This window comes from Porphyromonas sp. C0026D3 (assembly GCF_056590775.1).
The window spans coordinates 229002-281755 of record NZ_JBWPWU010000003.1; the positions used below are offsets into that span (position 1 = coordinate 229002).

The 52754-nt window shown below is 52.2% G+C and carries 36 protein-coding genes (1 of these 36 only partly in view); 13 read left to right on the top strand and 23 right to left on the bottom strand.

Annotation, left to right across the window (positions count from 1 at the left end; genetic code table 11):
• From AC1EK1_RS03880 to AC1EK1_RS03955, 16 genes are all read right to left on the bottom strand, one after another.
• On the bottom strand, window positions 1-248 hold the 5' end (the start) of the coding sequence (locus AC1EK1_RS03880) for an oligosaccharide repeat unit polymerase (RefSeq protein WP_480305840.1). The gene continues 1084 nt to the left of window position 1, outside the view; 248 of the gene's 1332 nt are visible here — the first part of the coding sequence; it begins with the start codon at window positions 246-248; the stop codon falls past the left edge of the window.
• A gap of 409 nt (window positions 249-657) precedes the next feature.
• The gene (locus tag AC1EK1_RS03885; RefSeq protein WP_480305842.1) at window positions 658-1431 is read right to left on the bottom strand and encodes a DUF2334 domain-containing protein; all 774 of its coding nucleotides are present in this window, start codon (window positions 1429-1431) and stop codon (window positions 658-660) included.
• Window positions 1421-2704 (bottom strand): oligosaccharide flippase family protein, encoded by a 1284-nt coding sequence (locus AC1EK1_RS03890; RefSeq protein WP_480305843.1) that lies wholly within the window; start codon window positions 2702-2704, stop codon window positions 1421-1423. Before AC1EK1_RS03890 ends, AC1EK1_RS03885 begins: the two co-directional genes overlap by 11 nt.
• A 19-nt stretch (window positions 2705-2723) precedes the next feature.
• Window positions 2724-3755: an ATP-grasp domain-containing protein gene (locus AC1EK1_RS03895; protein ID WP_480305845.1), complete on the bottom strand. Its 1032-nt coding sequence runs from the start codon at window positions 3753-3755 to the stop codon at window positions 2724-2726.
• Window positions 3756-3802: 47 nt separating this feature from the next.
• On the bottom strand, window positions 3803-4969 hold the full coding sequence (locus AC1EK1_RS03900; RefSeq protein ID WP_480305846.1) for a hypothetical protein: 1167 nt from the start codon (window positions 4967-4969) through the stop codon (window positions 3803-3805).
• A gap of 101 nt (window positions 4970-5070) precedes the next feature.
• A complete protein-coding gene (locus tag AC1EK1_RS03905) occupies window positions 5071-6354 on the bottom strand; it encodes a nucleotide sugar dehydrogenase (RefSeq protein ID WP_480305848.1) in 1284 nt (427 codons plus the stop codon).
• 22 nt (window positions 6355-6376) lie between these two features.
• Complete coding sequence (locus AC1EK1_RS03910) at window positions 6377-7354, bottom strand: SDR family oxidoreductase (RefSeq protein WP_480305850.1); 978 nt, start codon at window positions 7352-7354, stop codon at window positions 6377-6379.
• Window positions 7347-9338: a polysaccharide biosynthesis protein gene (locus tag AC1EK1_RS03915; protein WP_480305852.1), complete on the bottom strand. Its 1992-nt coding sequence runs from the start codon at window positions 9336-9338 to the stop codon at window positions 7347-7349. Before AC1EK1_RS03915 ends, AC1EK1_RS03910 begins: the two co-directional genes overlap by 8 nt.
• Before the next feature lie 85 nt (window positions 9339-9423).
• A complete protein-coding gene (locus AC1EK1_RS03920) occupies window positions 9424-10092 on the bottom strand; it encodes a tyrosine-protein phosphatase (RefSeq protein ID WP_480305854.1) in 669 nt (222 codons plus the stop codon).
• Window positions 10093-10141: 49 nt separating this feature from the next.
• The gene (locus tag AC1EK1_RS03925) at window positions 10142-12559 is read right to left on the bottom strand and encodes a polysaccharide biosynthesis tyrosine autokinase (RefSeq protein WP_480305855.1); all 2418 of its coding nucleotides are present in this window, start codon (window positions 12557-12559) and stop codon (window positions 10142-10144) included.
• A gap of 3 nt (window positions 12560-12562) precedes the next feature.
• The gene (locus AC1EK1_RS03930) at window positions 12563-13378 is read right to left on the bottom strand and encodes a polysaccharide biosynthesis/export family protein (protein WP_480305857.1); all 816 of its coding nucleotides are present in this window, start codon (window positions 13376-13378) and stop codon (window positions 12563-12565) included.
• 516 nt (window positions 13379-13894) lie between these two features.
• On the bottom strand, window positions 13895-15940 hold the full coding sequence (locus tag AC1EK1_RS03935) for a hypothetical protein (RefSeq protein WP_480305858.1): 2046 nt from the start codon (window positions 15938-15940) through the stop codon (window positions 13895-13897).
• 9 nt (window positions 15941-15949) lie between these two features.
• Entirely contained in the window at window positions 15950-17962 is a 2013-nt protein-coding gene (locus AC1EK1_RS03940; RefSeq protein WP_480305860.1) for a hypothetical protein, read from the bottom strand.
• Between the two features lie 12 nt (window positions 17963-17974).
• Complete coding sequence (locus tag AC1EK1_RS03945; RefSeq protein WP_480305862.1) at window positions 17975-19717, bottom strand: PKD-like domain-containing protein; 1743 nt, start codon at window positions 19715-19717, stop codon at window positions 17975-17977.
• Window positions 19718-19732: 15 nt separating this feature from the next.
• Window positions 19733-20914 (bottom strand): YncE family protein, encoded by a 1182-nt coding sequence (locus AC1EK1_RS03950; RefSeq protein ID WP_480305864.1) that lies wholly within the window; start codon window positions 20912-20914, stop codon window positions 19733-19735.
• Between the two features lie 33 nt (window positions 20915-20947).
• Window positions 20948-23050 (bottom strand): TonB-dependent receptor, encoded by a 2103-nt coding sequence (locus tag AC1EK1_RS03955; protein WP_480305866.1) that lies wholly within the window; start codon window positions 23048-23050, stop codon window positions 20948-20950.
• 591 nt (window positions 23051-23641) lie between these two features.
• Between AC1EK1_RS03955 and metG the strand changes: the two genes are divergently transcribed.
• The 6 genes from metG to gcvT all read left to right on the top strand — a co-directional run bounded on the left by metG (window position 23642) and on the right by gcvT (window position 31349).
• Window positions 23642-25684: a methionine--tRNA ligase gene (gene metG, locus AC1EK1_RS03960; RefSeq protein ID WP_480305868.1), complete on the top strand. Its 2043-nt coding sequence runs from the start codon at window positions 23642-23644 to the stop codon at window positions 25682-25684.
• Complete coding sequence (mnmA, locus tag AC1EK1_RS03965) at window positions 25684-26763, top strand: tRNA 2-thiouridine(34) synthase MnmA (RefSeq protein ID WP_480305870.1); 1080 nt, start codon at window positions 25684-25686, stop codon at window positions 26761-26763. Before metG ends, mnmA begins: the two co-directional genes overlap by 1 nt.
• A 173-nt stretch (window positions 26764-26936) precedes the next feature.
• Window positions 26937-27533 (top strand): DUF4827 family protein, encoded by a 597-nt coding sequence (locus tag AC1EK1_RS03970; protein ID WP_480305872.1) that lies wholly within the window; start codon window positions 26937-26939, stop codon window positions 27531-27533.
• A 21-nt stretch (window positions 27534-27554) separates the two neighbouring features.
• Window positions 27555-28931: a phosphoglucosamine mutase gene (glmM, locus tag AC1EK1_RS03975; protein WP_480305874.1), complete on the top strand. Its 1377-nt coding sequence runs from the start codon at window positions 27555-27557 to the stop codon at window positions 28929-28931.
• A gap of 14 nt (window positions 28932-28945) precedes the next feature.
• Window positions 28946-30184, top strand: a complete 1239-nt coding sequence (gene pepT / locus AC1EK1_RS03980; protein ID WP_480305876.1) for a peptidase T — start codon at window positions 28946-28948, stop codon at window positions 30182-30184.
• Between the two features lie 73 nt (window positions 30185-30257).
• Complete coding sequence (gene gcvT, locus AC1EK1_RS03985) at window positions 30258-31349, top strand: glycine cleavage system aminomethyltransferase GcvT (protein ID WP_480305878.1); 1092 nt, start codon at window positions 30258-30260, stop codon at window positions 31347-31349.
• A gap of 400 nt (window positions 31350-31749) precedes the next feature.
• On the opposite strand, the gene AC1EK1_RS03990 is transcribed toward gcvT, so the two are convergent.
• Window positions 31750-31998 (bottom strand): hypothetical protein, encoded by a 249-nt coding sequence (locus AC1EK1_RS03990; protein WP_480305880.1) that lies wholly within the window; start codon window positions 31996-31998, stop codon window positions 31750-31752.
• Between the two features lie 758 nt (window positions 31999-32756).
• Here AC1EK1_RS03990 and AC1EK1_RS03995 point away from each other — a divergent pair.
• From AC1EK1_RS03995 to AC1EK1_RS04025, 7 genes are all read left to right on the top strand, one after another.
• Window positions 32757-35105: a family 20 glycosylhydrolase gene (locus tag AC1EK1_RS03995; protein WP_480305881.1), complete on the top strand. Its 2349-nt coding sequence runs from the start codon at window positions 32757-32759 to the stop codon at window positions 35103-35105.
• Between the two features lie 27 nt (window positions 35106-35132).
• Window positions 35133-38312, top strand: coding sequence for a SusC/RagA family TonB-linked outer membrane protein (locus AC1EK1_RS04000; RefSeq protein ID WP_480307247.1), 3180 nt, complete (start codon window positions 35133-35135; stop codon window positions 38310-38312).
• Between the two features lie 25 nt (window positions 38313-38337).
• Window positions 38338-40044: a RagB/SusD family nutrient uptake outer membrane protein gene (locus AC1EK1_RS04005; protein WP_480305883.1), complete on the top strand. Its 1707-nt coding sequence runs from the start codon at window positions 38338-38340 to the stop codon at window positions 40042-40044.
• A gap of 24 nt (window positions 40045-40068) precedes the next feature.
• Window positions 40069-41928, top strand: coding sequence for a DUF5018 domain-containing protein (locus tag AC1EK1_RS04010; protein WP_480305884.1), 1860 nt, complete (start codon window positions 40069-40071; stop codon window positions 41926-41928).
• A 454-nt stretch (window positions 41929-42382) separates the two neighbouring features.
• On the top strand, window positions 42383-42979 hold the full coding sequence (locus tag AC1EK1_RS04015; RefSeq protein WP_480305886.1) for a dimerization/docking domain-containing protein: 597 nt from the start codon (window positions 42383-42385) through the stop codon (window positions 42977-42979).
• Between the two features lie 63 nt (window positions 42980-43042).
• Window positions 43043-44026: an ROK family protein gene (locus tag AC1EK1_RS04020; protein WP_480305910.1), complete on the top strand. Its 984-nt coding sequence runs from the start codon at window positions 43043-43045 to the stop codon at window positions 44024-44026.
• 177 nt (window positions 44027-44203) lie between these two features.
• Window positions 44204-44884 carry a tetratricopeptide repeat protein gene (locus AC1EK1_RS04025; RefSeq protein ID WP_480305887.1) on the top strand — a complete coding sequence of 227 codons (681 nt, stop codon included), beginning with the start codon at window positions 44204-44206 and terminating at the stop codon, window positions 44882-44884.
• A 118-nt stretch (window positions 44885-45002) separates the two neighbouring features.
• On the opposite strand, the gene rprY is transcribed toward AC1EK1_RS04025, so the two are convergent.
• The 6 genes from rprY to AC1EK1_RS04055 form a co-directional block, all read right to left on the bottom strand.
• Window positions 45003-45743: a response regulator transcription factor RprY gene (rprY, locus tag AC1EK1_RS04030; protein WP_480305889.1), complete on the bottom strand. Its 741-nt coding sequence runs from the start codon at window positions 45741-45743 to the stop codon at window positions 45003-45005.
• The gene (locus tag AC1EK1_RS04035; RefSeq protein WP_480305890.1) at window positions 45733-47253 is read right to left on the bottom strand and encodes a sensor histidine kinase; all 1521 of its coding nucleotides are present in this window, start codon (window positions 47251-47253) and stop codon (window positions 45733-45735) included. Before AC1EK1_RS04035 ends, rprY begins: the two co-directional genes overlap by 11 nt.
• 261 nt (window positions 47254-47514) lie before the next feature.
• Window positions 47515-49155, bottom strand: coding sequence for a chaperonin GroEL (groL, locus tag AC1EK1_RS04040; protein WP_480305891.1), 1641 nt, complete (start codon window positions 49153-49155; stop codon window positions 47515-47517).
• A gap of 44 nt (window positions 49156-49199) precedes the next feature.
• Window positions 49200-49472, bottom strand: coding sequence for a co-chaperone GroES (locus AC1EK1_RS04045; protein WP_480305892.1), 273 nt, complete (start codon window positions 49470-49472; stop codon window positions 49200-49202).
• Between the two features lie 193 nt (window positions 49473-49665).
• The gene (locus tag AC1EK1_RS04050; RefSeq protein WP_480305893.1) at window positions 49666-50556 is read right to left on the bottom strand and encodes an NAD(+)/NADH kinase; all 891 of its coding nucleotides are present in this window, start codon (window positions 50554-50556) and stop codon (window positions 49666-49668) included.
• Between the two features lie 7 nt (window positions 50557-50563).
• On the bottom strand, window positions 50564-51481 hold the full coding sequence (locus AC1EK1_RS04055) for a M48 family metallopeptidase (protein WP_480305895.1): 918 nt from the start codon (window positions 51479-51481) through the stop codon (window positions 50564-50566).
• Window positions 51482-52754 lie beyond the last annotated feature (1273 nt).

The following is a 52754-nucleotide window of genomic DNA, read 5'->3' on the forward strand; positions in this document are numbered from 1 at the left end:
CCAATAAAAATTGAAAGTAGACATTCCAAGGACGAGGTGCGGCTTTGTTGTGAAAGAGTATACACGGCCACGCTCTCAGTTAATTGGGTTGACAATGTATACAATAATGGTATAAAACAATAAAAACCCAGAATTAGCAAACTAGCATATAAGTTTATACTCCAGGTTTTTACATTGTTCTTGACTGTAAAAAGAATAAGGAGTAATGCAATACCAAGGTATCCAAAGGATATAAAAATGCTTGCCATTAGACTTAATTGTGTATAAATGCTTTTTTACTAGTCGTATAAACAAGTGGATATGTCTCCTATAAAGCCAGTTTCCCGAGTGTGAAAAAGTTTCCTACTGGAAACCGTTCGTTTCTATCCGTGAAATATTTCTCTTCCCTACTGGAAACATTTCGCTACTATCCGTCAAATTTTTCCGGCTGTCGGTCCCTGAAAATGGTTGACGTGATTTTTGATCCTAATTAAACCGGGTTCTGCTTCAAAAATGTCAAGTTTATATGCTGTGCTGTCATTCTCAACTCTTCCCCTGCATGGTCCACGGTAGAAGACTGCACGAGAGAAGAGTACTTTGGACCAAAGTGATTTTGGTTTCTTTAAAATCTCGGATGTGTATTCTGTTGTTGCATCTTACATTAATAATACAAATGTTCTAACTCCTATTTGCTCTTTGGAAAAGGACCTTCAGTCCCTTGAGATGCGTCAGTGTACGCCTTAACATTATATATACGAATGAGAAAACTCGATCTTTAAATCCATATTCACAACAAGGGAGTTTTATAGCATCATCAATGGAAATTATATTATTCTGTATCAAACGAAGTTTCTCTCTTTCTTTTCTAATAGATGTAAAGTCAGTTGCAGAAGGATGATAGCATATAGTATATAGCCCCATATGCATACGTCTTACTCTCCATAATTGAGAGGGCAGCCATGTGAAGCCAAAACGTTCAAAAGGTCGATATGAAATTCCATCACTAATAATGGTGATGGATGAATACCTTTTTAATGCGAGTAACGTATTCATATCAAACGTATGAGATGGGGCAACCCAAACACGAGGGGAAATTCCATGTTTTTGAAATATCCCAATGCCCTGTTTAATCTTGTCCTTTTGTGCTTCTAAAGGAAGTCCCGCAAATTCGGACTTTTGATTAAAGGGAATAAATCCACTCTTATTGGTGATGTAGACATGATCATATCCATGAAGAGCGATCTCCCAACCTTTATCTGCCCATCGATGTACAGTCTTCCAAAAGAATTCATCGCTTTCTGAGATCATCTGCTTCGTGTCTTTGTTGTCCGGTATTACTGCAACAATCGGCTTGATCCCTAACTCGTCAAATATCTGTTCAAACATAAGCCACTTTTCGTGATCCATTGTAGGACAGGCATCGTCTATGCGGATGATATATTTACTTTTCATTGTCAGTTTGAGATTTCGCTACTTGTCTATAGTATTTGAAGCATATAGCCCCCCCTAATCCATTACTAAGTGTCAGCGTTAGCGCTGCTCCAATGGCAGAGAGTGGGTATATGAGTATCAAAGCTAATCCGCCTCCTATGAGAGAAGATATAAGAGTCGCTCTTACATACTTAATGTCGTATCCATGCGTGATGAGGAAGTTCTGACCGTAAGTCTTGATAACCGTAAGACAGACTATGTTGACACACAGGATAGCATATACAATAAAGGGAGTGATAGACCACTCTATGGCGAGGTACCAAAATACGACTGGAGTGCCAATGAGTGCTAATATCGCAGAGCATACACCAACGACAATTGAGATTCTTGCACTTCTCTGAAAAGCCTCTTTACGACGGCTCAAGAATGGGAAAAACACTTGAGACAGGATAGTCACTAACGTAAGACCTATCATGGCAATCTTATGAAGAGTCTCATACGTTCCTACGGTATTATGATCATGAAAAAGCCCCAACAGTAATATTCCGCCAGCATTGTAGAGATTGGGTAAGAAGATATTGATGAATATAGGGAGGTTTTCCTGTACCGTCTCTTTGAATTCAATCATAGATACCCGCACAAATCTCACATGATGCTTCCTTCGGACGATAAACTGAGAGATTGTGGCTGATAGCACGTAGGTCATTGACTGCAAGAGGATGTATTTATTGAAGTCTCCAGACTCTCTAATAACAACAAAAACCAGGCAGGTAAATAGCACTCGTGTGGTTACCTGTATGATCGTGATGAACTTCATCTGCTCTATCCCTTGGAAGAACCAGTCTGTAATAAAGACAGAGGCGATCAATATAGGTAAAGCACATAGATACGAGACCCAATCTTGCCTGAAAGAGGGTACAGCTATAATCAGTATCGAAAATAACAATATAGCTAGCACCGCCAAAGCAATCTTTGTAAAGATAACTTGAGAGTAAACCTTATTGAGAGTGCTCTTATCATCTCTAGTGAGTGCGACATCTCTCGGAGCTAATACTGCAAACCCAAAGTCTGTAATAGTGACAAAGTAGTCCATCAGAGTTATGGCCATTACATAAACACCATACCCAGACTTTCCCATAACTCTTAGTACATAGGGCAGAGTTATAAGAGGAAGTATTAAGGTAACCAAACGTAGTACAGAGAGTGATGCAAAGTTCTCAATAAGAGTTTTTGCATCTTTATTGCTTCGCGCTCTATCTATTAGAGGCTTAAACTTATTGCTTCGCACTACCACCCTAGTATTGCTATTTGGATTACCTTGTTGTACTAAACTCCGCAACTACTTCCTCTAAGATCCAGCTTAAACTATCTACAGATCCTTCATGCCACTCAAGATCTTTTGTCCAATAGCCTGAGCAAGGAGCATATCCTGTGGCAGAGTAGCCATAAGAGACCTCTACGACATAAAGTTGTCCTGTTTGTTTGTGTTGGACAAAGTCAAGCACTAAACTTTGAGACCTAACTTGTTCGTTTATAGAGAAAGCGGTTTTAATAAGTTCCCTACTAAACAACTCCTTATTGTAAGAAATCAATCCACTTCCAGAGGCTCTAAAGTCTCCTTTTCTTATTTTCCTTTGTATGGCAAAGGCTTTATTTCCTATTACAATCACTCTTAGATCAAACCCGTCATTGGGGATGAACTCTTGAAAGTAGGCATAGCCTTTTTCAGGGGCATGCATCCTTGCATACTCGGTCGGAATAATCAGTCTTCCGCAGGATCGAATTAAAGCCTTGAGTGTTATCTTCTTTGCTTTATAAGCCTTATATCGATCTCGTACATAGTCACGACCTCTAAACTGAGCAAAACCTCTACCGAAAGCTCTCTTGACAAAGCTCTTTGCCTCTCTAGCATTATGAGCCAGCATCACATTAGCTGACCCAGCTCCTCCTCTTAACTTAAACACCTTGGGGAAGTCTGTCGTCTCAATCCACTCATAGGCACTCTTCTTATCATAGAATGCCCAAGACTTAGCCGCTTGAACTCCCAAAGCCTCAAAGAGGTACTTCTGTCCTAGCTTATCATCAAAATGCCAGCCTGTTCTAAAGTTTGGGAAAACGATCTTTCCAGCCTGTTCAAGTGAGAATAGTAGTTGCTTGGCAAAGAGAACATCTCTATAATCTGCTTGATGATGATCAAAGAGTATTATGTCGTAATCTAGAATTTTAGCAATAATGTCGGAGTCATATGGGGTGAATGTATCGTATTTATATCCGTGTTCATCGCAGTACTTCATCCAATATGGAGAGAAGGTGGTGTATCGAGGTTGTAAGATTGCTATTTTCATATTGTCGCTTGTTTGGCTTCTGTGTATGTGAGTGCTAGACGAAACGATTATTTTCTGCTATGAATAAAAAGTCGCTTTGCGATGATATCCCACATATAGCGAAATGCAGGATAGGGGTCTTTACGGTTCATTAAAAGGCAAGTGTCATACTTTTGAACTTCTTTAATCCACTCATACAATGATATTTCTCCCTTCCACACGTTGTCAAAAAAATCAAGTTGATCAGCTATCATTGTCTTGGGTTTCTTGTTATACAAGTGGTTGTCATAGCTAATCTTGAAAATGTTTGCATAGAGCCCGTAGTGAATGTTTGCACCATACTTAGTCGCCCCATAGGTATGTGCATCGTTTCTTAGATTAATCTCGGTAAAAAAAGGTCTATGGTTTCGATCAATTAAAAACTCAATGCTAAAGAATCCACACCTATACCCTGTGGCCTGAATAAAATTCAAGATAGTGTTATGGGTTAGTCCAAAACTTTGTTCAATGTTTGTAGCACAGTCGTGCATCGCTTTATTTCCATATGCATTCTCCTTGAGGCTGAGGTAGTAATACCCTGTGGGCATGCATATGTTCCCCTCGTTATCTACAAAGCCCAATAGATCAACCTCAGTTGACCGACTGATCTGCTCTTGTATGACGATCTTGTCAGAAACTTTGGAGATAGCTTGTTCTAGGTCTGCCTTATTGTGACAAATATGGGTGTTTGATTTTCCACCTTCTATAGAGTTTCTGGACTTGATGAAGCATGGAAAGGTGATCTGGTCAATGGCGCAGTCGTTGATGTCGTCCACAACCCAAGTTTGAGGCGTGTGAAGTCCGCACTTGTTTGCAAGGTTCTGTTGCCAAATCTTGTCCATCTTAAGTCCCAGCCTTTCGCCGTCAGCGGAGTGTGGAAGATAAAAATAATGAGAGAGTTCCTCAAATGCTTGGCTTACAATATCTGTTACAATATCGGATGTCGTGATGAGAAGAGTTTTGCAGCATATTTGTTTTCCCAAGCTAGTGAGGTAGGGTATTATAGACTCCACCGTTGGGATGGTATCCGATCCACTCAGATACTTGCTACACCGCACAAAGTTTGTTAGCCGGCCTAATTGTAGAAAGAATGGTTTTACTCCCAGCTCTCCCAGACTTCTAACCACACCTAAGGCGTTCACGTGGCTGGGGCCTACGATAACAACTGGAGGAAATGTCTTTGTTTGTGGAGACATGTTATAAGATCTTGAGTCTAGGTAGCTGGTTATAGTATTTTTTTGAAGGCATATACGAGAATCATAGAACCAAAAGTGCCTGACAGCTCTTTGGATGACTCTTACAGTCTGGCATCGCTTATGTTTGCTTCCAAGGCTCCCTTTACATCATAGATCACCCCATTGTAGGTGGTAAGATTGCGAACTGAAAGCTCAGCGAAGTCTCGGTGTGCAACAGCAAGAATCACAGCATCGTATTTTTCAGAGGGGGGCTGGTTGCGCACTTCTACCCCATACTCACGCTGTGCGATGGCTGGGTTTGCCCATGGGTCATGGATGGTTACATTTACGTTGTAATCCTGGAGAGTCTTCACTATATCAATTACCTTGGTGTTGCGGACGTCGGGGCAGTTCTCTTTGAAAGTGAAACCGAGAATGAGTACTTTGGAGTTGAGTACTTGAATACCTTTCTTAAGCATCAGCTTGACTACTTGATCGGCCACATACTCTCCCATTCCGTCATTCATGCGCCTACCGGCTAGGATGATCTCAGGATTGTACCCGTACCTCATGGCACATTGAGCAAGATAATAAGGGTCTACTCCGATACAGTGCCCCCCTACTAGTCCGGGACGAAATGGGAGGAAATTCCACTTTGTACCTGCAGCTTCAAGTACATCTTGGGTATCTATCCCCATGCGGTTGAAAATTTTTGCCAGTTCATTTACAAAGGCAATATTGATGTCGCGCTGTGAGTTTTCAATCACTTTGGCAGCTTCTGCCACCTTGATGGAGGGGGCCAAATGAGTTCCAGCGGTGATGACTGAGCTGTAAACGGCATTGATATACTCGCCTATCTCAGGGGTGGAGCCAGAGGTGACTTTTTTGATGTGCTCTACGGTATGCTGTTTGTCACCGGGGTTGATCCGCTCAGGGCTATAGCCAGCGAAGAAGTCTTTGTTGAATTTTAGCCCAGAGGTTTTTTCAACAATCGGAAGGCACTCATCTTCTGTGACACCTGGATAGACGGTGCTCTCATAGACCACTAGGTCGCCGACGGAAATTACTTTCCCGACAGTGGTACTGGCACTGACCAAAGGCGTAAGGTCAGGATTGTGATTTTCATCAACCGGGGTAGGTACTGCCACAATGTAAAAATTGCAGTCTCGGATTTCGTTTAGGTTGGTCGTACATTTCAGCCCATACTTGGTGATGGCTTCTTGTAGGAGAGCGTCTTCAACTTCAAGTGTAGAGTCGTGTCCGGACATTAGCTCATTTACTCTAGCTGCATTGAGATCAAAACCAATTGTCGGGAATTTAGTTGAAAACAATCGGGCCAGGGGAAGTCCTACATAGCCTAGGCCAATCACGCATATTTTTGTTTCTTTTAGAGTCTTCGTGTCCATGATTTATCCAGAGCGTAATATATTATCGCAAATTATTCCAGTACCATTCACAAGCTTCCGCAAGTCCTCGTTCCATAGAGTATTTTGGAGCGTATCCTAGGAGATTCTTAGCCTTGTCAATACATGCCAAGGAGTGGGGTATATCACCTACTCTATTGGGGCCATGTGTAGGTTGTATTTTCGCTATTTGTGGGTCAAAATTTGAGAGGTTGACCCGCAAAGCATCTACCAGCTGGTTGAGTGTTGTGCGTTCTCCGTATGCGGTGTTGTATACCTGATTCACCGCTTCTGGATTGGTGCTGAGCATTGCACGTTCGTTCATCTGTATCACGTTGTCGATGTAGGTAAAGTCTCTACTATACTCTCCATCTCCATTGATATTAGGTGCTTCGTGAGCTATAAGTTTTTTTACGAAAAGGGGGATGACAGCAGCGTATGCTCCATTTGGATCTTGTCTGCGTCCAAAGACATTGAAGTACCTTAGCCCGATACACTCCATGCCATAGGTGCGTGCAAAAACATCTGCGTAGAGCTCGTTGACATATTTTGTGACAGCGTAAGGACTTAGTGGACGGCCGATTTTTTCTTCTACTTTAGGCAACGTTGTAGAATCGCCATATGTAGAAGAGCTAGCGGCATACACAAATCGCTTCACCCCAGTGTCACGAGCCGATACCAGCATGTTGAGGAATCCTCCTATGTTTACGGCATTGGTCGTAATGGGATCCTTGATAGATCGAGGTACCGACCCTAGTGCAGCCTCATGCAGTACATAATCTACTCCTTCACACGCTGCTAGGCAGGTTGCTAAATCTCTGATGTCGCCCACTCTTAGCTCAAAGTGGTCTGGGTATTTCTCAAAGAATGGAAGGAGGTTGTGCATGTGGCCTGTCGCAAAGTTGTCAAGTACACGCACGTGGTACCCTTGTTCAAGGAAGTGCTCGGTAAGATTTGAGCCAATAAAGCCGGCTCCACCGGTGATTAGGATCTTGCTATTCATGTTTTGGGGTGGTTGTTTTTGTTGGGTTGGGGGTTTGATCGTGGTCGAGGGCTTCGAAGCGGCTGTTGGCGCTTTTGTACTCCGGGACCAGTGTCTTGAGGGTGCGTACGGCCTCATCGGGTTGGTTGGCGAGGGCTTGGCTCTCAATCTTGCCGTAGAGTGGCAGGATCCGGTCGTGGTCGATGGGGCGTATGCGGGCGATCATTACTTTGTCGATCGAGGTGGGGAGAGTGTTTTCTTTGGTTGAGAGGACCTCCTCGTAGAGTTTTTCGCCTGGGCGCAGTCCGGTGAACTTGATCTTGATGTCCTTGCCCGGTACGAGTCCGGCGAGTCGGATCATGTCGTTTGCCAGGTCCACTATTTTGTGCTCTGTGCCCATGTCGAAGACATAGATCTGTGCTTCGGTGGCGATTGCTCCGGCCTCGAGTATGAGGCTACAGGCCTCGGGTATGCTCATGAAGTATCGGACGATGTCCGGGTGGGTGACGGTGATGGGGCCACCTTCGGCGATCTGCTCCCTAAATAGGTGGATGACGCTGCCTTGGCTACCAAGGACGTTGCCAAATCGTGTGGTGACAAAGATGGTCTTGCCGTGTCGTGTGCCCTCCTTGAGTTCTTTGCCGAGGCTTTGTACGTACATCTCGGCGGCGCGTTTGCAAGCACCCATGACGTTGGTGGGGTTGACCGCTTTGTCGGTGGAGACCATGACCATCTTTTCCACACCAAACTCCAGGCAGAGGTCTGCCAGGTGTTGGGTGCCTATGATATTGACGAGAATGCTCTCACACGGGTTTTCCTCCATGAGTGGCACATGCTTGTATGCGGCGGCGTGGAGGACGATGTCGGGGTGAAATTTCTCAAAAGCATAGCGCAGTCGCTCCTTGGATCGTACGTCGCCGATAAAGGGTACGAATGATAGCTCCGGGTGGTTTTTCTCCAAGTGTAGTCGGATGTTGTGTAGTGGAGTCTCGGCGTTGTCGAGGAGGATGAGTCGCCGGATCGGGAGTGTGGCGATCTGCTTGACCAGCTCGGAGCCAATACTGCCGGCGGCTCCGGTGACCAGTACGACCTTGTCGTCGTACATGCGTGCTATTTCGCTGCTGTCGTGGTGGATCTCGTTGCGCATCAGGAGGTCTTCGATCTTGATGCGCTGGACGCTTTCAGCGGCTATGGTGCCGGCATCGCTCTCTCGTACTCCGGGCATGAGGTAGGTGTGTAGCCCAAGTGATTCACAGGAGTAGATGAAGTCTTCACGCTCTCGGAGAAAGTCTTGCTTGGTCGGGAATATGATCCCCTGTATCCCCTTTTCCTGGGTGAGTTTTGCGAGGTCTTCGGTGTCTGAGATGTGGTAGATTCGGCGACCGTCGATGCGGTACTCTCCCTGACCCTCGGAGCGGGTACAAAATCCCACTACGTGAAAGTAGGGGCTGTCCTCGAGCTGTTTGGCAGCTGAGACGCTGATGTCTCGGACGTTGAAGATGAGGATGCGTGTCTTTTGGCGGACCGCCTTGGGGCTAAAGCTCTTGATCCACCTGGTGGTCATGATCATGAACAACCGCGCAAGGACATAGGCGGTGAAGAATAGTGCCGTAAAGAGGATCAGGAAGAGGAGTGTTGGCTTGGCTGTCAGAGGTTGCCTGAGTAGATGGAGTATCAGGCAGGTGACCAAGGTGATGATCAGTGGGTTGATCAGTGTCACGCACCCGATTCCGCGGGTAATGCGGAGGGATGAGAAGCGAAATAGCTGGCGGTGGGTGTGGCAGGCTAGGCTGAATATCAGCGTGCTGATGAGTGTGACCACCGATAGTGTGATGGCGGTGGTAAGGCTGGCGGTCTCAAATGGCCCAGCCGAAAGAAAGTAGCCACTGAGGAGCATGGAGCATAGTCCGGTAAGCACTGCCAGTGCGAGGTCTGCGATGAGTACCAGGCGACTGTTGAGGTAGCCTTTTTTGTAGATGTTGTATAGCCTTTCTTTCGTTTTCATGGTTTGGGCTTTATCGCTTTTTCATCATCCGTTTGTACCCTTTGTGGTCTCTCCCCTCTGAAAAAAGGGCTGTGGTACTTTTGGCCTAGATACGTTTTTCGAGGACGTACTGTAGCGTGCGGTAGTTGTGCAGGTCGGTGCCCGACAAGTCGTAGAGGTTGGCTTTGGCGATCTGTTTGCTTTTCTTTCTTGCCAAAGATCCATAGATTCCCAGTTCGGAAAAGAGGTTTCTCTGTAGCTTGATCCCCATCTCCTTGAGCTCTCGGTAGTCGTTCATGTCCATGTAGACATACCGCTCGGGATGTGCGAGTATGGGGAAGTATCCGGCCGACATGATGCGGTGCAAGAGTCGGTGTAGCTCCATTGGTGGGCGTACATAGGAGGTCTCCACGAGCAGATGGTTGCCGTCCGGTCCTATGGGTAGGAGGTCGTCCTTTTGTAGTCGTTCCTCAAAGAGGGAGTCTAGCATGTTCTCTGCCGCCAAGTGGAGCTCGATGGGCCCGGTGTAGGCGGTTTGGAGTAGCTCAAATCGCTCACGCAGGTGGTAGGTGGTGTTGGGGATGTCCTCCATGATGTGCGGAGTGAGCCATACGCACCGTATCCCCAGTCTCTCGTATTCGGCCAGTATCTTTAGGCTCTCGGAGAGGGTGCGCACACCATCGTCCACGCCCGGCAATAAGTGGCAGTGCCAGTCGGTGTAGTCACGGAAGGTCCCCCTTTCCTCCAGGGTTTGTCGCTTACGAAAAGGCCACATATTGTCGTGCTATCTTTTTGCTTGCCTTGTATTGGTGCACAGGCTGTCTTTAGTCATTACCATAGCCATATCCATAGCCATATCCGTAGCGTTTGCCATAGGATCCGGTTGCATACTCGGTGTCGTTGAGCAGGACGGCGAGGTTTTTGAGGGCTTTGCGGTCGTAGAGCTTTTGGAGCTCGCCCAGCATACTTCTCTCCAGTAGTCCGGCGCGTACGACGAAGATGGTGCGGTCCACATGGCGTGCGATGATCTGTGTGTCTGCGATCATCTCGACGGGCGGGCAGTCGACAAAGATGTAGTCGTACTTGCCCCTCAAGCTGTCGATGGTCTGTGGCAGACGGTCACCCGTGAGGAGCTCTGCGGGGTTTGGGGGTGGTGTCCCGGCGGGGATCATATCCAGCCCCTCGTAGATCCCGGTGGGGTAGATGATTGACTCTAGGTCGTCTACCTTGCCCCCCAGGTAGTCACTCCAGCCAGGGCGAGGAGCCGATATGTACTCGGAGAGGCTCCCCTTGCGGAGGTCTCCGTCGATTAGGAGGACGCGCTCGCCCTTGAGGGCAAAGCTGGTCGCAAGGTTCATGGCGATGAAGGTCTTGCCACTGTTGACGTTGTAGGAGGTGAATAGGATCACGTTGGTATCCTGGCCGGTATTGGAGACAAACTGGAGGTTGGTGCGTACCACTCTGAATGCTTCGTTGACGGCGTCTCGCTTGCCGGCTTGTACGATGAGTACTTTGTCGTTTCGCTCCGGCTTTTTCTTCCAAAAGAAGCCTCTTTTCTTTTTCTTCTCCAGACTGGGAATCTCGCCGAGGAAGGGCAGAGTGAACCCTTCCAGGTCTTTTCGGCCTCGTACCGTGTTATTGGCCATCTCCTTGAGTATGAGTAACGACATGGGTAGTATGAGGCCCAGTAGGAGTGCAGCGAGCAGTGTCACTGCGTTTTTGGGTGCCACCGGTTTTAGTCCACCTGCGGGGGGGGATATTATGCGGATGTTGTAGGCGGTGAAGGCTCTGGAGAGCTCGTTTTCCTCGCGTTTTTGGAGGAGGTAGATGTAGAGAGCCTCCTTGACAGCCTGCTCGCGGCCAATGGCCTGGAGGTGCATGGCTTGGTCCGGGCTGGAGGCTAGGCGGCTGTTGGTCTGTTGTCGCTCGTTTTGCAGGCTACTGATCTCGGTCGACAGGTTGACCAGCAGGTTGTCCACGGAGGTGAGGATGGCTTTGCGGAGCTGGGCCAGAGTCTTGTCGCAGTCTTCGACGAGTGGATTTTGCTCACCGGAGTTGGCTACGAGAGAGTTGCGCTGGAGCTGTATCTTGTTGTACTCTTCTATCTGTGACTCGATCCCCTTGCTTTCGATGCCGGTATTGGCCGGTATGAGTCGGTTGTCTCCGACTGCCTCCGTGAGGTGGGCGCGTATGTACTCCGCCATGCTCTTTTGGGTACTGAGCATGAGTAGTCGGTTGTCGGTCTCTTTGGCCTGCTGGAGGTAGAGTGTGGAGGCCTGCTCTATATTGGGCATGCGGTGCTTGCTCTTGAAGCCGGATATTCTTTCGTCCACCCCGCCCAGCTCTTTCTCCAGCGTGGCCAGTCGTGCGGTGATGAAGTCGGAGGTGGCTATGATGGCCTCATTTTTGTCTTTGAGCCAGGCTTCCTTGTAGACCTCTATGAGGGTGTTGATCACGTCGACGGCTCTCTCGGTGCACTCGTCTTGGTACCTGATGTCGATGAGTGTTGCCTTTTGGTCACTGAGTGCGGTGGTGAGGTTTTGGAGGACGTGGTCTGCCGTGGAGTAGAGGTTGGTGCGGGTGATGTAGATGGTCCGATCTCCGTGCTTGAGAAAGTCCGGTAGAGTGTTGGTGCCACTGATGGTGATTCTTCCCAGTGGGGTCCGGATGGTGTCGTTGAGGTTGGCGACCAGCTCCTCCTTGGGGAGGCGGCCGCGCAGGCTACTCTCAAAGCGTGATAGGACGACCGTGTGGTCATCTCGTATGTTCAGCGTGAGCTTGGCATTCTCCTCCGGCTGTAGGTCGTGAAAGAGGAGGTGTACCGGTAGCTCGTTGCCATAGATGATGGGGTCATAAAAGGTGCTCGGCACTCGGTAGTCGACATCCAGGCGGAGTCGCTTGACGACCTCATATATATGTGATGGCGTGCAGAGGGTCTTGACTTCGTTGTGGACATTGGATTGTCCGAGGCTCATCCCCATGCCGGAAAAGAGGTTGGAGACATCTCCGCTGATGGTCTGGGACTTGGAGTCCTCCTTGATCAGCAGCGTCGCTGTGCGGACATACTCCTTGGGGGTGCAGAGGAGGTAGAGCTGTGCCACGGCGAGTGCCACGACCACGGAGGCCAAAAGGAGGGGCCACCGACTGATGAATAGCTCTAGGTAGGACCTTAGGTCGATCGACTCGTCGTCTGGAGTCTCAGCGGGTATGGCAGGGCCTGTGTAGTGTCTGTTTTCTTCCATTGTTTACTTCCTGATTAGGACCACGATCGTGGTGAGAAGTGAGGCGACGGACATCCAGAAGGATCCGGTGAGAAAGGTGTTGCCGTTGACTGTGGACTGTCGAGCTCGGTTGTCGTTGGGGAGTATGTAGACGATGTCGTTTTGTCGGAGGAAAAAGACCGGAGAGGCATAGAGGTCCTCTGCTGAGGTCAGATCCACCCTGTGGGAGGTCATCCGGTCGCCCTCTTGGCGCAAAACGAGTACCCCCTTGCGTTGTCCGTAGATGGTCAGGTCGCCGGCTCTGCTGAGTGCGTCCAAGATACTGATCCGATCACGGTCGATGTAGTACTGCCCGGGCTTGTTGACCTCTCCGAGGACGGAAAAGCTGAGGTTGTGAAACTCCACTGTCACCACCGGGTCGTTGACCAGGTTGGCCGAGGTCAGTCTGGTCTTGATCAGCGTGGCGATCTCCTCACGACTCTTGCCGGCCACACTGATGCTGCCGAGTACCGGGAAGTCGATGGTCCCCTCGTCTGTGATCGAGTAGACCGAAACACCCTGTGCTCCGGACGAATACCCCTCTCCGTAGCCCACTCGGTAGTTGGTGGCAGAGAGGTTGAAGAGCTCGGAGAGCTTGGCATCTTTGCTCTTGACGATGATGGAGATTTTGTCTCCCGGCTTGACCTTGATGGTGTGTGGGAGCTTGGCCACCAGGTCGGTGCCGTCTTTCAGATCTTGTACATAAACAATACGCCGAGAGGTGTTGCAGGAGGTGCTAATGACCATGGCCAACACCATTGTCACCACTGTCAGTACTCGATGTTTTAGTCCTAGGCTCATTGGGAGTGTTTTGTATTTGTGGAGGATGTATCGGATCTTCAATTCATTGATCGCACAAAGGTAGCATTTTTTCTTCCCCTCCTCAAAAACTCCACCTCTCCCCGGTCTTTTTTGAGGTTTTCGGGAGGTTGTCCGAAAAAGGCGGAAGGTTTTTTGGGTGCGAATAGTGTCTTTTGCTTTGTCGGGCGGAGGGAAAGTCTTTTTTCTGGGAGAAAAACTCGGCAGGGTCGGAGAAAAAGATACGCTTGTCCTATGAAAAAGATAAAATCACTGTGTGATTTCTAGAAATCACTTAGTGATTTGAATAAACCACACAGTGATTTGAATAAATCACATAGTGATTTTGAGTTTTCCGGCCTGTGGGTTGACTTTTTGGTGGCTTTGCTTTTCTTTCTCTTGGGGGAGATGAAGAATCAATGTGGTGACGGACCTCGGATAAAGGGAGAGGGGAAAGAGGCGATGGATTCGTCTCTTTCCCCTCTCTCGCTTTGGGGTGTGGCTTGGTGAGCCGTGGTACTACCGTGTGGCGAGTGTGTATCGACCTGCCTTGAGGTCATCGAGTGTGGGGTTGTAGCTGTTGCCGGAGACGGTTCGGGAGGTCCAGGCTTTTTTCGGAATGCCTCCTTGCTCTACGGCTCGCTTTAGTCCGGAGTAGTCGGTCAGCTTTTTGAAGTCGCGGATCTGTATGGTTCGGAGTGAGCTGAGGTTCCGGAATCCGTTGAGGTTGGTCAGTACGTTGTTGCTTCTCCAGCTCCCGTAGAGACTGAGTTGGCCGACTGTCTCCAGTGCCGGAAAGTCGGTGGCGGAGAGGGCGAGGGCCTCGATGTTGATTGTTTCTGCCTTTTTTAGCTTGGGCATCGTGATCGTCTGTAGGGCATCGACGTTGTTGGTGATGGAGAGTTCTCCGATTGTCTCTAGGTTGTCGGCTACAATGGTGCGGATGTTGTCGCCCCCGAGGGTGAGTTTTTTGGTGACGGCTTTGAAGGTGCCGGGGACGGCCAGCCGTTCGGTCTGGATGCGCTCGAGTATGAGGGTCTCGATCTCAGCCGGTCCGCTGATCTCCGGGATGTCACCTTGTTGGCCGTTGGAGTAGTTTTCGGAGAAGATGAGTTGCTTGACGGTCGTGGGTAGGATGAGCTTGTCGAGGTTTTTCCAGGATTTTTCCAGGGTGATGCTGGGGCAGTCCAGAGCTGAGAGGTCTTGTGTGCCGCTGAGGCTGACTTCGTCAAATGTGAGCTTGCTCAGTGTGGCGTGGTCGGACCATGCGATCTCGGCGAGTCGGGGTAGCCCCTCGAGGCTTACATCTCCTGCTGTGGTGAGGGAGGAGAGGATGATGTGTGTGAGGTTGTCTCCTCCTTTGATTTTGAGGCCTTTGCCGATGCTCTTGAGTGCGGGGAGCTCCAGTCGGGTGAGCTGTTGGTTGGTGTCCTGGTAGCGAGAGAAGCTGAGGTTGACATTTCCTTTGGTACTTGCCAGGCTTTTTAGGTCTATATCCTTGAGGAGTTGTGTGCTGTTTAGCTCAATCTCTCCTGCAGTGGTGAGCTTGGAGAGGGCTAGCGTGCCGAGCTTGGGCAGGTCGATGATCTTTAGGCTGCCCTCGCAGGCCTGCAGTTGGTTGATCGTGAGGGAGGTCAGTGGTGACCGGCTGCGACCTCGGACGGCAAAGTCGCCTCTGATGACCGTGAGGTCGTCGAGGGAGATGGTCTCGAGTGCATCGCTCTCGAGGTCGGCACTCCCGATGGTTTTCACCTTGGGGGCTGAGAGGGTGCGGAGTGTGCGGCTTTTGCTGTACAGCTTTCCGATCTCGGTGACCTGAGGTAGGTCGATGGACTCGAGGCTTTTGTTTTTTTCGCTGACACTCAGTCCGATCGTCAGGGCTTGTAGCTTGGGGAGTGTGAGGGCCTTGATGTTGGGCGGGGTGCCGTTGATGACCAGCTCTCCAATCCTCTCCAGGTTCTTTAGCTCGCTGAGGTCTCCGGTGTAGGTGGGGTTGATGACGAGGCGAAAGCGGACCTCCTTGAGCTCCTGTAGCGGTGTGAGGTCGGTGACTGTCGTCTCTCCACTCTCGGCTCCAATGACGAGGTCTCCGATCAGTCGGTTGATCCCGGTCTGTCCCAGCCGAGCGACATCTTGGTCGGTGAGGAGCTGTGCGGTGTAGGCCGCCTCGTCGGGTGAGGTGCTGTGCTGTGAGGCTGTCACGTCGATGGGGCGTAGGGTGATGTGGTACTTGCGGGGCTCTTGGCCACAGGTGCGGACGGCAAATACGTACTCCGTCTCTTTGCTCCAGTCGGTGATTGATTTGGGGTCGGGGGTGATGGTGGCGTAGGGGCTGAGTGTGTAGTCGGCTGTGGCACTCTGGTGGATGAGGTTGCGTGGCATAGGTACGACGACTCGGTCGCCTGTAATCTCGGCCGGGAATGCTCGTCCATCGTCTAGGGTGAGTGCAAAGTCAACAATGTAGTTGTCTCCACTCTGAGGTGTCTCGCTTGGTGTGCAGGCGACAAGAAGTGCCTGGAGTGCGAGGAGCAGGGTGGTGTAGGTGTATAGTTTTTTTGTAATCATGGTTTTGGCTTAGTTGTTGGGGCTAAAGTGACCGGCTTTCAGGTCCGATAGAGTGGGGTTGTAGAGGTTGTTGTCGGTGTCGAATGAGGTGAGCGAACCGTTTTGGACTGCTCTTTTGAGGAAAGAGTAGTCGGCCAGGGCGGTGAGGTTGGTGATAGAGACACTGTTGACCTCCTCGAGTGCTGAGAGGCTTGATAGGTCCTTGAGCTGGCTGTTTTTATTGACGGGGTAATAGCAGGCAAATTTTATCTCCCCTACCTTTTTGAGCTTGGGCATGCGAAGTGTCTCGATGATGTGGGAGTTGAACCCCAGGGATGTGGTCTCGACAAGCTCCGGGAAGTCCAGCGTGGCCGGTGGTAGGAGGTCGGCTCTTTTGCTGCCGTTGGCGTAGAGGGAGTTGATGTAGTTGAAGTCCAGCCCCTCGTCGGTGATGCGTCGGAGGTGCGGGAAGGAGAGGCAGGTGATGTTGGCGGTCTCAAGTCTCAGAAAACCCACCTCCTCGAGGGATTCGATACCGTAGGTGGGTGTCTTGTCTTTGGGGCAGAGTCCAGTGAGCTCGAGGGTGCCCTTTACTTTTTTGAGCCCTAGGATCTTGGGCAGTGTCGGCTGATCTAGGTTGACATCGGATGAAATCTTTACCTCTTGCAGCTCGGCCGGGAAGGTCAGTGAAGTGATCTTGGGGCAGGTGGAGAATACGAACTTCTCGAGAGACTGTGCGCGACTAAAGTCGAGTGCCTCTTGGCCTTGAAACTGGTTGAGCTCTATTGTCTTGACACCCTCCAGCTGAGCCAGGAATGCTTTGATACTCTCGAGCGAGGTGAGTTTTGCGAGTGTGAGCTTGCCTCCTAGCTTTTTCGTGGCGACTTGCTCTAGGGAGCGCACTCCGAGTGACGTGAGCTCTAGGTCTTTTTGCACCTCAGTCAGTTGGCTGAGGTTGAGGTGTGCCAGCTCTGGGCCGTTGATGATGTTGAGTGTCTCCATGGTCCGGACTTGTGGCAGTGCCAGGTCTTTCAGCGAGACATTCTTCACCTCAAGTGCTCTGAGTCGCTCGAGGTGAGGCAGGCTGAGGGAGGTGAGGCTGGCGGTGGAGTTGACGGTTAGCTTGCCGGAGATTTCGCGGAGCTTGGGGAGATCCACTCGGTGTAGGTTTTTGAGGTTGGACAGACTGAGGTCGCCGGTGATGAGGCCCAGGTTTGCCATACTGATGACTCCGAGGTTTTCACTGCCTGTGTGGGTCAGTCCGCCGAGACACTCTAGCTTGGGAAAGGCCAGCGAGCTGACGGCGGTTTTTGAGAGGTCGAGCTTGCCGGACAGGCAGACCAGCCCGGGGATGCTGACTAGGTTGACCTTGGGCGCCTCGATGACTAGGTCCCGGTAGACCGTCTTGAGCGAATTGAGCCTGACTTTCTCCAAGTGGGGGCATGCCTTGATGTGTATGGCTCCGGCACTCTCGATATTGCGTAGGCCCTGTAGGTCTTTGCCCTTGTAGGTGGGGTTGACGATGATGTCGTAGGCCACATGCTGTAGTCGAGTGAGTGCGGAGAGGTCGCCTATGGAGTCTGTCCCTGTTGGCGCACCGATGACTAGGTTGCCGGCAATATCGGTGGCTCCACTCTTGATGAATTGGGCTAGATCCTCGTCCGTGTATAGGTAGATCGAGCCTTGTGGCACCGATTCTGCTGAGGTCCTTTCGACATGCACGATGTAGGAGCGTTTGGCCGTACCGCTGCTCTTGACGGCAAAGACTTGGTCTACTGTCCAGTCTTTGGTCTGCTCCGGCAGGGGTATGATCTTGGCATTTTGGCTGAGGCGATAGCTTGGGGTGGCGTCGGTGAGATCAACGGATAGGGGGATCTGCAGTCGGACTACCTCACCGTGTGTGATGGTGCCTACGTAGGTCGCCCCGTCTTTCGTCTTGAGCGAAAAGTCCAAGAGACGACTGTCTCCGCTTGGCGTGGGTCCGTCGCAGGAGACGAGGATGAGTGAAAAGAGTAGGAGTATATTTAGAGCTAGTTTGTTCATGGCGGTCGGTGATCAGTTTTTGGGGATCTGTATGTCTATTACTCGGAGTACCTCGGTGGAGTTTTCGCCCAGCCATCCGGCTTTGGCGTTGGCACCGGTTTGTATTTTCACGAAGTCGATGTAGTCGAGCTGTACCGGCTTGCCTGTGTAGTCGATGGCATCCTCGAGCCTAAAGTGGTTGACCCCTCTGTCGGCATAAGGGCTGTCGGCCTCGGTTAGCATATCGATCGGACTAAAGTTGTCGGCATATCCCCACTCAAATTCCGGGTTTTTCCACATGCCTCCGTTGTTGATTGGGACAAAGTTCAGCCGTGTTCCGCGTAGTGTGTAGCTGTCGGGCCTTACCCACAGAGGGTAGTACTCTTGGGTGTGAAAGCTGTTCCAGTCGACCGTTCCTTGGTTGCCTCTGTTGTCGGTCCACTTGACGTCAGATTGCTTTGTGCTTGGGCGGTAGTAGGTCACCTCATAGTCTTGGATGGTGCCGGGTTTGCCATACTCGCTGCCCTTGAGCTCGTACCAGTTGTCGTCGGGGATGCCGTTACCGTTTTCGTCCTGCATGACCCATACGATACCGGGCTCAGAGCTACCGGCAAAGGCGTTGCCCTCGACGGCAAAGTCGTATCCCTTGCCTCTCGTGTTGTTTTTGATACTGTGGTCGAATCCCACTACGAGGTAGCCGCCAAATCCACCTAGTGATACGTAGTCTCCTCTGTCGAGTCTTGACTTGGCATAGTTGCAGGCATCCGCCATGGTGTTGGCGGTGTATCCGGCGTTGGTGAATTGTCCGGGTGCGGCCAAAAACTCAAAGACTTGGCTGGCATAAGCACTGCTTGTCGCAGTCGTTGGGCGTAGGTACTTGTTTGCCTCGACCCCTTGGATGATGATCGTTGCTTCTGCTACGTGCTCACCTTCTGTCGCAGCTCGTGTGCCGTCGTTGTCTTCTGTGGAGCTGTTTGTTGACTTGGTGGCGATTACTTTCAACTCGGTTTGCCCGGTTGATGTGGCGGTCATCGGGTAGTAGTCTTTGGTCTGTGTCTTGTCCTCTACACCGTTCACAAACCACTTGAATGTCACGTTGCGCTTTGAGGGCAGGTAGGGGATGACTCTCATCGGCCGCCCCACTGTTGCCGGCTGAGTTTGGTAGGAAAAGGAGAGGTCGAGTGGTATGGACTTGACGACTGTGATTCGGAGGTCGTATCGGTCCACCCCGTCAGCATTTGTTGCCTCCAGGGTCAGGAAGTAGACACCCTCCTTGTCCTTGCTGTAGCTGTACTCCAGATCTTTGGACACCACTTTGTCGCCATCCAGCCACTGCACTGCCAGTCCTTCTTGGTTTTTGATCTTGGGTACGAGTTTTAGGTGTTCGCCGGTCTCGATGATCAGGTCATTGCCTCCATTGATGGAGATGATCGGGAGGTCTAGGTCTACGACGTTGATCTTTACTTCCCGGCGTGCGCTTCCGTCGGCTGTGGTTACCTGAAAGGTCACGTAGTATGTACCGGTGCTTTTTGCTGAGAAGGCGAGTTCTTTTTCTCGTCCGATCACTTTCCCATCGCTGATCCAGGAGTAGGCGGCAAATTCCTTGTCGTTTTTGATCGTGGGAGTGATTCTGAGCAGGCGGTCGGTCTTGACCGTGTATTCTGCCGCGTCAAAGGTTACTTCGGGTGGCAGTGTGGGATCTATCTGTCGGCAGGATTCGAGAGCCGGCAGGAGGAGTAGGAGCAGTAGTCCTAGGAGTAGTTTTTTCTGTTTCATGGATTGCTGTTTGTTTTATTTTGTCATCGTTTTTTTATCGTATCTAAATACTAGGTGTGCCGGGATGTCTCCGGTGTCCACTTTCCACCTCAGCATCCCGTTTTTGTCGTAGCAGAGTAGGGTACCCGGGGTGACGTAGTCTATGGCGTCCGTCAGGTAAAAGTCGCCATTGAGGGGGTTGACTTTCAGTCCGTATGGGGTGCGGATATCTTCTTGGGTGCCGTCTCGGATGAGTTTTCGGGTGGTGACTTCTTTTGTCCTCGTGTCCAGGATGCCGTAGGTGGCGACGCTATTGGTCTGCGTCTTGTAGCTCCAGGTCATGGCATAAAAGTAGGCTCGGTCGCCCACAATATCCAGGTTGCTTATTGGGAGGTCCATCTGCTTGGTCACGATATCGCGCTGTGGGTCGATGAAGTAGATGCTTGGGGCCACATTGTAGTAGTCGCCACGGGAGGTGACCAGTAGCTCGCCCGATGACGTGGGTCGCAGGCGATGGAGGTTGATGGCCACATCTATCCGCTTGATCTCCCCGAAAGTCTCCAGATCCACCACGGACACTGTACGGTCGTAGTTGGGTGCCATGTAGCCTCCGGAGTTGGCGACATAGAGTTTGCCGTTGGTTACGGCCAGTTCTTCGGGCTGGTAGCCGACGTTGCAGCTTCTGAGGACTTGCAGTGTCGTGGTGTCGACCTCGTACACTGCGCCCACACGGGCATTTTGGTCCGGCTTTACCGGTGCCACGTAGGCGGATGCATAGAGCCTACCGTTGTGAAAGGTGACGTACCGGACATTGGGGATCATGATCTTGCCTATGTGCTTGGCGTTGGTGGCATCCATCACCTCTATGTAGTTGGAGACATTGACGACGGCGTAGAGCTTGCTCCCGTAGATCCCTATATCGTTGCCCACATCGCCCAGCTCTTTCACCACTGAGGGGTTGGCTTCGGCGTAGATATTGCGGTGGTAGATTCCTTTGGTGAAGTCGAAGTAGTCCAGCGTGCATCGGTTGCTCCCCATATTTCCCTCATTCAGGAGGTAAAAGCCCACCAGCTTCCCTTTTGCTCCCTCCAGTTCCATCGCTCCGAGGTCGGTACTGTGGGGCTTGGAGTAGAGGACCTCGTACTCGCCACGACAGCCGGATAGGAGGAGAAGTAGGGTGAGGAGTAGGGGGTACAGATGGTATCGGTAGTTGCTCATGGCGGTGATCCCGTTTTTTGTGGGGCGGTGTTTTTACAGCTCAAATAGCAGTGTCAGTTTGTAGTTGCGACCGGGCATAGGGTAGTTGAGTACCACGTCGTAGTGTTGGTCCAGGAGGTTATTGACATCGAGCGACAGGCGCAGCTTGTGGTGGGTGTGTCCGATGCCCAAAACTTTCCGGAAGCTGAGGTCATGGGTGTACCACGGGAGCATGCGGCTGTTGTCGTCGTTGTACTTGGCGTTGAAGCGTTCGCCGGTGTAGACAAAGCTGTAGTTCATTCCCCAGCTCTTGTAGTCGGCGGATAGGACCACGGATCCGCTGTGCTTGGGGATGTAGACGATCTGGTGCTTGTAGTTTTTGTCCTGTTTGTTTGTGACATCCTTTGCCGCCTGGTAGGTGTAGGCTATTCGTCCGGTGATGGAGAGGTCGTCGATGGGTTGGGTCAGGGTGTTTGCGGTTAGCTCCAGCCCCTTGATGTCCACTTGTCCCAGGTTCAGCATCATCCAGCGAAACATATTTCCGGCCGGTACTGCCACGATCTTGTCGGTCACCTTGTTGTAGTAGGCGTCCACCTTTAGCTCCGCCAGTCTCAGCCATCGTGAGCTCGGAGCGATGGTGTACCTCAGCCCTAGGTTGTACTGGGTCGCATACTCCGGACGTAGGCTTGCGTTGCCGATAAGGGTGTAGTATAGGTCGTTGAAGGTCGGCATCCTAAAGATATCTTTGTAGAACGCCTCGATGAAAAAGTCCTGCTCCTCAAATGGCTTTGCGGAGAGTACCACTGCCGGGCTAAAGATGTTTTTTGGCGGGGCTTGTGCGTTGCGCTTGACCTCGTCTCGCACCATGGTCTCCAGTCCACTGACCTGCAGGGTCAGCCACTTCCACTTGGCTTCCAGTGCCAGTGCGGCAAGGAGCGTGTGCCGTGTGGGTTGCGAAAAGTTGGCAAGGTTGGACTGCATCAGATTGAGCTGGTAGTCGAGGGCGAGATTGATTTTTAGCCAATCCCACAGCTCCACCATGTTGGCCATCGAGGTATATAGCTCGTGCTGTAGGTATTTGTTGTCCACATATATGGGGCTGGTCCACTCGTTGTCTATATAGCGTGTGTAGTCGTTGGCGTATTTTGCGTTGATCTTGATCCTGTAGTGGTCGGTCAGGCGTTGGTTGTACTTGGTCTGCACGAAAAAGCTCTCGTCCTGCAGCCTTTGTCCATGCTCAAATACGTTCTTCACGATCGGTCCCGGCAGTCCGCGCTTGGATCGATAGTAGTAGCCCTGTAGGTCCCATGCCCCCTCGTGGAGTGTGCGGTAGAGTCCCAGCTCGGCCCTCAGTGCGGTGAGGTCTCCATTCTCGCGTACTGCGGTGGTGTCGTAGGCTATGGTACCGTCCTGGAAGATACGCTTGTACCGAAAAGGGTAGCGACCATTGGAGGAGATGAACTCCGTGCTCGCCGACAATGAAAACCCCAGAGGCAACTTTTGCTCCCAAGTCACGGAGGGGGCCACCAGCCCAAATGAGCCTCCCTTGAGTCCGGCACGGAGGTGATGCCGCTCGCCTGTCCCGAAGTTTGGGTACCGTGTGGTGATGTAGACCGAGCCTGCGGAGCCAAAGTCCTTGGCGCACTGAAAGAGGTCACTCTTTTGCCCATTGTACAGGGTGATCTGCTCGACATTGTCCAAGGAGAAGCGCCCTAGGTCGACCTGCCCATTTTGGGCATTGCCCAGCTGTACACCGTTGTAGAAGATCCCCATGTGGTTGGTGCCGAGACTGCGGACATTGATCGTCTTGATTCCACCGATCCCCCCATAGTCCTTGATCTGGACCCCCGAGAAGTAGCGGATCGCATCGGCTACCGAAAAGGTGCTCATGCTCCGAAGTCGTTTGCCACTGAGTTTTTGACCGGGGATTACTTCGGGGAGAGAGGCGGTCACTACGACTTCGGGTAGGGCGTGCGAGATGGTGTCGCCCAAGAGCTGACCATAGGCGGGTGCCCGGCCGATGATCACGATGAGCAGGAGCAACGTCAGCCGTGCAGCCCACCCCGAGGAGGTGAATGCTTGGGGCACCACCGGCTTGGTCTGCCCTTTTTGCCACGCAGTGCGTTTGGCTATGGTGTGCATGCTACATTGGTCCATACATTGCTTTTGGGGGCGTCTGTCGCCCCGTATGGTCGTACCGCTTTGTTCGGTCGGCTTTTTGCTTTTTTGTTTGTCTCCGGATGACGATCGCTGGGCAGGTACGCACCCGCTCTACCCCGAGCCTCGGTGATACAATTGCCCCCGGTGGGTCATGCAAATATAGTGTTTTGTCTCCAAACGACCACCGGTGAAGAGTCTTTTTTTGCGAATGAGTCCGGTGCCCTTTTTGTGGGGGTGCCCGGTTTTTCTATCCGTCTGAGCAATTGCTTCTATCCGTGAAAAGTTTCGCTTCTATCCGTGAAAAGTTTCGCTTCTATCCGTGAAAACATTTGCTTCTATCCGTGAAACTCGAGGCCCCCTGCAAGTAGTTGATTATCAGTACCCCCCCCCGGAGGACCTTTTTTGTTTCCAAAAATCGCCTTTTTGGCCCCATTTTGTTTCCCTTTTGGAGGGATGTCCGATTGGGAAAAGGGTGCCGGTGTTGCCGATCCTTTTGGCTGGTCGGTGGGGAAGAAAATCGGTGGGGAGCCTTTGGATATAGTGGCTAATCTAGGTAAATTTGCAACGAACATATAGACAGACAACCCCATGAACAAAGACTATAAGCGAACGCTCGTCACGGCGGCACTCCCCTACGCCAATGGCCCTGTGCATATCGGACACTTGGCCGGCGTGTATGTGCCGGCGGATATCTATGTACGGTACTTGAGGCTCAACGACCGCCCATGCCTCTACATCTGTGGCTCCGATGAGCACGGTGTGCCAATCACACTCCGGGCCAAAAAAGAGGGGGTGACCCCACAAGATATAGTGGATCGGTACCATGCGCTGATCAAAAAGTCGTTTGAGGAGTTTGGGATCTCTTTCGACATCTACTCTCGTACCTCGAGCGACACCCATACCGAGGTGGCGAGTGCTTTTTTCCGGACCCTCTACGACAAGGGGGTGTTTGAGGAGCTGGAGAGTGAGCAGTACTACGATGAGGTGGCTCACACCTTTTTGGCCGACCGCTACATCACAGGTACATGCCCTCACTGTGGCAGCGAGGGAGCGTATGGTGACCAGTGCGAGAAGTGCGGGACCTCCCTCAGCCCCACAGAGCTGATCAACCCCCACTCGGCCATCAGTGGATCCAAGCCGGTCCTACGCAAGACCAAGCACTGGTATCTCCCCCTAAATAAATATGAGAAGTGGCTAAAGGAGTGGATCCTCGACGGACACAAGGAGTGGCGCACCAATGTCTACGGACAGTGCAAGAGCTGGCTCGATATGGGCCTGCAACCTCGTGCCGTCTCTCGAGACTTGGACTGGGGAATCCCCGTGCCGGTGGAGGGTGCGGAGGGCAAGGTGCTGTATGTGTGGTTTGATGCACCGATCGGCTACATATCCAATACCAAGGAGCTACTGCCCGATAGCTGGGAGACTTGGTGGAAGGATCCATCAACGAGGCTGATCCACTTCATAGGCAAGGACAACATTGTCTTTCACTGCATCGTCTTCCCCACCATGCTCAAGGCAGAGGGAAGCTATATCCTACCGGACAATGTGCCGTCCAATGAGTTTCTGAACCTGGAGGGAAACAAGATCTCCACCTCGCGCAACTGGGCTGTCTGGCTCCATGAGTACCTCAAGGACTTTCCCGACAAGCAGGATGTCCTCCGCTATGTCCTCACAGCCAACGCACCGGAGACCAAGGACAATGACTTCACGTGGGCTGACTTTCAGGCACGCAACAATAACGAACTGGTGGCTGTGCTGGGCAACTTTGTGAACCGTGCCATGGTGCTGACCCACAAGTACTTTGATGGGAAAGTGCCGGCAGCAGAGACTGTGACCCCTGAGGATCGGAGTGTGCTAGCGGAGATCGACCTGATCAAGGAGCGGGTCGCCACACTGCTGGAGGACTTTCATATCCGCGATGCTCAGCGCGAAGCCATGACACTCGCTCGGCTGGGTAATAAGTATCTGGCCGACACCGAGCCTTGGAAGGTGATCAAGACCGATCCCGATCGTGTCGCCACCATACTCAATGTCGCACTGCAGATTGCGGCCAATCTCAGCCTCCTGATGGAGCCATTTTTGCCCTTCTCCATGAAAAAGCTACGCAAGATGCTCGCCTACGACCGAGAGGCCACCTGGCAGGAGATCGGCTCACATACCCTACTCGAGACAGGACACCGACTGGAAAAGCCGGAGCTGCTCTTCCAAAAAATAGAGGATGCCGAGATCGCCAAGCAACTCAACAAACTCCAAGCCACCAAGGCACAAAACGAGGCGGAGAGCCGACACGCAGAGCCGATAGGAGAGGCCGTGGACTTTGGTACCTTTGAGAAGCTCGATATACGGGTGGGCAAGGTCTTGTCGTGCGAAAAAGTGGCCAAGGCAGACAAACTCCTACAATTTAGGATCGATGACGGACTGGGAGGACGAACCATCGTCTCCGGACTGGCCAAGTACTACAAGCCCGAAGAACTGGTGGGCCGGCAAGTCTGCTTTGTCGCCAACTTTCCACCTCGTAAGCTGATGGGTGTGGAGAGCGAAGGAATGATCCTGAGTGTGCAGGAGCCGGATGGTACCCTCTCGGTGATCACGCCAAGCAAGGAGGTCGCACCCGGTAGCAAGGTATCCTAATGACCGGTAGTGTGGCACTGCTCCTCTCGGGAGGAGTGGATAGCTCGGTCGCCCTCCATCTGCTCGTGGAGCAGGGGATCCGTCCGGATCTCTACTACATCCGGATCGGGGCCCAGGAGGAGGGCTTTGGTGACTGCCCCTCGGAGGATGACGAGGTCCTCGTCCGCTGGTTGGCTCGGAAGTATGGGCTGCGCCTCGAGCTGGTGAGCCTGCATACCGAGTACTGGGAGTATGTCGTGCAGTACATGATAGATACGGTGCGGGCAGGGCGGACACCACACCCGGATATGCTGTGCAACAGGGTCATCAAGTTTGGCTTTTTCAACGACTACTGGGGCAAGGACTACGACTACATCGCTACCGGTCACTATGCCGACAAAGTGCGACTTGGGTCAACTCACTACCTCGCCACTGCACGGGATCCGCTGAAAGACCAGACCGACTTTTTGGCCCAAATCACCTATCCACAGCTCCAAAAAGCCCTCTTCCCCATCGGCGCTCTCATGAAAGAGGAGGTGCGTGCCATCGCTGAGGCCAATGGACTCCTGACCGCACACCGAAAGGACAGTCAGGGTATCTGCTTTTTGGGGAAGGTAAACTATACCGACTTTTTGCGCAAGTATGTGGGAACCCAAAAGGGACCTATCGTACAGCTCGAGACCGGCAAAAAGGTGGGCGAACACGATGGCTATTGGTTTCATACCATTGGGCAACGAAAGGGCTTGGGGCTAAGTGGTGGCCCCTGGTTTGTGGTCAAAAAGGATGTCCCCACCAATACACTTTTCGTGAGCCAAGGCTACACACCTATCGAGCAATACGGTGATGTCGTACACTTGGATGATCTGAACTTCATCAGTGGCAACCCCATGACCGAAGCCACACTCTCGGTGACCTTCAAGGTACGTCACACACCGGATTTCACCCAAGGGGTTTTGGAGCAAAAAGCAGATGGTGGCTACCGACTGCTGTCGCAAGCACTGATCCAAGGCGTCGCCCCGGGCCAGTTTTGCACCCTTTACGATGCTGACCACCGACTCTGCTACGGTAGCGGAGTGATCGAGGGAGGCGAGAGACGCTAGGGTAGGGCACCTTCGGGTGCCTTTTCTTTTGGGGTACAATGTCGCACCTCTCGGAGCCTCGCAGGACATATGAGTGTGGATTGGATAGGGGTAATGTTCTTTTTCGTATATTTGTTTGGTACGCCAAGAGAGGCGCACTCAGTAGATACGATACATATACCAACCAGCAACGAATGAAAACGCTCCCCACGACTATCTTGACCGCCCTATTTGCAGGGGTCATGCTATTTACCACCGGCTGTCGCAAAGACCGGATCTCATACGTGGAGATGATCTCTCGTGAAAAAAAGGAGATCAGTACCTTCATGGACAAAAATGGCATCCGTGTGATCCAAAACTTTCCGCCAGAGGTAGAGACACCGGAGAAGGTCTTTGTGAAGATCAATGATGGACTGTACATCAGGGTTATCGAAAAGGGAAAAGGTGCGCCAAAGGCCGGCGTGACGATTGTCTCCTCTCGGTTCAGCTTCCGTAGCATCAGCCCAAGAAGCATGGCCTCAGTCCAGCTGTATGGACCGAAGAGCGGTGGTACCTTCCCACTCCCATTCGTCTACGACCCCAAGAGTGAAGTGCCTATCCTCTCTCCCAAAGCAGACCCAAACGAAAAAGGTAACGAGAGTCTACTCTGTTTGGCACTGTTGGAAGCCGCCAAGCATGTCGGGGATGGAGCCAAGCTACAGATCATCTCCTCGTTTCGTTTTGGCCCGGCGGTCCTCTCGCGCGAAGGCATCCCCCTTTTCTTTGAGATGGTACATTTTGAATACAAATAACATAGCACAATAAATAGGATCATGAGTCTAATAGCATCCATCTCCGGAATACGCGGAACTATTGGAGGCCCTACCACCGAAGGGCTCAACCCCACCAACATTGCGGCTTTCACCTCAGCGTATGCTGAGTTTTTGAAAACCAACTCACCCCTCAAGTCCGGTAAAGTGGTCGTCGGAAGAGACGGACGCATCTCCGGCGAAATGGTAGAGCAGATCGTGATCGGTACGCTACTGGCTCAGGGTTTTGACGTGGTGCGACTCGGATTTTCCAGCACACCGACGACCGAGATCGCCGTAGCTCTCGAAAAAGCCGATGGGGGGATCATCATCACTGCCAGCCACAACCCGCGACACTGGAATGCCCTCAAGCTCCTCAACCACAGAGGTGAGTTTTTGAACAAAATGGAGGGAGAGCAAGTGGTGGCACTGGCCGAAAGCAAAGACTTTGACTACGTGCCGGTCGACAAAATAGGCAAGATCATTGATCGCGACTATACCGAGAGGCATGTCTTGGACGTGGTGGCGCTACCGACGGTGGACGTTCCGGCTATTGCGGCAGGAGAGTTTACCGTCGTGGTTGATTGCATCAATTCCGTAGGCGCACTCGTGGTTCCAAAGCTACTGGAGGCTCTGGGGGTCAAAAAAGTCTACCTGCTCAACGCTGATGTCACCGGAGACTTTGCCCACACCGCCGAGCCACTGCCCGAAAACCTCACCTCGCTGTGTGAGGCTGTGCGAGAAAAGGGTGCCGATGTCGGATTTGCGGTAGACCCGGACGTCGATCGCCTAGCCATCATCTGCGAGGACGGCACACCCTTTGGCGAAGAGAATACTCTGATCGCCATAGCAGACTACCTACTGAGTCTCAGTCCGGGTGGCAATACCGTCTCCAACCTCAGCTCATCTCGGGGGCTCCGAGACATCACGATGGGGTATGGCGGACAGTACTTTGCAGCCAAGGTGGGAGAAGTGAACGTCGTCGAGAAGATGAAGGCCGTCGGGGCACTCATCGGAGGAGAAGGCAATGGTGGCGTGATCTATCCGGCCGCTCACTATGGGCGTGATGCCATCGTGGGTATCGCACTATTCCTGACCATAATGGCCAAACGCTCACTCAAACCATCCCAGATCCACAGCCTGCTTCCCCGCTACGAGATGGTCAAGAAGCGTGTCGAGCTCAAGCCCGGTACCGATACGGAGGCACTGTTTCGCAAAATAGCCGGCGCCTACCAAGGACAGGCCGACATCTGCACTGAGGATGGTGTCAAGCTGGACTTCCCGGACGGGTGGGTGCACCTGCGCAAGAGCAATACCGAGCCGCTCCTCCGTATATATGCCGAGGCTGCCACGGCCGAGGAGGCCGACAAGCTCGCCGACCAAGTGATCCGGGACCTCTAAAACCACAGAAAAATATGAATATCCAAATCAACCGTGACCGTATTATTGAGCGCTTCAAACGCTACATATCCATCGACACCCAGTCGTGTGAGACTTCCGAAACAACCCCCAGTACAGACAAACAGTTTGCCCTAGCCCGTCTCCTCGAAAAAGAGATGCACCAGCTTGGCCTCCAAGATATCCTATTCGACGAAAACTGCTACCTCATGGGAACCTTGCCCGCCAATGGCCTTGAGGGTCAGCCCAAAATCGGGTTCGTGTCTCACATGGACACCTCTCCCGATATGAGTGGTGCCGAGGTCAACCCCCATATCGTAGACTATCGCGGTGGGGACATTGTCTTGGACGAAAAAGAGGGTATCGCCATCTCCGTCGAGACCTTTCCCGAGCTAGAGCAGTACAAAGGACAGGAGATCATGGTCACAGATGGGCACACACTTCTAGGTGCGGACGACAAAGCAGGCATTGCCGAAATCATGGAGGCCATACAATATCTGGTGGAGCATCCCGAGATCAAGCATGGTGAGATCAAGGTAGGCTTCACGCCGGATGAGGAGATCGGCCGTGGCGCAGATCGATTTGATGTCCGGAGATTTGGTGCCGACTTTGCGTACACTATGGACGGCGGACAGCTAGGTGAGTTGGAGTACGAAAACTTCAACGCCGCAGCCGCCACCATTACCTTCAAAGGACTAAATGTACACCCCGGCAGTGCTAAAGGCAAGATGATCAATGCCATGTTGCTGGCCATGGAGTACAACAGCTATTTACCTGCCGCACGCCCCGACAACACTGAGGGCTACGAGGGCTTTTATCATCTGGTCGGTATGTCCGGGACTGTGGAGGAGGCAACCCTCCAGTACATCCTTCGCGATCATGACCGTGCACTTTTTGAGCTCCAAAAGTCCTGCATCACAGAGACTGCCAAGCGCATGTGTGAGCTCTATGGCGAGGGACGCGTGACCGCTGAGGTCCGAGACCAGTACTACAATATGCGTGAGGTGGTGGAGCCCGTCATGTACATTGTACGGCATGCTGAAGAGGCCATGAAAGCAGTGGGTGTGGAGCCCAAGATTGGCCCCATACGAGGCGGAACAGACGGTAGCAAACTCTCCTTCATGGGATTGCCTTGCCCCAATATCTTCGCCGGCGGTCACAACTTCCATGGCCGATACGAATACCTCCCGATCAACAACATGATCAAGGCAACCGAGGTGATCCTAAAGATTGTCTCCACCCCCGTGAAAAAATAAGGGGAACACCAAGAAAAAACCACCGTGAAAAGTCAAAACCAATCATTTTATTGAACCAAGTCAACGAATAAGTATGGCACTAAAACAGACTCCATTTCACGACATACACCTCCGATTGGGCGCCAAGATGGGCGAGTTTGCCGGCTACGATATGCCGATCCAGTACGAGGGAATCAATGCCGAGCACATGACCGTCCTGGAGGCGGTCGGTGTGTTTGATGTCTCACACATGGGCTCCATTGTGGCCAAAGGCCCCAAAGTACTTGAGTACCTCCAAAATGTCTGTAGCAACGACATTGCCAAACTCACACCCGGCAAAGCGCAGTACAACTATCTCCCCAATGACCAGGGCGGAATCGTGGACGACTTCATCATCTACTGCTGTGAAGATCACTACATGCTGGTGGCCAATGCTGCCAACGTCCAAAAAGACTACACCTGGCTCCAAAAACACCTCATCGATGGGGTGGAGCTGATCGACCAATCCGACCGCATGAGTATCCTGGCCGTCCAAGGACCCAAAGCCAAGGAAACCATCCAAAAATGCACCGAGACCAACCTCGACGAGATCCCCTACTATGCATTCAAATCTGGGGAGTTTGCCGGACACAAGGTCCTCTTTTCCAACACCGGATACACCGGAGCAGGTGGCTTTGAGCTCTACTTTTTGGACCTAAAAGACCCCGAATTCATCTGGTCGCAACTCTTTGATGCCGGCAAGGAGTACGGTATCAAACCATGTGGACTGGGTGCAAGAGACACTCTCCGACTAGAGATGGGCTTTTGCCTGTACGGCAATGATATAGACGACACCACCAACCCTCTCGAAGCCGGCTTGGGGTGGGTCACCAAGCTCATTGAGGGCAAGGAAAACCTACCCGGCCGATCGCTCTTGGAAAAGACAAAAGAAGAGGGAATCAAGCGTCGCTTGGTGGGAATTGAGGTCATCGGACGTGGTATACCCCGTGAGGGCTACACTGTCACCGACTTGGAGGGCAATGCCATCGGGCACATCACCTCGGGTACCATGTCCCCAACCCTGAAAAAAGGAATCGGACTGGGGTATGTCCAAAAAGCGTTCAAGGAGCCGGGTACCAAGGTGGCTGTCTTGGTACGTGACAAGAGTGTTGAGTGCCAGGTCGTAAAGCTCCCATTTCGGAAGTAAACGAATCTCAGGCATACACACCCCAAGTAAGCGTGTGTCGGACGGCCATACATTGACCATAATATAGCATAGTGTGCCGGAATCTTGCCACGAAGTAACCTCCTTCGTGACACAGCCTCATAAGGCGAGGGGGTGTGTCGAGAGCCGATTAGCTCTTGACACACTCCCTCGCTCGTATCCACTTCCTGCCCGGACTCCCCCAATCGCTCCGATCGGTACAGCTATTGGATGAAAAGTGGATGAAAATGGGACGAAAAAAAGTGTGCCAAAACATTTGTTTTGGCACACCTTGTACAAATTACTGTGGAGACTTTATGCAAAAATCTCCAGCAGTGTTTCTCCTGTCAACCCGGAGAGAGCTACCTTGTGGCGTTCCCTGGGTTGATATGAGGAGTCTGTATTACTGATTGTTTTGAACTTGGTCAGCTACCTGCTCAGCACCTTGCTCTACAGCCTCGGCTGCTTGCTCAGCACCTTGCTCTACAGCCTCGGTAGCTTGCTCAGCACCCTGCTCTAGGCCTTCGCCTACTTGCTCAATGCCGTCCTCTACTTTTTCCTCAGCAGATTTCTTCTCTTGGCAAGATGCCATACCAACTGCGAATAGTGCCACACATGCAAGTGTCAGCACTGACTTTACACTCTTCTTCATAATCAATTTCCTTGTTTTATTAATCTACTACCGACTCGACCGGTCTTGGATCAAAAACTCCTCGACACACGGCCGAATCAAATTCTTGCGCAAATTTAGTCATTTTTTTAAGACTGCCAAAATAATTCCTTGTTTTTAACAGCATCTCCTCTTCCAAATCGTGTGCCGTTTTTTTTTTCTATCTGTCTATGCGAACGCTTCTATCCGTGAAAAGTTTTGCTTCTATCCGTGAAACCGAATGCTTCTATCCGTGAAAAAACAGCCCTATCGCAACACTCTTATTTTCAGCGAATTGAAAAGGCCTCCAAAAACACTGTTTTTGGGGGCCTTTTTTTGACTGTTGAGCAACCTTTTTCGGTGGAGAATGTATCTTTTCTTTTCTTTTGTTGGTGGAAATATCCAAAATTGTTTTATAAGTGGTGCTTATGCACCCCTCTTAAAATAAAAATAGATCCGACTTGGGTGTTATTATAGCAAGTGCCCAATTAATTTGGGCATAAATAGTGACCAAACAATTGTTTTGAAAGAATATTTTCATACATTTGCAAAGTAAAGAACATTATAATTGTTTGGCAACATATATTTTTTATGAATCGGTCACCCTTCAATCGTCGGGTCTTTGCGCTCGGAGACTATATATTATAGGTGGAAGACTAGAGAATGACCACACCCACTGCCGGGGCTTGGGTGGTACGTGACACGACCGGAATCCGGTACGGAGATAATGAATAGGTGTTGACGATCTGATAGATACTGCAATGATCTACTTGGGCATAAAGCGAGTGCCACTCTCATTGGTGGCCTGCATTGCGACCGCAATCTTGTCCTCGGCCACCATACCAGGGTATGGCGGCCGGAGTGCACTTGGTCTGGTTGACTCGCTGATCCGACCCTCGTCGGTCAATCTGATCCCCATGCCACAGAAGGTTTCTTTCCCGGAAGAGCCGGCGTTCGGATGGCGCGGTGATGGAGCCACACTTTTGATAGAGGGGGCCGATAGGGATCTATATCCTTTGCTCCGAGAAGTGGTGGGTGATCTGGAGCAACTGGGGCAAAAGGCGAGCTTTGTCGGTGACGGATTGTCGGTACCGGCCGGTGGTGTCGCTTTTTGCAAACTGGTCCGGCTGGCCGAAATGGAGCCGGCTGAGTACCGTCTCTGCGTGAGTGCCACAGCCGGAGTCCGCTTGGAGTATGGGGGTACGGAGGGGGCACGATATGGGTTGCAGACACTTCGACAGCTAATGACGGCCCGGGGCCTACCCGCTACTAGGATCTCCGATCGCCCAAGATTTTCGTACCGAGGACTGATGCTGGACGTCTCGCGTCACTTTATGCCCAAGGAGTTTGTCCTCAAGCTCCTTGATGAGATGGCCCGGTACAAGCTAAATCGACTCCACTGGCACCTGACGGACGGAGGTGGCTGGCGTGCTGAGATACGGGCGTACCCGGCACTGACCCAAAAGACAGCTTACCGGACAGTGGCGGACTTTGAAGAGTGGTGGAGCGATGGAGATCGGGCGCATGCAGACAGTGATGCCCCTCATGCCTATGGGGGGTACTACACCCGAGAAGAGATGGCCGAGGTGGTGCGGTACGCCTCGGAGCGGGGAATAGAGGTCATCCCCGAGATAGAGATGCCAAGCCATAGCCATGAAGTACTGTATGCCTATCCGGCACTCTCCTGCACAGGTCAGCCTCGGCGGTATGATCGTGACTTATGCTTGGGCAACCCCGATACCTACACCTTTTTGTGCCGCGTATTGGATGAAATGATTGCCCTTTTTCCCTCACGACAGATTCATATAGGAGGGGATGAAACCGATATGCAGAGCTGGAAGAGCTGTCCCAAGTGCCAGGCCGTGATACGACGGGAGGGCCTTGGCGGGGTGGAAGGGCTACAGAGCTACTTTTTTGGAAAAATAGCCGACTACCTCAGAAGCAAGGGTCGGACTGCCATTGCATGGGACGAGATTGGTGCCGGAGAGATCCCGGAGGGTACGACGATCATGTCGTGGCGAGGAGAGGAAGGGGCTATCCGAGCTGCTCGGCAGGGGCACGATGCGATCATGTGCCCGGTAGGTCTCCTTTACTTGGACTACTACCAGTCGGATCGACGCTACGAACCCTTGGCCAACGGGTGGACAACGACTTTCATGCGCACCTATGGCTACGATCCTCTCCCGAGGGTTCTTTCCGAAAAAGAGCAACAACGAATCATCGGAGTCCAAGGCAACCTGTGGACAGAGTACGTACCCACTCCAAGCCATGCAGAGTACATGATCTTTCCACGCCTACTCTCCTTGGCGGAGATTGCTTGGACCGATCCGGCAAGAAAAGACCCCAAAGACTTTAGGCGAAGGGTGAATATCGAGGTGGAGAAACTACGGCAACGAGGGGTTAATAGCTATCGGCCCTCATCGCTGCTACAGGAAAAAATAGAGGTGGATCGCCTCCACAAAGCCATACGAGTGACCCTTGACGGAGAGCGTGACCCTGCAGAGATACGCTACACCACGGACGGGAGCATCCCCACACTTCGGTCGAAGCGATACTTCCCTGGTGATACTCTGGTGGTGACCGACTCGGCAAGGATCGTGGCCGCCTACTTTGTGGACGGCGTGATCAGTGGCTACCTGAGCAAAGTCAGTGCCGACTACCATCGAGCGATAGGTAAGCCTCTGATCTGGAAGACACCGCTGAGCCGACAATTTGTCACATCCGGACCTGAGACGGCACTCGTGGATGGTCGGAGGGGAACGACTGACTTTTGCGACGGTATATGGCTGGTGACCAACTTGGCACAGGACAATATTGCCGTCCTAGACCTGCAGGAGGACTCCATGGTCCACAGTGTGTCGACTCGGTGCATGCATCAGCCCGGTCCGCGGGTCAGCCTACCGGAGTGGATAGAGCTGTCGATCTCCGAGGATGGACAGGACTATCGACTTGTGGGGCGAATCCACCCCCAAAAGCCACCTCGGCAAACCCGACAAGAGATTGAGACCTTTACTTTTTTTCCAAACCAGAATGCACGATACCTAAAAGTACACTACCATCTTCCACACCCCGGAGATCTGCTTGTCACGGATGAGCTGGTCGTCTGGTGAGCCATCGCTGAGTGCGGTGTATAGACAATGACAACATTTTACCTAACCAAAAACATTGGATCAGTGATTATGAATATTCATTCAGCCTTGTTGAGGCGAAGCTTAGTCATCAGCTTCTTTTCTGCGGTCTTACTAGCCATCATGCCGGTCACAGCAGTGGCACAAGCTACAGACGTGCGTGGCAAAGTAACTGAGCGTGATGGGACCCCGCTGATAGGGGTGACCGTCCAGGTCAAAAACAAATCAACCGGCACAGTGACCGACATGAACGGTAACTACACCATCCGCGCCGGACAAAACGACGTCCTCGTCTACACCTATATCGGCATGGCAACCCAAGAGGTGGCCGTGGGAGGACGGAGCACGATCAATGTGGTCCTGAGCGAGGATGTGGAGCAGCTGGGCGAGCTGGTCGTCGTGGCCTATGGTACTCAGAAAAAATCTCACCTGACCGGATCCGTTTCGGTGATCTCCTCCAAGGATATCAACCGGGTACCTGTCAGCAATACCTCTCAGCTCCTCATAGGTAGAGCACCCGGTATCTCCGGCATGCAGTCCACCGGTGCACCGGGATCGGATGGCACCGAACTGCTTGTCCGTGGCTACAATACTTACAAAGGTAGCTCAGCCCCGCTGGTGCTGGTGGATGGTGTGGCACGTCGGATGAATGAGGTCAACCCCAGAGATATCGAGTCGATCTCCGTCCTGAAGGACGCTGCTGCGGCAGCTGTGTACGGGATGCGTGCCGGCAACGGTGTGATCCTGATTACCACCAAGAGAGGAAATGAAGGCAAGGACAACATCAGCTATGCCGGTACATTTACTTTCTCCAAGCCGACAACCCTCCCGGAGTTTCTAAACGGTCTCGAGTACATGCAATGGCACAATAGAGCGAGCGAACTCGATGGAAATGCGCCAAAGTTTACGAAAGAGGAGATGGAGATGGTCAACAACAGCGACCCGACTGATGGCTACGAAAATACCGACTGGCTCTCACCGGCACTGAAAGCGACCCTCATGCAAAAGCACACCCTCTCAACTACCGGTGGCACCAAAAAACTACGCTACTATGCCAGTGGCGAACTGATGAACCAGAATGGCGTCCTTAATACCTATAAGTTCAATCAATACGGCTTCCGGGCCAATATCGACTCCGAGCCGGTCAAGAACCTTAGGTTTTCGCTCAACGTGGCCGGTCGCTTGCGCAACACGCACAGCAATGGGCTATTCAACTGGGGCAATCAACAGGCTGGAAACGTATGGGGTGTGCTCATGTATGCCCCACCGTTTGTGCCTAGAGAGTACAAGGGCTATCCCACATTCCCCACACGCGTCCATGTCAATCCCTACTACGGGATCGGACACTCCGGCTACACCGACAACAAAAACTACACCTTCGAGGGATCAACTCGACTAGAGTGGGCACTCCCCTATGTCGATGGGCTAAAGGTCGCCATGTTTGCATCCTGGGACTACAACTCTCTCAATGGTAAAAGCTTCAGCTATGCCTACAAGGGGATGGCTTACAACTTCGGTGAGAAAAAATACACCCTCGGGGATGCAACCGACCTCAAGCCGGACGGCTCGTTGTACCGAAGCAATACCCGCAATACCTCCTACATCTTGCGTCCATCTATTGAGTACAACCACACCTTTGGCAACCACAGTGTGGGAGCTCTCTTCTTGTACGAACAAAATGGCCTCTCCACTGAGTTTTTCGATGCCCGAAGGTCCGGATTTGACCTCTTCGACATCCAAGAGCTAGATATGGGTAAGCGAGTACCCGAAGCCGGTGAAGGTGCACCCGGCAACCGAGGCCACAGCAATCGAATAGCCAATGCCGGATATGTCGGTAGGCTCAACTATGGCTACGCCGACAAGTACTTGGCTGATTTTTCTTTCAGGTACGACGGAACCTACCTTTTTGCCAAAGATTTTCGCTGGGGTTTCTTCCCATCCGGATCTCTCGCTTGGGTGATCTCCAAAGAAGACTTCATGCAGGACTATGCCCGCACCATCTCCAATCTGAAGCTCCGTGGTAGTATCGGACAGCTCGGTCGAAACACAGTGGCTCCCTACCTCTTCATGAAGTCCTATCAGATCCAAAAGAATAACGTCGCTTTTGGTAAAAATCCTGCCGCACAAAACACACTGGTCACCTCTGGTGGTATGCCCATCCCCGATCTCACTTGGGAAAAGACCAGGACCTACAACATCGGATTGGACGCCTCTCTATGGGATGGACTGCTTGGGGTCGAGCTGGATGTATTCTACAAGTACACGTACGACATTCTGCAAAACCTGGAAGGCAACTATCCGCCCTCACTGGGAGGCAACTTCCGCATGATCGAAAATTCAGGGACCTTCGACAACCGAGGGTTTGAGCTGGTACTTTCGCACCGAAACCACGTCGGTGACCTCTACTATAACCTCAGTGGGAACGTCTCTTTCTCTCGCAACCGAATCCTCAAGATGGCCGAGCCCGACAATATCCTACCCTGGCAGAGCAGCATCGGCCGCTCCCTCGGCCGTGTGATGGGATTCAAGACCCAGGGCCTTTTCCAGACGCAAGAGGAGATCGACAAAGCCCCTGCACAGCCGGGTAGCCCGCGCTTGGGAGAGATCCGCTATGTCGACATCAATGGAGACGGCAGAGTCAACCAAAAGGAGGACTTTGTCGAAATCGCACGCACGCGCTTCCCCGAGATGGTTTATGCTATCAATGGGGATCTATCCTGGCGCGGTCTCGACTTCTCCTTTATGTTTCAGGGAGCCGCTCTGTACAGCCAACTACTCCAAGGTACTTGGAACAATGGCGTACAGGATCAGACCCCGCTCACAAAGCCCTTCTATGGCAATGGTGACAACGTGCCCAAGTACCTGGTGGAAAATAGCTGGCGCCCTGACAACCCCTGTGCCCGCTATCCGCGTCTCACCCTCGCCGCAAAACAAAATCATGGGTTTACCTCTGACTTTTGGGTCATCAAGGGTTCTTACCTGAGACTAAAGAATATCACACTCGGATACAGCCTGCCGGAGAAGCTTATCTCCAATGTCGGGATGCAAAGCCTGAGGGTCTACCTGGCCGGGGTCAATCTCCTGACCCTATCACCATTCAAGTACGTCGACCCGGAGGCTCCAAACGTTCTGCAAGCCTACTACCCACAGCAAAAATCGATCAGTGTGGGGCTTGAGGTGGCATTCTAAGCACATTACCAACGACTATTTTCCTATGAAACGAATATATACAAAGATCGGATCTACTCTTCTAGCACTGACTCTGGCATTTGCCTCATCGGGCTGTGACAAAGTGCTGGATATCGCACCCAACGATCGATACAGCGAGACAGCGGCCTATGCCAGCATCCGGAATCTTGATCTCTATGTCAAGAGTTTTTACGGTGTCTTGATGTCCCCCAACACGGCCGAGATACGGAGAACAGATGGTGACTTGAGTGATTTTTACACCGACCTCATGAAAGCCACCTTCTACAACCAAACCTTCTCCCACAACGACAAGGTCTTCTATCAGCCCTCTATGTTTATAGAGTCATTTCCGTTGGACAATTGGACCGATATGACCCAGCGCATCAAGCGTATCAATGAGTTTGTCGTAGACTACAACCATGGATTGCTCAAGGATCTTCCGGCCAAGGAGATCGACAAGCGAGTGGGTGAAGCCCGCTTCTGGCGAGCCTTTGCCTACCAAGAGATGATCACCCGATACGGTGGCGTCGTCCTCCGCACCAACGAGGACAAGGTAGATGATCAGGCCGACCGCTCCAAAGCCCGCTCCTCCGAGCAAGAGTGCTGGGACTACGTGATCAGTGAGTACAAAAAAGCCACAGAGCTACTCCCGGAGAGCTGGCCGGAGTATGACCTCGGCCGGGTCACCAAGAGCACAGCCTGGGGAATGATTGCCCGTGCGGCTCTCTATGCCGGCAGGTGGGACGAAGCTCTCTCTGCAGTTGCTGAGGTGGACAAGACCGGCAAGTATGCCCTCCTCGATGACTATGCCAAGATCTATACCACTCCGCACAACAAGGAGATCCTGCTTGCGGCCTACTTTGAGCGCCCCAACCTTCAGCACGTCTTCGACAACTACTACGGTGCACCAGCCGACTTCCCCGGACACAGGCAGGGAGTTTGCGCCACACCTACGGAGGAGTTTGCCGGGACTTTTGAGATAAAGATCAATGGCCGGTGGGAAGCGTTCTCTTGGGACAAAGTCAACACCCTGGGTCTGGACCCCTGGAAGGATCGCGACCCACGCTTCTACGCCACCATCCTCTACAACGGTGCGCCCTGGAAACGCCTCATCGATGTCACCTCCAAGCGGTGGGAGCGTCGCAACCTTGAGCTCTACCGAGGTGGAGCAGACGGATTTCACAAGTTCGACGTGAACGACAACGACACCTACAGCACCACCACCGGATATGTGATCCGCAAGTACCTTCAGTACGACCCACAGCTCGACTTTCAGACGGACAAGAGCGACCAGTACTGGATCGAGATGAGGTACGCAGAACTCATCCTCATCAAAGCCGAGGCACTGGCTCGCCAAGGACAGCTCACACAGGCCTACAAGGAGCTCAATAGGCTCCGCACTACACGCGCCTCTGTACAGCTCACCCCGCTGACCACCAGATCCTCCTGGGAGGACTTCTTCGGAGACCTCCAAAAAGAGCGCATCCGTGAGCTGGGGCTCGAGGGACACCGCTTCTGGGATCTGCGTCGCTGGGGTATTGCCCAGAAGGTAATGGACGGGCTGGTACGTCACGGGGTCAAGATCACCAAGGCAGGAGACGGGTTCCGCTACGAGTATATCTCCGTAGATACGCAACCACTGAGCTTCCCGGACCGCTACACGATCAACCCCATACCGGTCAGGGAGGTGAAAAACAACACCGCGCTGGAGCAAAATGCGCTATGGAAGTAAAAACCACCAAACAGCCATAAATGTATGAAAACGATATACACTATTCCTCTCTTGGCACTACTGTTGATGCCCTTTGCCGGGTGTCAGGATCCGGTCAAGCCGGGCTTTACACCCGAGGCTGATCTGCACACACTCTCCGTCAAGGGTATGCTCAACAACAACTCCCAAAAAGAGTACCCCGCCAAGATCGATGACGAAAAGGGCTTGATCACCATACAAGTCCCCTACTACATCTCCGACACCGAGCCGGTCATGGGCGATCTCACCCAGATGCGGGTCATTGCCTCTATGCCATTGGGAGCCAAGTTTGTCCCCGATATTGGTGGCGTCCGAGACTTGACCAAGGGATTTACCTCCACTATATTCTATGCCGATGGCACCAAAAAGGAGTACAAGTTTGTCGCCACCTCTGCCAAGTCCTCCGCCAACGACATTGCGGCCATCAGTATGATTGGCAAAAACAACAACAAGACTCGACTCATTTGGCGTGTTTCTCCCGAAGAGGAGGACGGAGCCTATGTGGTGTCTGTGGCACAGTTTGGCTACAAACACCTCGAGAGCCTCAGGTCCGCACGCCTCGAGGTAGAGCCCTCACCATGGTCCTCTGTGTCGGCCAACGTATCCCAGGGACCGGTCAATGTGACCGACGAGTCCTTTAGGTTCACGATCACCGCGCAGGACGGCACGCCACGCACCTATCGATTCAAGATCGTCGATCCGACCTATGTCCCCGAGGGAGTCCCGGGTAGTATCACGCCACTCTTTGGGGTCAAGGTGCTGCAGGGAGACCGCTATGGCTGGCAAAAAGACCAAAACCGCTCCATGGCCGTCATCGGCGACGAACTCATCATCGCCAACCTCAAGGAGGGCCTACTCAGGCACAACCGCTTCACCGGTGAGCCGACCGGCAAGACTGTGAACCGAACCGGTATCACAGGTCAGATACATGGTATAGCCAACGACGACGCCGGACACCTCGTCGCCACCACCATTGCCTCTATAGGCAATAAGTACATACCCGACCACCTTCTGGAGATTTTTGTCTGGAAAGATGGCATCGAGGGCACCCCGACCAAGATCTACAGTATGGACCTCTCGACTGACCCCTCAATGGCCGGCAAAAACCCCAACGCCAACACCGGACGCACGATCGGCATTGCCGGCAACATCCTGAGTGGCAAGGCACGCGTCGGACTGATATTCGGAGGACTGAATGAATTCTTAGTCCTCTCCTTCAACAACGGAGCGTTCGCCAAAAACAGCGGACTCATCAAGCCCAATGCGACCATGTCCGCCGGAAACGCCACCAAGTGCGTACCCACCGGAGTGGAGGATACCGACCCCGTCGTGATTGGCATGACCAGAGATCGCACCATGCTCAAGGTACAGATGGACGGCAGTGCCAACGTCTTCAGCGCAGGCGCAAGCTGGTGGCCAACCTGGAGCAATACCAAGGGTTTTGCATACACTCGATTCAACGGCATGGAGCTCGTGGCCATCGGTAATGGTGAGGTAGCAAGTTGGGATGGTAGCCTCGACTGGCGCAACCGACTGATCGTCGCCAACATCATCGACGGCAGTGCCGGAGCCCTGACCTCCCGAGAGATCCTGGACTCCTACAACCCCAAGTACGATCCCAGCCAAACCGGTGATCTGGGAGAGTACACTCCGCAAAAAGCCGTGAACGAAGATGCAGCTAGACATGCAAGTACTGCCCCATACGGGCGTCTCTACGGCTGGGAGGTTAATCGGGTCGGCAAGAACGAAAACAAAGTGGGTGATGCCTGCTTCTCCATCAGCTCGGATGGTGCGACCGTACAGGTCTACCTGATGGCGACCGATATGGGATTCTTGGGCTGGGAGATCACCAAGTACGCTCTATAGCACTATCTAGGAGGATGCGCACAGCATCGCATCCTCACGCACACTGATATCGCCACCCCTCACGACAGTCGTGAGAGGGTGGCGATTTCGTACCGGAGACCCACCGCCTGTAGGTGATTTTTCCCCTTCCTTTGGGGACTAAAATAGGTACATCGCAACCCATTGATAATCAAGATCTCATACGGGCCAAGTTTTTTTACGGATAGAAGCGTTTGGTTTTACGGATAGAAGCAAAAGTTTTCACGGATAGAAGCGTTTGGTTTCACGAATAGAAAAAATGGCCGGAGGGATAGGGGGGCAAATTTTTTGTCTGCAGGAAAGGACTATGGCTATGTCAAAAAAAAATATTAACTTAGCACACTAAGTACGGCGTAAGCCCTCCCCTTGGTAATCGAATACAAAAAAGAACAAAAGATAAGATATCTATCCAACACACCCCCAACACTTCATTGCCATGAAAAAGCTATCTCATGTCTTGCTATCACTCTGTCTCCTCCTATTCGGAGCCTCGGCTCTGACTGCGTGCGGAGGACCTTCGGCCAAGGATACGGCCGAGAAGGCGGTCAACTACCTAATCAACGATGACCTAGAGTCTTTTTACGACCTGCTCTGTACCCGAGACAAAGAGTCGATCAGCCTGGATAACTTCCGGGGAATGTACCGTTTGCCCGAAGCCATCACCGAGATCGAGCCTCTGGCACCCGAGGTGCGGGCCAAGGCGTACAAGGCCAAGGACTTCAAGGAGACCATCACCGGAGAGTCGGCCGTGGTCACCTATGTCCTGATCCTGCCGGATATCGACCAAATCGGCCGAGGGGCTTTTTCGCTCCAGGATATAATGACGCTGGCCAAGCTAGGCAAGGTGTCGAGCGTGAATGACCTGCCGGAGGAGCTCAAGAGCAAGGTGGTGGAGTATGTGGACAAAAACGGTGTCCCCACCAAGGAGACGGCCCTGAATATCAACCTCGTCCGTGAGGATGACAAGTGGAGGATCAGCCTGGACATCCCCGTGATGCTGCAATCCGGAAAAAAGATCACTGTATTTGACTGACACCAATCATAAATCAGACAGAAACCAAAAAGAATGGCTAAAACAACGACAACAACCGTAGACATGACTAAGCCCTACGTGGTAGGGGTGGATATTGGTGGTACGAATACCGTATTTGGTATCGTCGACACACGTGGCAATATGATCCGCTCGGGATCCATCAAGACCTCTACCCACCTCGAGGTGGAGGACTACATTGCCGAGCTGTCCGATGAGATACGGAAGCTCTGTGACGGAGAGGGCGGCCTCTCCAAGATCCACGGTATAGGAGTGGGTGCCCCCAATGGCAACTACTTCACCGGCTCAATAGACTTTGCCCCCAACCTACCGTGGAAGGGACGTATCCCGCTGGCCTACATGCTCAGCGAGTCGCTTGACCTGCCGGTAGCCCTCACCAATGACGCCAATGCCGCCGCTATCGGTGAGATGACCTACGGAGCTGCCAGAGGTATGAAGGACTTCATCGAGATCACCCTGGGTACCGGTGTGGGTAGTGGTATCGTCGTAGGCGGTAAGCTGGTCTACGGACACGATGGCTTTGCAGGAGAGATCGGACACACCATCATCCGCCGAAATGGACGTATGTGTGGCTGTGGACGCCAAGGCTGCCTGGAGACCTACTGCTCCGCCACCGGTGTGGCGCGAACGGCACGCGAGTATCTGGCTATCCGTGAGGATGACAGCCTGCTGCGTGACCTGAATATAGACGAGGTCACCTCTAAGGATGTCTACGATGCAGCTGTCAAGGGTGACAAGCTGGCACTGGAGATATTTGAGAGCACGGGAGCCATCCTCGGCGAGGCACTGGCAGATGCTGTGGCCTATACCAGCCCCGAGGCGATCGTACTCTTTGGTGGTCTCACCAGAGCCGGAGACCTAATCGTGGAGCCCACCAAGAGACACATGGAGAAAAACCTCCTGAATATCTACCAGGGTAAGGTCCGCATCCTCTTGAGCGAACTCAGTGAAAGCGATGCCGCTGTACTTGGCGCAAGCGCAATGGGCTGGGAGGCTGATCGGGAGTTTCTCGTCAAGCTGGTCAAGTGACCCAACCAACCAACAGACTATATATAGAGTAAGACTATAGAGTAGGTGTCCCTGCCCATCGGCCACTCGATGGCAGGGACACTTTTGCTAAATAATCCAAATAATGAGGAAGTCCCAAATATTTGGTACTTTTGTCGCTGAATAAAAACAGATGCAACCATTCGAACCATTCGAACCATGAGCAACAAGCAAACTACGCCTGACATACAGGAGCAGGCAGACGAACAACTGAATAAGGGCGTGCAGTACGTCCAGAACAATGGTAAGAAGATCGGGATCGCTGTCCTAGTGGTCCTCCTCCTCGTAGCCGCCTTCCTGGCCTACCGAAACCTCTACAGCATCCCGCACCAAAAAGCGGGTGATGCGGCGATCTATCAGGCGGAGCGTTATTTTGCCATGGATTCTTTCCAGCTGGCACTTGATGGCAACGGAGCTGATGTGGTCGGCTTTTTGGACATCATCAAGGAGTACGGGAGCACCCGTGCCGGCAACTTGGCACAGGCCTATGCCGGTATCTGCTACTACCACCTCGGTAATACAGAGAGCGCCATCAAGCACTTGGAGAAGTTTAGTGCTAAGGATATCATGGTCGCTCCGGCCATATATGGGCTGATCGGTGACTGCTATGTGGATGCCGGACAGATAGAGAAGGGTATCTCCTACTTTGAGGACGCTGCCAAGCGAGCTGACAACGACCTGCTCTCTCCTATTTTCTTGCAAAAGGCCGGCCTTGCTTACCAAAAGCTCGGCCAAAAGGATAAGGCCCTCGAAGCATTCAAGACCATCAAGGATAAGTACTATGCCTCTCCTTTGGCAACCGAGGTCGATAAAAATATCGAGGAGCTCTCGCTGAACTAAACTCCTGAGATTGTACATAGGTAAATAAAAAGATAAGGCCGAGCAAGGATCTCCTTGCTCGGCCTTATCGTACTCCCCTCTGTCGGGGATGGTGTGGAGCTGGATGCCGGATGGGGCTCTAGAGTACAACCGTGTTGTCGGCATCCGGTTGGCTGTTGGCGCCGGGTGTAATGAGCTTGTATCCTTTGCCGTGTTTGTTTTGGATCTCTACTCGCTCATCGCAGGACAAGTGCTTGCGGAGCTTGGTGATGTAGACATCCATGGATCTGGCATTGAAGTAGGTGTCCTCGCCCCAGATGGTCTTGAGAGCATAGGAGCGCTCCAGTAGCTCATTGGCATATAGGCAGAGCAGGGTCAGTAGCTCCGTTTCTTTGGTGGTGAGGTTGACCGGCTCATGATCCTTGTAGGTCAGAGTCTGACGCTGGGTGTCGAATACAAAGTCACCGATGCTGTAAAAGGGTACGGGTGCGGACTTTTTGTTTTGCACACGTCGAAGTACCGCATCGATACGCATGGTGAGCTCCGAGGTATTGAAGGGCTTTTTGAGATAGTCATCTGCACCAAGTTTGAAGCCTTTTTCCACATCTTCGTTGAGGACACGTGCGGTCAGGAATATGATGGGCATATTGGGGTTGATCCCACGTATGTCCTCGGCAAGCTCGAACCCATCTTTTTGGGGCATCATGATGTCGAGGACACAGATATCCCACTTGGTGGGGTTGGCAGAAAAAGCCTCATAGCCCTGCTGGCCATCCTGATATAGATCTGTCACATAGCCTTTGGCGTTGAGAAACTCGGTCAGTAGTGGTCCTAGATTTTCGTCATCCTCGCAAAGGAATACTTTTACGTTATTTTCCATAATGTTCTGCTTTTAATAGTGGTATTTTGATTTCAAATGTTGTGCCGACACCGACCTTGCTTTCGGCCTTGATGGTGCCTTTGTGGCTTTGTACCATGCGTGCCACATAGGCAAGCCCTAGACCAAAGCCTTTGACATTGTGTTGGTCTCCTGTGGGAACGCGGAAGAAGCGGTCAAATATCTTTTTGAGGTATTCGCGCTTGATCCCTTGTCCATTGTCACTGATGCGGAGGATGAAGTTGTTTTTGTCACTGTTGGTCTCGACCCGGATGATGGGTGGCACGTCCGGTCGCCGATACTTCATCGCATTGTCCAGTAGGTTGAAAACGATATTGGTCAGGTGCATCTCATCTCCCAGGACCATCGTGTCTTGCGCATTGAGGTCGACATCCAGGACACCGTCGGCGTTTTCGATCTTGAGGCTGGAGATACTGGTGACATTGATCACCAGCTCCTCCATGTCTATCTCTGTGAGCTTCAGAGCAAGGCGGTTGTCGCTCCCGTCAAAGAAGGACATTTGCAGTACTTTCTCGATCAGGAGGTTGAGGCGGTTGCCCTCTGCCGTGATCGAGGTCAGGGTTCGCTGACGCTTCTCCTCATCGAGGTAGAGGTCTTGGTCATAGAGGAGGGAGGTCCCGATCAGTATGGAGCTGACAGGGGTCTTTAGCTCGTGTGTCATGTTGTTGATGAAGTCCTTGCGCATCTCCTCAAGCCTTTTTTGCTTGAAAAGGTTAGCAATACTATAGGCAAAGGTCAGGAACAGCAGGGCCGTAAAGATCACACTCGGGATCAAGAAGTCGATGGTGCTGGAGATGTACTGCCGCTTACCGGGAAAGTAGACTCGTAGGTAGTACATGCGAGAGGGATGGTCGTCACCAAATAGCGACTGGCTATAGACGGCATAGCTATTGTCCCGTGGAACGTTGCCTGTGCTGTAGTAGACTTGGTTGTCGTTGCCAATCACCTCGTAGATATAGGGTAGGGTGATACCGGATTTTTGGAGATAGGTACAGAGGTAAGCCTCCAGTTGTGGGGTCGTCATTCGTTCGTAGAGTGGCAGGTTGTACCGATCCCTGACCACCTCGAGTGCCAGCTGGACGACCATCTGACGGATACTCCGATAGCGGTTGGTCAATTCGTCCTGCATCAGCTTGGACAACTCCGTGATCCTATCCTGCTCTGTGACTATGTCTTTCGGGACTTGTAGCCCCGCATGTGGCGGACGAAAGTACTGGAATGGTCCCGGGGTGTTCGTCCCTTGAGCGCTCTCGTTTTTGAGCAGGTCTTGGACCATGGGCGTGGGGATACCCAGCTCTTCATTGACCAGCCGTGCCATCTCGTCTCGCTCAAGGCTGCTGTTCACCTCGTACAGTGCACGGGCCACAGAGTTGTCGAACTGTGTATTGCGTGACTGATACACCACACTGATGTAGCCCACCTGCATGTATAGGAGACCTACGAATGCAACGAGCATCACACCTACTATGAGCCACAGTGACTGTTTCTTCATATCCACAAGTTACAAAGATTTTGATTGCGAGTTAACACAATTGCGGTTAAAGGTGATTTTTTGACTGTTAAATAAGCGTAACTGACTGAGACTGACCGCCTGTTTATCTCCTTTGAAAAAAAACAGAAAGTGACCACTACGGCCTCTTTTCTTCTTCAAAAAAATGCGGCCTCCGATGGACAAACCAAAAAGGGGAGTGTGCCAAACTTTCGGCACACTCCCCTTTGTCTAGCTAAATGGTTGGCTATATATGGATGGGCATTACATCATGCCACCCATTCCGCCACCCATTGCGGCAGCAGCCGCTGCGGCATCATTTTTCTCCTCCGGCAGGTCCGTGATGACACACTCGGTGGTCAAGAACATTCCGGCGATGGAGGCCGCATTTTCTAGGGCTACACGTGCCACCTTGGTTGGGTCGATCACGCCTGCCTCTGTGAGGTCCTCGTAGGAGTCCGTGCGGGCATTGTACCCAAAGGCACCCTTGCCTTCACGCACTTTTTGGACAACCACTGCACCCTCCATGCCGGCGTTGGCAACGATCTGGCGAAGTGGCTCCTCTATGGCACGGTGGATGATCTCGATACCTGTCTGCTCATCCTGCGTGCTTCCCTTCAGGTTGTCGAGGACATGGGTAGCGCGGATGTAGGCTATACCACCTCCGGGGACTGTTCCCTCCTCGATTGCGGCGCGGGTCGCACTGAGGGCATCCTCTACGCGGTCTTTTTTCTCCTTCATCTCTACCTCGCTGGGTGCACCTACATAGAGTACGGCTACACCACCCGCTAGCTTGGCAAGACGCTCCTGCAATTTCTCGCGATCGTAGTCGCTGGTGGTCGTCTCGATCTGGCTCTTGATCTGGTGTACTCGGCTCTTGATGGCTTCGCTGTCGCCACCACCGTTGACGATCGTGGTGTTGTCCTTGTCGATCGTGACTTTTTCGGCCGTTCCGAGCATGTCCATAGTTGCGTTTTCGAGTTTCAGCCCAGTCTCCTCGGAGATGACGGTTCCACCGGTCAGGATAGCGATATCCTCAAGCATTGCTTTGCGACGATCACCAAATCCGGGGGCCTTTACGGCGGCGATCTTCAGAGATCCACGCAGACGATTGACTACGAGTGTGGCTAGAGCCTCGCTCTCGATGTCTTCGGCAATGATGAGCAGTGGACGACTTGTCTGGACGACTTGCTCCAGGATGTTTAGGAAGTCTTTCAGCGCACTTATCTTTTTGTCAAAGATGAGGATGTATGGGTTTTCAAACTCCACGGTCATCTTGTCCGTGTTGGTTACAAAGTAAGGAGAGATGTAGCCCTTGTCGAACTGCATACCCTCTACGATCTCCACAGTGGTTTCCATACCCTTGGCTTCCTCTACTGTGATGACACCCTCTTTGTTGACCTTGCCCATGGCTTCTGCGATCAGCTTGCCGATCTCCTCGTCACCGTTGGCTGAAATCTTGGCTACGTGTTCGATCTTCTTTAGGTCTTGCCCCACCTCAGTGCTTTGTTTGCGGAGATCCTCCACCACTGCGGCTACGGCTTTGTCGATACCTCTCTTGAGGTCCATAGGGCTTGCACCTGCGGCTACGTTCTTTAGCCCAACACCGATGATGCTCTGTGCCAAGACTGTGGCAGTCGTCGTCCCGTCACCGGCATCGTCATTGGTCTTTGAGGCCACTTCCTTGACGAGCTGAGCGCCCATGTTTTCAAAGGCATCCTCCAGTACGATCTCTTTGGCTACCGATACACCGTCCTTCGTGATGTGAGGTGCTCCAAACTTTTTATCCAAGATCACGTTGCGACCTTTTGGTCCGAGGGTTGTCTTTACGGCATCAGCCAATTTGTCCACTCCATTCTTGAGGAGATTGCGGGCCTCTGTGTTGAATTTTATCTGTTTTGCCATATCTGATATCTGTCTCTATGTGTGTTGCTGTGTTGTGTGTTTGATTAGCCTAGTACTGCGAGGACATCGCTTTGTCTCATGATGAGGTACTTCTCACCCTCGAGCTCAATCTCTGTACCGGAGTATTTTCCAAAAAGGACCTTGTCACCCTCCTTGAGGATCATTTCTTCATCTTTCGTCCCTTGTCCCACTGCTTTTACGATACCTTGTAGTGGCTTCTCCTTGGCGGAGTCTGGGATGATGATGCCTGAGGCTGTCTTTTGTTCAGCGTCTGCAGGGAGGATAAGCACCCTGTCTGCTAGAGGTTTGATGTTCATAACTTATCTGCTTTATTATTTATGGTTATATAAGTTTGCTGTCAAGTAGTATGGAAATTCTGTGCCAAGCAAGTGCGGACAAGTGCCAAACTCTGACAAAATGTCGCCCATGACACCTTGGTGGTAGGTTTTGTCACCTACTCGGGCAAAAGCTCTGCCAGGATTGCCCTGGAAGTAGTCCGTACTCAAAAGGCTACCGCCTTGCGTCTTGGCCCCACATGAGCTTGTTTCGGAGGGTGGAGTAGTAGGAATAGCGCTTTCGGATATGAGCCACTTTCACGCTCTTTTCGCTTGTCTCAAGTGAAATGCGTGATTTGTTGGATAGCGCAGTACTCTTCCCATCCAGTGCGAGCAAAAAAGTGCCACTTCGGCTCTCGACACTTAGGTCAAGCCGTACACTGTTGGGGACGATGAGCGGTCGCATGTTGAGCATATGTGGAGCAATCGGGCAGAGCAAGAGCACCTCACACTCCGGATGAATGATCGGGCCATTGGCACTCAATGCATAGGCAGTGGAGCCAGTGGGCGTGGCGACTAGGACACCATCGCCCTCATAGGTGGCCACAAAAGCATCGTTGATGTGCGCTCGCACCGAGATCATACTGGCCATATCCCGACGGATGAGCCCCACTTCATTCAGAGCTTCACCCTCCAAGCAGATTTTACCGCAATCATCGTAGATGGTTGCATGGATGAGGTGCCGCACTTCATGGCTTAGAACTTCACCACATAGGATCTCATGCCAAGACTCTCTCAGCTCATCGGGCTGGGTCGTCGCCAAAAAACCCAGTCGCCCTGCATTTACCCCCAGTACTGAGGCATCAGTGCCTGCCGCTTGCTTGGCGGCTCTCAAAAAAGTGCCATCACCACCAATACTGATGAGGAGATCGCATGCACCATCGCTCATCACCGACACGGAGCGAGCATTTCCCATCGACACACCTTGCGTATGTAGATAGCTGTAGTAGCGAGGCTCTATCCGAATACTAACCCCATCCCTCGGCTCCAGTAGGGTAGTCGCCAGATCAAGTAGTGCTTGTGTTGGCTCTTGTTCGCTTACGGAGCCTATGATACCTATTATCATTGGAGGATCAGTAGTGAGTCTTTAGAGGTACTTTTCGGTTTGCCCCGGACGGGGACGTTTGATCCGTAGTCACGGACCGATTGCGTGCGGGAACGGGGTTGGGGGCCGCCTGACTGCTACAGTGCATGAAGAGCTCCACTTTCGGCAACTCTTCCAAAATAGCTTCGACACGCTTGGCACTTGCCGGGTGTGTGCTCAAAAAGTCGCCACTGCCACCCCCCGATTCACTGCCCGCCATCCGACGCCAAAAAGTAGGGGCTTGCTTGCAGTCGTACCCGGCCATGGCCATTAGATACAGACCGATCTTGTCGGCTTCAAACTCGTGCTGACGACTGTACGGCAACTCAAAAAGCACCTTCGTGCCAATCGTGTAGGCAACACTCCCGGCAATCTGGGCCCCCATGCTGCTTCCACTCAATATCTGCCCCAATACCTGGGCTCCTGTGCGTTGTAGGAGTTGTTGGCTCATGCGTTCGTTCGCATGCTTGGCCAGTGCGTGAGCCACCTCGTGTGACAGCACAGTGGCCAGCTCATCATCAGTCTGGCAAAAGGGAAGAATACCCTCGTACACGACGATCTTTCCCCCCGGCATACACCAAGCATTTGCGAGATCACTTCTGATGAGATTAAATTCCCACGAAAACTTCCCGGTCTCAGCTTCAAGGCCACAGCGGATCAAGTACTGCTCCGTCGCAGCAGCGATCCGACGACCAACAGTCCGAACCCGCTCCGTCTGGCGGATATTCCCACTGATCGGGGCTTGTCGGATGAACTCTCGGTACTGCTGATTGCTCATGGCGAGGACCTCACTGTCCGAGACAAGATTCATTTGTCGACGTCCACTCAGAGGAACCGACGAACACGACACCACGCACCAGGAGAGCAGTAGTGCTATAAAGGGTTGGAAAATAATACTTCTTCTCATCAGTTTTTGTTTGCTCCGTATTGGTGGTGAGCGAGATACCACATTTGGTCGCGCCCATCCACCACAAACCAAAGATACAAAATATCCGCACTCTGTCACCCTCATAGCTTCAAATACGACCCCGCCAGGGGTCGCAAAACAGATCGACCTGCTTTGCGACCCCTGTCGGGGTCGTTTTTTTTATTTCGGAGGCTTGCGTACCCGGGGTCATCGGGGCTTCGCCCCTCGACCGCCGGGCTATGAAAGAGGCACCCCTGTCGGGGTGCTGCCGACCCAACTTCTCCACCCCAATATTGCCGACTGTTTGGTGACCCAAACTATTGACCCATTGGTGAACTCAATCAATACTTCCAAAACGAAAAATAGGGTCGACAAAACGGGTCTGCCGACCCCGCCAGGGGTCGTGCTTTCATAGCCGGGCGGTCGAGGAGGGGCGCAGCCCCGACGATGACCCCCGGTAAAAGACGGTCCCTCCCCACCTCCCGACCCCGCAGGGGTCGCAAAACAGATTAGCCGGAGGGTCGACAAAGATGGGTCTGCCGACCCCGCTAGGGGTCGTGCTTTCATAGCCGGGTGGTCGAGGAGGGGCGAAAGCCCCGACGATGACCCCCGGTAAAAGACGGTCACCCCCCACCACCTCCCGACCCCGCCAGGGGTCGCAAAACAGATCAGCTGGAGGGTCGAGAAAACGGGTCTGCCGACCCCGCTAGGGGTCGTGCTTTCATAGCCGGGCGGTCGAGGAGGGGCGCAGGCCTCGACGATGACCCCCGGTAAAAGGCGGTCACCCCCCCACCTCACGACCCCGCTAGGGGTCGCAAAACAGATCGGCAAATAGGACTAAAAAAACTCCTTTTGGGAGCGTTGGTAATCAACTACTTACATGGGACGTTGAGTTTCACGGATAGAAGCGAAACTTTTCGCGGATAGAAGCAAAAGGTTTCACGGATAGAAGCGACCGTTTGGACGGATAGAAGGAAAATGTTGATTCGGAAACTCCTTTTTATTCGCCTAGTTCTTAGCTGATTGCCTTCGGTTTTGAGCTCTAGGAAGGTTGTGTGTTTGGTGGAATGAAAAGTTGTGTGTACCTTTGCAGTCCGAACCGATGAAAAGGTGACCTCAATGGAGGTGCCGGGTTCGGACGAAAAAGAGATCATAGACATGTTGGCAAAGTAGAAGATACTTCGGGTTGTTTTTTTATAGGACGATCCGAGGTAGCGTTAGAAATAGAGTAAAGACAAAAGATGATGTAGTGTTTTCTCTTGGCCTTTCGGGG

Bases quoted from the DNA above. Each gene is read 5' to 3' on its own strand.
- AC1EK1_RS03885 (WP_480305842.1), bottom strand. From the start codon at position 1,431: ATGAAAAGTAAATATATCATCCGCATAGACGATGCCTGTCCTACAATG.
- AC1EK1_RS03895 (WP_480305845.1), bottom strand. From the start codon at position 3,755: ATGAAAATAGCAATCTTACAACCTCGATACACCACCTTCTCTCCATAT.
- AC1EK1_RS03900 (WP_480305846.1), bottom strand. From the start codon at position 4,969: ATGTCTCCACAAACAAAGACATTTCCTCCAGTTGTTATCGTAGGCCCC.
- AC1EK1_RS03905 (WP_480305848.1), bottom strand. From the start codon at position 6,354: ATGGACACGAAGACTCTAAAAGAAACAAAAATATGCGTGATTGGCCTA.
- AC1EK1_RS03910 (WP_480305850.1), bottom strand. From the start codon at position 7,354: ATGAATAGCAAGATCCTAATCACCGGTGGAGCCGGCTTTATTGGCTCA.
- AC1EK1_RS03915 (WP_480305852.1), bottom strand. From the start codon at position 9,338: ATGAAAACGAAAGAAAGGCTATACAACATCTACAAAAAAGGCTACCTC.
- AC1EK1_RS03920 (WP_480305854.1), bottom strand. From the start codon at position 10,092: ATGTGGCCTTTTCGTAAGCGACAAACCCTGGAGGAAAGGGGGACCTTC.
- AC1EK1_RS03925 (WP_480305855.1), bottom strand. From the start codon at position 12,559: ATGGAAGAAAACAGACACTACACAGGCCCTGCCATACCCGCTGAGACT.
- AC1EK1_RS03930 (WP_480305857.1), bottom strand. From the start codon at position 13,378: ATGAGCCTAGGACTAAAACATCGAGTACTGACAGTGGTGACAATGGTG.
- AC1EK1_RS03935 (WP_480305858.1), bottom strand. From the start codon at position 15,940: ATGATTACAAAAAAACTATACACCTACACCACCCTGCTCCTCGCACTC.
- AC1EK1_RS03940 (WP_480305860.1), bottom strand. From the start codon at position 17,962: ATGAACAAACTAGCTCTAAATATACTCCTACTCTTTTCACTCATCCTC.
- AC1EK1_RS03945 (WP_480305862.1), bottom strand. From the start codon at position 19,717: ATGAAACAGAAAAAACTACTCCTAGGACTACTGCTCCTACTCCTCCTG.
- AC1EK1_RS03950 (WP_480305864.1), bottom strand. From the start codon at position 20,914: ATGAGCAACTACCGATACCATCTGTACCCCCTACTCCTCACCCTACTT.
- AC1EK1_RS03955 (WP_480305866.1), bottom strand. From the start codon at position 23,050: ATGGACCAATGTAGCATGCACACCATAGCCAAACGCACTGCGTGGCAA.
- metG (WP_480305868.1), top strand. From the start codon at position 23,642: ATGAACAAAGACTATAAGCGAACGCTCGTCACGGCGGCACTCCCCTAC.
- mnmA (WP_480305870.1), top strand. From the start codon at position 25,684: ATGACCGGTAGTGTGGCACTGCTCCTCTCGGGAGGAGTGGATAGCTCG.
- AC1EK1_RS03970 (WP_480305872.1), top strand. From the start codon at position 26,937: ATGAAAACGCTCCCCACGACTATCTTGACCGCCCTATTTGCAGGGGTC.
- glmM (WP_480305874.1), top strand. From the start codon at position 27,555: ATGAGTCTAATAGCATCCATCTCCGGAATACGCGGAACTATTGGAGGC.
- pepT (WP_480305876.1), top strand. From the start codon at position 28,946: ATGAATATCCAAATCAACCGTGACCGTATTATTGAGCGCTTCAAACGC.
- gcvT (WP_480305878.1), top strand. From the start codon at position 30,258: ATGGCACTAAAACAGACTCCATTTCACGACATACACCTCCGATTGGGC.
- AC1EK1_RS03990 (WP_480305880.1), bottom strand. From the start codon at position 31,998: ATGAAGAAGAGTGTAAAGTCAGTGCTGACACTTGCATGTGTGGCACTA.
- AC1EK1_RS03995 (WP_480305881.1), top strand. From the start codon at position 32,757: ATGATCTACTTGGGCATAAAGCGAGTGCCACTCTCATTGGTGGCCTGC.
- AC1EK1_RS04000 (WP_480307247.1), top strand. From the start codon at position 35,133: ATGACAACATTTTACCTAACCAAAAACATTGGATCAGTGATTATGAAT.
- AC1EK1_RS04005 (WP_480305883.1), top strand. From the start codon at position 38,338: ATGAAACGAATATATACAAAGATCGGATCTACTCTTCTAGCACTGACT.
- AC1EK1_RS04010 (WP_480305884.1), top strand. From the start codon at position 40,069: ATGAAAACGATATACACTATTCCTCTCTTGGCACTACTGTTGATGCCC.
- AC1EK1_RS04015 (WP_480305886.1), top strand. From the start codon at position 42,383: ATGAAAAAGCTATCTCATGTCTTGCTATCACTCTGTCTCCTCCTATTC.
- AC1EK1_RS04020 (WP_480305910.1), top strand. From the start codon at position 43,043: ATGACTAAGCCCTACGTGGTAGGGGTGGATATTGGTGGTACGAATACC.
- AC1EK1_RS04025 (WP_480305887.1), top strand. From the start codon at position 44,204: ATGAGCAACAAGCAAACTACGCCTGACATACAGGAGCAGGCAGACGAA.
- rprY (WP_480305889.1), bottom strand. From the start codon at position 45,743: ATGGAAAATAACGTAAAAGTATTCCTTTGCGAGGATGACGAAAATCTA.
- AC1EK1_RS04035 (WP_480305890.1), bottom strand. From the start codon at position 47,253: ATGAAGAAACAGTCACTGTGGCTCATAGTAGGTGTGATGCTCGTTGCA.
- groL (WP_480305891.1), bottom strand. From the start codon at position 49,155: ATGGCAAAACAGATAAAATTCAACACAGAGGCCCGCAATCTCCTCAAG.
- AC1EK1_RS04045 (WP_480305892.1), bottom strand. From the start codon at position 49,472: ATGAACATCAAACCTCTAGCAGACAGGGTGCTTATCCTCCCTGCAGAC.
- AC1EK1_RS04050 (WP_480305893.1), bottom strand. From the start codon at position 50,556: ATGATAATAGGTATCATAGGCTCCGTAAGCGAACAAGAGCCAACACAA.
- AC1EK1_RS04055 (WP_480305895.1), bottom strand. From the start codon at position 51,481: ATGAGAAGAAGTATTATTTTCCAACCCTTTATAGCACTACTGCTCTCC.